General features: G+C 68.9%; 56 protein-coding genes and 1 pseudogene (1 of these 57 running past the window's edge). 30 read left to right on the top strand and 27 right to left on the bottom strand.

Features of this window, described 5'->3' with window-relative positions:
* Positions 1 to 1,223, bottom strand: partial view of a glycoside hydrolase family 18 protein gene (locus tag ACFWNN_RS30810; protein WP_382443439.1) — the 5' portion only. Its footprint begins 79 nt before the window's first position; the window shows 1,223 of its 1,302 coding nt (coding positions 1-1,223); its start codon is at positions 1,221 to 1,223; its stop codon lies off the left edge, out of view.
* Between the two features lie 95 nt (positions 1,224 to 1,318).
* Positions 1,319 to 1,942 carry a uracil phosphoribosyltransferase gene (gene upp, locus ACFWNN_RS30805; RefSeq protein ID WP_382443438.1) on the bottom strand — a complete coding sequence of 208 codons (624 nt, stop codon included), beginning with the start codon at positions 1,940 to 1,942 and terminating at the stop codon, positions 1,319 to 1,321.
* A 33-nt stretch (positions 1,943 to 1,975) separates the two neighbouring features.
* Between upp and ACFWNN_RS30800 the strand changes: the two genes are divergently transcribed.
* From ACFWNN_RS30800 to ACFWNN_RS30765, 8 genes are all read left to right on the top strand, one after another.
* Positions 1,976 to 2,587 (top strand): maleylpyruvate isomerase N-terminal domain-containing protein, encoded by a 612-nt coding sequence (locus tag ACFWNN_RS30800; protein ID WP_382443437.1) that lies wholly within the window; start codon positions 1,976 to 1,978, stop codon positions 2,585 to 2,587.
* A 34-nt stretch (positions 2,588 to 2,621) separates the two neighbouring features.
* A complete protein-coding gene (locus ACFWNN_RS30795; RefSeq protein WP_382443436.1) occupies positions 2,622 to 3,617 on the top strand; it encodes a Gfo/Idh/MocA family protein in 996 nt (331 codons plus the stop codon).
* Positions 3,618 to 3,741: 124 nt separating this feature from the next.
* Positions 3,742 to 3,939, top strand: a complete 198-nt coding sequence (locus ACFWNN_RS30790; protein ID WP_382443435.1) for a hypothetical protein — start codon at positions 3,742 to 3,744, stop codon at positions 3,937 to 3,939.
* Positions 3,940 to 3,958: 19 nt separating this feature from the next.
* Positions 3,959 to 4,603: a DUF1707 domain-containing protein gene (locus ACFWNN_RS30785; RefSeq protein WP_382443434.1), complete on the top strand. Its 645-nt coding sequence runs from the start codon at positions 3,959 to 3,961 to the stop codon at positions 4,601 to 4,603.
* Positions 4,603 to 5,013, top strand: a complete 411-nt coding sequence (locus ACFWNN_RS30780) for a hypothetical protein (protein WP_382443433.1) — start codon at positions 4,603 to 4,605, stop codon at positions 5,011 to 5,013. Before ACFWNN_RS30785 ends, ACFWNN_RS30780 begins: the two co-directional genes overlap by 1 nt.
* 64 nt (positions 5,014 to 5,077) lie before the next feature.
* The gene (gene deoC, locus ACFWNN_RS30775) at positions 5,078 to 6,034 is read left to right on the top strand and encodes a deoxyribose-phosphate aldolase (RefSeq protein ID WP_382443432.1); all 957 of its coding nucleotides are present in this window, start codon (positions 5,078 to 5,080) and stop codon (positions 6,032 to 6,034) included.
* A gap of 4 nt (positions 6,035 to 6,038) precedes the next feature.
* A complete protein-coding gene (locus ACFWNN_RS30770) occupies positions 6,039 to 7,466 on the top strand; it encodes an aldehyde dehydrogenase family protein (RefSeq protein ID WP_382443431.1) in 1,428 nt (475 codons plus the stop codon).
* Entirely contained in the window at positions 7,459 to 8,322 is an 864-nt protein-coding gene (locus tag ACFWNN_RS30765) for an aldehyde dehydrogenase family protein (RefSeq protein ID WP_382443430.1), read from the top strand. The genes ACFWNN_RS30770 and ACFWNN_RS30765 overlap by 8 nt, the downstream gene beginning before the upstream one ends.
* A 45-nt stretch (positions 8,323 to 8,367) precedes the next feature.
* On the opposite strand, the gene ACFWNN_RS30760 is transcribed toward ACFWNN_RS30765, so the two are convergent.
* Both ACFWNN_RS30760 and ACFWNN_RS30755 read right to left on the bottom strand, forming a co-directional pair.
* A complete protein-coding gene (locus ACFWNN_RS30760; protein WP_382443429.1) occupies positions 8,368 to 8,565 on the bottom strand; it encodes a helix-hairpin-helix domain-containing protein in 198 nt (65 codons plus the stop codon).
* Positions 8,562 to 9,188, bottom strand: a complete 627-nt coding sequence (locus ACFWNN_RS30755; RefSeq protein WP_355300778.1) for a response regulator transcription factor — start codon at positions 9,186 to 9,188, stop codon at positions 8,562 to 8,564. Before ACFWNN_RS30755 ends, ACFWNN_RS30760 begins: the two co-directional genes overlap by 4 nt.
* Positions 9,189 to 9,261: 73 nt before the next feature.
* On the opposite strand from ACFWNN_RS30755, the gene ACFWNN_RS30750 reads away from it, so the two are divergent.
* Complete coding sequence (locus tag ACFWNN_RS30750) at positions 9,262 to 10,470, top strand: RNA-guided endonuclease InsQ/TnpB family protein (protein WP_382443428.1); 1,209 nt, start codon at positions 9,262 to 9,264, stop codon at positions 10,468 to 10,470.
* 48 nt (positions 10,471 to 10,518) lie between these two features.
* On the opposite strand, the gene ACFWNN_RS30745 is transcribed toward ACFWNN_RS30750, so the two are convergent.
* Positions 10,519 to 11,649: a sensor histidine kinase gene (locus ACFWNN_RS30745; RefSeq protein ID WP_382443427.1), complete on the bottom strand. Its 1,131-nt coding sequence runs from the start codon at positions 11,647 to 11,649 to the stop codon at positions 10,519 to 10,521.
* Positions 11,650 to 11,758: 109 nt separating this feature from the next.
* Here ACFWNN_RS30745 and ACFWNN_RS30740 point away from each other — a divergent pair, with 109 nt between their 5' ends.
* The 3 genes from ACFWNN_RS30740 to ACFWNN_RS30730 all read left to right on the top strand — a co-directional run bounded on the left by ACFWNN_RS30740 (position 11,759) and on the right by ACFWNN_RS30730 (position 15,239).
* Positions 11,759 to 12,442, top strand: a complete 684-nt coding sequence (locus ACFWNN_RS30740) for an ABC transporter ATP-binding protein (protein ID WP_382443426.1) — start codon at positions 11,759 to 11,761, stop codon at positions 12,440 to 12,442.
* On the top strand, positions 12,439 to 14,628 hold the full coding sequence (locus tag ACFWNN_RS30735; RefSeq protein ID WP_382443425.1) for an FtsX-like permease family protein: 2,190 nt from the start codon (positions 12,439 to 12,441) through the stop codon (positions 14,626 to 14,628). The genes ACFWNN_RS30740 and ACFWNN_RS30735 overlap by 4 nt, the downstream gene beginning before the upstream one ends.
* A 77-nt stretch (positions 14,629 to 14,705) precedes the next feature.
* Complete coding sequence (locus ACFWNN_RS30730) at positions 14,706 to 15,239, top strand: VanZ family protein (RefSeq protein ID WP_382443424.1); 534 nt, start codon at positions 14,706 to 14,708, stop codon at positions 15,237 to 15,239.
* A gap of 1 nt (position 15,240) precedes the next feature.
* On the opposite strand, the gene ACFWNN_RS30725 is transcribed toward ACFWNN_RS30730, so the two are convergent.
* Positions 15,241 to 15,777, bottom strand: coding sequence for an SMI1/KNR4 family protein (locus ACFWNN_RS30725; RefSeq protein ID WP_382443423.1), 537 nt, complete (start codon positions 15,775 to 15,777; stop codon positions 15,241 to 15,243).
* 92 nt (positions 15,778 to 15,869) lie between these two features.
* Between ACFWNN_RS30725 and ACFWNN_RS30720 the strand changes: the two genes are divergently transcribed.
* The 7 genes from ACFWNN_RS30720 to ACFWNN_RS30690 all read left to right on the top strand — a co-directional run bounded on the left by ACFWNN_RS30720 (position 15,870) and on the right by ACFWNN_RS30690 (position 21,302).
* Complete coding sequence (locus tag ACFWNN_RS30720) at positions 15,870 to 16,196, top strand: hypothetical protein (protein ID WP_382443422.1); 327 nt, start codon at positions 15,870 to 15,872, stop codon at positions 16,194 to 16,196.
* Positions 16,193 to 17,383 (top strand): C40 family peptidase, encoded by a 1,191-nt coding sequence (locus ACFWNN_RS30715; protein ID WP_382443421.1) that lies wholly within the window; start codon positions 16,193 to 16,195, stop codon positions 17,381 to 17,383. Before ACFWNN_RS30720 ends, ACFWNN_RS30715 begins: the two co-directional genes overlap by 4 nt.
* 41 nt (positions 17,384 to 17,424) lie before the next feature.
* Positions 17,425 to 17,775 (top strand): YbaB/EbfC family nucleoid-associated protein, encoded by a 351-nt coding sequence (locus ACFWNN_RS30710; RefSeq protein WP_382443420.1) that lies wholly within the window; start codon positions 17,425 to 17,427, stop codon positions 17,773 to 17,775.
* The gene (locus tag ACFWNN_RS30705; RefSeq protein ID WP_382443419.1) at positions 17,763 to 18,209 is read left to right on the top strand and encodes a YbaB/EbfC family nucleoid-associated protein; all 447 of its coding nucleotides are present in this window, start codon (positions 17,763 to 17,765) and stop codon (positions 18,207 to 18,209) included. Before ACFWNN_RS30710 ends, ACFWNN_RS30705 begins: the two co-directional genes overlap by 13 nt.
* Before the next feature lie 54 nt (positions 18,210 to 18,263).
* The gene (locus ACFWNN_RS30700) at positions 18,264 to 19,490 is read left to right on the top strand and encodes a primosomal protein (protein WP_382443418.1); all 1,227 of its coding nucleotides are present in this window, start codon (positions 18,264 to 18,266) and stop codon (positions 19,488 to 19,490) included.
* A gap of 85 nt (positions 19,491 to 19,575) precedes the next feature.
* A complete protein-coding gene (locus ACFWNN_RS30695; protein WP_382443417.1) occupies positions 19,576 to 20,319 on the top strand; it encodes a GntR family transcriptional regulator in 744 nt (247 codons plus the stop codon).
* A 2-nt stretch (positions 20,320 to 20,321) separates the two neighbouring features.
* Entirely contained in the window at positions 20,322 to 21,302 is a 981-nt protein-coding gene (locus ACFWNN_RS30690; protein WP_382443416.1) for a dTDP-glucose 4,6-dehydratase, read from the top strand.
* Here ACFWNN_RS30690 and ACFWNN_RS30685 read toward each other — a convergent pair.
* Positions 21,289 to 22,380 (bottom strand): adenosine deaminase, encoded by a 1,092-nt coding sequence (locus ACFWNN_RS30685; protein ID WP_382443415.1) that lies wholly within the window; start codon positions 22,378 to 22,380, stop codon positions 21,289 to 21,291. The two genes, ACFWNN_RS30690 and ACFWNN_RS30685, sit on opposite strands and share 14 nt — an antisense overlap.
* A 617-nt stretch (positions 22,381 to 22,997) precedes the next feature.
* Between ACFWNN_RS30685 and ACFWNN_RS30680 the strand changes: the two are divergent.
* From ACFWNN_RS30680 to ACFWNN_RS30670, 3 genes and pseudogenes are all read left to right on the top strand, one after another.
* Positions 22,998 to 23,517 (top strand): annotated as a pseudogene (locus ACFWNN_RS30680) (hypothetical protein); the annotation flags it as partial.
* Positions 23,518 to 24,553: 1,036 nt separating this feature from the next.
* Positions 24,554 to 25,033: a DUF2716 domain-containing protein gene (locus tag ACFWNN_RS30675; RefSeq protein WP_382443414.1), complete on the top strand. Its 480-nt coding sequence runs from the start codon at positions 24,554 to 24,556 to the stop codon at positions 25,031 to 25,033.
* Positions 25,034 to 25,146: 113 nt separating this feature from the next.
* Positions 25,147 to 26,625: a serine/threonine-protein kinase gene (locus tag ACFWNN_RS30670; protein ID WP_382443413.1), complete on the top strand. Its 1,479-nt coding sequence runs from the start codon at positions 25,147 to 25,149 to the stop codon at positions 26,623 to 26,625.
* Here the strand turns inward: ACFWNN_RS30670 and ACFWNN_RS30665 are convergent.
* The 6 genes from ACFWNN_RS30665 to ACFWNN_RS30640 all read right to left on the bottom strand — a co-directional run bounded on the left by ACFWNN_RS30665 (position 26,622) and on the right by ACFWNN_RS30640 (position 33,391).
* Positions 26,622 to 27,896: a thymidine phosphorylase gene (locus ACFWNN_RS30665; protein WP_382443412.1), complete on the bottom strand. Its 1,275-nt coding sequence runs from the start codon at positions 27,894 to 27,896 to the stop codon at positions 26,622 to 26,624. The two genes, ACFWNN_RS30670 and ACFWNN_RS30665, sit on opposite strands and share 4 nt — an antisense overlap.
* Complete coding sequence (locus ACFWNN_RS30660) at positions 27,893 to 28,282, bottom strand: cytidine deaminase (RefSeq protein WP_382443411.1); 390 nt, start codon at positions 28,280 to 28,282, stop codon at positions 27,893 to 27,895. The genes ACFWNN_RS30665 and ACFWNN_RS30660 overlap by 4 nt, the downstream gene beginning before the upstream one ends.
* A complete protein-coding gene (locus ACFWNN_RS30655; RefSeq protein ID WP_382443533.1) occupies positions 28,275 to 29,516 on the bottom strand; it encodes an ABC transporter permease in 1,242 nt (413 codons plus the stop codon). The genes ACFWNN_RS30660 and ACFWNN_RS30655 overlap by 8 nt, the downstream gene beginning before the upstream one ends.
* 8 nt (positions 29,517 to 29,524) lie before the next feature.
* Complete coding sequence (locus ACFWNN_RS30650) at positions 29,525 to 30,598, bottom strand: ABC transporter permease (protein WP_382443410.1); 1,074 nt, start codon at positions 30,596 to 30,598, stop codon at positions 29,525 to 29,527.
* On the bottom strand, positions 30,598 to 32,178 hold the full coding sequence (locus ACFWNN_RS30645) for an ABC transporter ATP-binding protein (protein WP_382443409.1): 1,581 nt from the start codon (positions 32,176 to 32,178) through the stop codon (positions 30,598 to 30,600). The genes ACFWNN_RS30650 and ACFWNN_RS30645 overlap by 1 nt, the downstream gene beginning before the upstream one ends.
* A 79-nt stretch (positions 32,179 to 32,257) precedes the next feature.
* Positions 32,258 to 33,391, bottom strand: coding sequence for a BMP family protein (locus ACFWNN_RS30640; protein WP_382443532.1), 1,134 nt, complete (start codon positions 33,389 to 33,391; stop codon positions 32,258 to 32,260).
* Between the two features lie 734 nt (positions 33,392 to 34,125).
* On the opposite strand from ACFWNN_RS30640, the gene sdhC reads away from it, so the two are divergent.
* The 4 genes from sdhC to ACFWNN_RS30620 are packed head-to-tail and all read left to right on the top strand — an operon-like array spanning position 34,126 to position 37,517.
* Complete coding sequence (sdhC, locus tag ACFWNN_RS30635) at positions 34,126 to 34,548, top strand: succinate dehydrogenase, cytochrome b556 subunit (protein ID WP_382443408.1); 423 nt, start codon at positions 34,126 to 34,128, stop codon at positions 34,546 to 34,548.
* 2 nt (positions 34,549 to 34,550) lie between these two features.
* Positions 34,551 to 34,958, top strand: coding sequence for a succinate dehydrogenase hydrophobic membrane anchor subunit (locus ACFWNN_RS30630; RefSeq protein WP_382443407.1), 408 nt, complete (start codon positions 34,551 to 34,553; stop codon positions 34,956 to 34,958).
* Positions 34,959 to 34,980: 22 nt separating this feature from the next.
* Positions 34,981 to 36,735 carry a succinate dehydrogenase flavoprotein subunit gene (sdhA, locus tag ACFWNN_RS30625; protein ID WP_382443406.1) on the top strand — a complete coding sequence of 585 codons (1,755 nt, stop codon included), beginning with the start codon at positions 34,981 to 34,983 and terminating at the stop codon, positions 36,733 to 36,735.
* The gene (locus ACFWNN_RS30620; protein ID WP_382443405.1) at positions 36,735 to 37,517 is read left to right on the top strand and encodes a succinate dehydrogenase iron-sulfur subunit; all 783 of its coding nucleotides are present in this window, start codon (positions 36,735 to 36,737) and stop codon (positions 37,515 to 37,517) included. Before sdhA ends, ACFWNN_RS30620 begins: the two co-directional genes overlap by 1 nt.
* Before the next feature lie 418 nt (positions 37,518 to 37,935).
* On the opposite strand, the gene ACFWNN_RS30615 is transcribed toward ACFWNN_RS30620, so the two are convergent.
* Positions 37,936 to 38,850 (bottom strand): hypothetical protein, encoded by a 915-nt coding sequence (locus ACFWNN_RS30615; protein WP_382443404.1) that lies wholly within the window; start codon positions 38,848 to 38,850, stop codon positions 37,936 to 37,938.
* Between the two features lie 39 nt (positions 38,851 to 38,889).
* Positions 38,890 to 39,090, bottom strand: a complete 201-nt coding sequence (locus tag ACFWNN_RS30610; RefSeq protein WP_382443403.1) for an LPXTG cell wall anchor domain-containing protein — start codon at positions 39,088 to 39,090, stop codon at positions 38,890 to 38,892.
* On the opposite strand from ACFWNN_RS30610, the gene ACFWNN_RS30605 reads away from it, so the two are divergent.
* A complete protein-coding gene (locus ACFWNN_RS30605) occupies positions 39,083 to 39,541 on the top strand; it encodes a hypothetical protein (RefSeq protein WP_382443402.1) in 459 nt (152 codons plus the stop codon). The genes ACFWNN_RS30610 and ACFWNN_RS30605 overlap by 8 nt on opposite strands.
* 109 nt (positions 39,542 to 39,650) lie before the next feature.
* Here ACFWNN_RS30605 and ACFWNN_RS30600 read toward each other — a convergent pair whose 3' ends face one another.
* Both ACFWNN_RS30600 and ACFWNN_RS30595 read right to left on the bottom strand, forming a co-directional pair.
* Positions 39,651 to 40,001 carry a hypothetical protein gene (locus ACFWNN_RS30600; RefSeq protein ID WP_382443401.1) on the bottom strand — a complete coding sequence of 117 codons (351 nt, stop codon included), beginning with the start codon at positions 39,999 to 40,001 and terminating at the stop codon, positions 39,651 to 39,653.
* Between the two features lie 9 nt (positions 40,002 to 40,010).
* Positions 40,011 to 40,238: an SCO4848 family membrane protein gene (locus ACFWNN_RS30595; RefSeq protein WP_030478462.1), complete on the bottom strand. Its 228-nt coding sequence runs from the start codon at positions 40,236 to 40,238 to the stop codon at positions 40,011 to 40,013.
* Positions 40,239 to 40,300: 62 nt separating this feature from the next.
* Between ACFWNN_RS30595 and ACFWNN_RS30590 the strand changes: the two genes are divergently transcribed.
* Positions 40,301 to 41,569 carry a D-alanyl-D-alanine carboxypeptidase family protein gene (locus tag ACFWNN_RS30590; protein ID WP_382443400.1) on the top strand — a complete coding sequence of 423 codons (1,269 nt, stop codon included), beginning with the start codon at positions 40,301 to 40,303 and terminating at the stop codon, positions 41,567 to 41,569.
* A 70-nt stretch (positions 41,570 to 41,639) separates the two neighbouring features.
* Here the strand turns inward: ACFWNN_RS30590 and yhjD are convergent, their stop codons facing one another.
* The 7 genes from yhjD to ACFWNN_RS30555 all read right to left on the bottom strand — a co-directional run bounded on the left by yhjD (position 41,640) and on the right by ACFWNN_RS30555 (position 49,803).
* Positions 41,640 to 42,626, bottom strand: a complete 987-nt coding sequence (gene yhjD, locus ACFWNN_RS30585) for an inner membrane protein YhjD (RefSeq protein ID WP_382443399.1) — start codon at positions 42,624 to 42,626, stop codon at positions 41,640 to 41,642.
* A 37-nt stretch (positions 42,627 to 42,663) separates the two neighbouring features.
* Positions 42,664 to 43,686, bottom strand: a complete 1,023-nt coding sequence (trpS, locus tag ACFWNN_RS30580) for a tryptophan--tRNA ligase (RefSeq protein ID WP_382443398.1) — start codon at positions 43,684 to 43,686, stop codon at positions 42,664 to 42,666.
* Between the two features lie 27 nt (positions 43,687 to 43,713).
* Positions 43,714 to 43,905: a hypothetical protein gene (locus tag ACFWNN_RS30575; protein WP_382443397.1), complete on the bottom strand. Its 192-nt coding sequence runs from the start codon at positions 43,903 to 43,905 to the stop codon at positions 43,714 to 43,716.
* Positions 43,906 to 44,029: 124 nt separating this feature from the next.
* Positions 44,030 to 46,552, bottom strand: coding sequence for a bifunctional FO biosynthesis protein CofGH (locus ACFWNN_RS30570; protein ID WP_382443396.1), 2,523 nt, complete (start codon positions 46,550 to 46,552; stop codon positions 44,030 to 44,032).
* 63 nt (positions 46,553 to 46,615) lie between these two features.
* Positions 46,616 to 48,244 carry a TIGR03767 family metallophosphoesterase gene (locus ACFWNN_RS30565; RefSeq protein WP_382443395.1) on the bottom strand — a complete coding sequence of 543 codons (1,629 nt, stop codon included), beginning with the start codon at positions 48,242 to 48,244 and terminating at the stop codon, positions 46,616 to 46,618.
* 537 nt (positions 48,245 to 48,781) lie between these two features.
* On the bottom strand, positions 48,782 to 49,573 hold the full coding sequence (locus ACFWNN_RS30560; protein WP_382443394.1) for an exodeoxyribonuclease III: 792 nt from the start codon (positions 49,571 to 49,573) through the stop codon (positions 48,782 to 48,784).
* Positions 49,574 to 49,584: 11 nt separating this feature from the next.
* On the bottom strand, positions 49,585 to 49,803 hold the full coding sequence (locus ACFWNN_RS30555; RefSeq protein WP_382443393.1) for a hypothetical protein: 219 nt from the start codon (positions 49,801 to 49,803) through the stop codon (positions 49,585 to 49,587).
* A gap of 165 nt (positions 49,804 to 49,968) precedes the next feature.
* On the opposite strand from ACFWNN_RS30555, the gene ACFWNN_RS30550 reads away from it, so the two are divergent.
* Positions 49,969 to 50,283 carry a hypothetical protein gene (locus tag ACFWNN_RS30550; RefSeq protein ID WP_382443392.1) on the top strand — a complete coding sequence of 105 codons (315 nt, stop codon included), beginning with the start codon at positions 49,969 to 49,971 and terminating at the stop codon, positions 50,281 to 50,283.
* Between the two features lie 28 nt (positions 50,284 to 50,311).
* Here ACFWNN_RS30550 and ACFWNN_RS30545 read toward each other — a convergent pair whose 3' ends face one another.
* The 3 genes from ACFWNN_RS30545 to ACFWNN_RS30535 form a co-directional block, all read right to left on the bottom strand.
* Positions 50,312 to 52,915, bottom strand: coding sequence for a LuxR C-terminal-related transcriptional regulator (locus ACFWNN_RS30545; RefSeq protein ID WP_382443391.1), 2,604 nt, complete (start codon positions 52,913 to 52,915; stop codon positions 50,312 to 50,314).
* Positions 52,916 to 53,056: 141 nt separating this feature from the next.
* Positions 53,057 to 53,344, bottom strand: coding sequence for a hypothetical protein (locus ACFWNN_RS30540; RefSeq protein WP_382443390.1), 288 nt, complete (start codon positions 53,342 to 53,344; stop codon positions 53,057 to 53,059).
* 196 nt (positions 53,345 to 53,540) lie between these two features.
* A complete protein-coding gene (locus tag ACFWNN_RS30535) occupies positions 53,541 to 54,764 on the bottom strand; it encodes an NADP-dependent isocitrate dehydrogenase (RefSeq protein WP_382443389.1) in 1,224 nt (407 codons plus the stop codon).
* A 261-nt stretch (positions 54,765 to 55,025) separates the two neighbouring features.
* Here ACFWNN_RS30535 and ACFWNN_RS30530 point away from each other — a divergent pair, with 261 nt between their 5' ends.
* Positions 55,026 to 55,832, top strand: coding sequence for a metal-dependent hydrolase (locus ACFWNN_RS30530; RefSeq protein WP_382443388.1), 807 nt, complete (start codon positions 55,026 to 55,028; stop codon positions 55,830 to 55,832).
* Positions 55,833 to 55,937: the final 105 nt, after the last annotated feature.

The following is a 55,937-nucleotide window of genomic DNA, read 5'->3' as shown; positions in this document are numbered from 1 at the left end:
CCGAGCCTGCGGTCGTTGATGTAGCGCGCCTTGCGCTTCATCTCGGTCGCGTCGTCGTAGGTCCACCAGGTCTTGCCGTCGTAGATCCACGCGAAGCCGGCCTTCTCGTCGCGGTAGATCTTGTACGCGTTGCCGGGCTCGGAGAGCTTCGCCTTGATGCGGTGGAAGTCCTCGTAGCCGTTCTCGTACTTGGCGGGCGCCGGCACACCGGTGCCGAACAGACCGTTGCGCTTGCCGGGGGCGACGCCGTCCCAGCCGCGTCCGTAGAACGGAACGCCGAGCACTGCCTTCGACCGCGGCGCGCCACGGGAAAGCCACGCGTTGACCGTCACCTCGGAGCTGAACTCGAACTCCGACGGGTCACCCTTAGGCACCTTCAGCGCGGACTGCTGGTTCGCCGGGGCGTCCCACGCACCGTGGTAGTCGTAGCCCTGGAGCGTGCCGAAAGTGAGGTAGCAGAACACCTTCGAGACCTCGAAGCCCCGGTCCACCTGGCGCGGGTCGGCCGGCAGGAACGCGGTCAGGTCGCGGTTCCAGCCCATCTGCTTGCGGTACTCGGCGAGCAGCTTGGTGAAGTTCTGCTTGTCCTCGGGGCGGATCACGTTGGGCGGGGTCGGGTTGCCCTCGCTCGACGGCCACTCCCAGTCGAGGTCGATGCCGTCGAAGACGCCCTTGGCGGCACCCGCGGGCAGACCGGGCAGGTCGCCCTTGATCCACATGTCGGTGCAGGTCTTGACGTGGGCGGCGCGCGACTCGGCGGTCAGCGCGGCGTTGGAGAAGTAGCGCGAGCCCGTCCAGCCACCCAGCGAGATGTTGACCTTCAGCTTGGGGTACTTGGCCTTGAGCTGCTTGAGCTGGTTCAGGTTGCCCATCAGCGCCTGGCCGGCTTCGTCGGCCTTGCCGCTCACGGACTGCTCAGCGGTGTAAGGCATCTGCCAGTCGGCCCACGGGTCCGAGCTGATGCACTTGCCCGCCTCGTCGAGGAAACCGAAGGCGTAGTTCAGGTGCGTGAGCCGCGCGGCGGCCCCGCTGTCCACGAGGTTCTTGACCCGGAAGTTCCGGTCGTACACGCCCCACTGGATGAAGTACCCGACGGTGCGGGTCTTCGAGATCCCGTGGTGCCCACTGGTCTCGACGTCGGCGTTCGCAGGCGCGGCAACGGCCAGCGACGCTGACAGGGCGCCGACCGCGAGAGCGGCGACACCCCATCTCCGTCTGGACATGAGTCTCCTTGTATCGGACGCGGCAGCGGCGATGTGGTCCAGAGCACGATAGGCCTGAGGTCTAGACCACTGCTACGTCCGATCGGAGGTATGTCCTAAACCGCCCCGTACAGACGGTCACCGGCGTCACCGAGACCAGGCACGATGAAGCCCGAGTCGTTCAGCCTCTCGTCCACCGACGCCGTGATCAGACGGCACGGGAGCTGGGAGTCCTCCAGGTGATTGATTCCCTCGGGCGCCGCGAGCACGCAGATCGCGGTCACGTCGGTGGCGCCGCGCTGGGTGAGCAGGCGGATCGTGTAGGCCATCGAGCCTCCGGTGGCCAGCATCGGATCCAGCACGAACACCGGCCTTCCGGCGAGACTTTCGGGCAACGACTCCATGTACGGGGTCGGCTGGAGCGTCTCCTCGTCGCGCGCGAGCCCGACGAACCCCATCTGCGCGTCGGGGATCAGCTTGTGCGCCTGGTCGGCCATGCCCAGGCCGGCCCGCAGCACCGGCACGAGCAACGGCGGGTTTGCCAGCGAGTAGCCCGTGGTACGAGCAACCGGGGTGTGCGTGCGGTCTTCCTTCAGCGGCGCCTCGCGCATCGCTTCGTAGACCAGCATCACGGTCAGTTCCTGCAGCGCGGCGCGAAATGCGGCATTGTCCGTGCGCGCGTCACGCATCGTTGTGAGTCTCGCTTTGGCGAGCGGATGATCGACGACCAGGACGTCCATGCTCGACACCGTAACCGCTGGGAGGAGCTAGGGGTGTTCGAAGAGATCTACCGCGAGGCACGGCAGCGCATCGTCGGCCTGACCATGGGCCTCGGGCCGGACGACCTGGCCCTGACGGTGCCCGCGTGTCCTGAGTGGACCGTGCACCAGGTGGTCGCGCACCTGTCCGGAGAGGCGTCCGATCTGGTCAGCGGACGGATGGAGGGCGCGCCGTCGGAGGAGTGGACCGCGCGGCACGTCGCCGAACGGGAGGGTGTGCCGGTGCAGGAGTTGCTGGAGGACTGGAACGTCTCCGGCAACAAGATCGCCGAGATGCCGCGGCTGCCGTTCCAGCTCGCGCTGGACGCGATCACGCACGAGGCCGACCTGCGCGCGGCGCTCGGCCGGGACCGCCTGCCGGACGCGGTGTGGCAGCCGACCCTGGTGTGGCTCGCACCGCGACGACTGACGGATGTCACCGTCAAGACCGACTTCGGTGTGCTCGGCGACGGCCCGATCACGCTGGAGGTCGACGGCTACGAACTGTGGCGCGCGTTCTTCGGCAGGCGGTCGCGCCGGCAGATGGAGTCGTGGACGTGGTCCGACCCGTCCCCGATCGACGACGTGCCCTTCTTTCCCGTGCGGGAAACCGACCTGGTGGAGTAAACGCCGTTAACTGAACAGGTGTAGGGTCGGCCGCGTGACAGACCACGTGCGCATCGGAGTGCTCGGCGCGGCCACGATCGCGCCCACCGCCGTGATCCGCCCGGCCCGCTCCTCGACGGTCGCCGAGGTCGTGGCCGTGGCGGAGCGTTCGCCGGAACGAGCGCAGGCGTTCGCCGACAAGCACGGCATCGCGCGCGTGCACGGGTCGTACGAGGACCTGCTGGCGGACCCGGCCGTCGACGCCGTCTACAACCCGCTGCCCAACAGCCTGCACGGCAAGTGGACGCTCGCCGCTCTGGAGGCGGGCAAGCACGTCCTGTGCGAGAAGCCCTTCACCGCCAACGCTGTCGAGGCGCGCGAGGTGGCCGACGCCGCCAACGCCTCCGGGCTCGTGGTGATGGAGGCGTTCCACTACCGCTACCACCCGCTGGCCGTGCGGATCGCCGAGATCATCCAGTCCGGCGTGCTCGGCCCGCTGCGGCACGTCGAGGCCACCGTCGCGTTCCCGCTGCCGGTGTTCTCCAACATCCGCTACGACTACTCGCTCGCGGGCGGCGCCATGATGGACGCCGGCTGCTACGCCGTGCACATGGCACGACTGCTGGGCGGCGGCGAGGAACCCGAGGTGCGCTCCGCGAAAGCGTTGCTGCGCGGGCCTTCCATCGACCGCGCGATGAAGGCGTCGTTGCGCTTCCCGTCGGGCCACACGGGCGCGGTGACGGCGTCGCTGTGGTCGTCGACCGTGCTGAAGCTGTCGATGAAGGCGATCGGCGAGAACGGGAGCCTGAGCGTGTTCAACCCGCTCGGCCCGCAGGCGTACCACCGGCTGACGCTGAAGCTGCGCGACCGCAGGACGTCCGAGTCGTTCGGCAGGCGCGCGACCTACGCCTACCAGCTCGACGCGTTCACCGACGCGGTGCTGAACGGCAAGCCGTTCCCCACGACCGCCGACGACGCCGTGCGGAACATGACGGTGATCGACTCGATCTACCGGGCGGCCGGTCTGCCGCTGCGCCGGCCAGCGCAGTGACGGTCACGAACCTGTTGCGATGACCACCTGATCAGGTGGCCGCTCCGACCCGATCCGGGAGTAAAGAATCGACAAAGCGACTCCGAAAAGTCTCATGTCCAGTTGAGACGCGGAGGTGCGAACGGTGACGATCGAACAGAAGCCCGTCCAGCAGTGGTGTGAATCCCCCCTGGTCATCCTGGGTGTCTCGGGATCACTGGCCGTGCTGATCGGCGTGCTGCCACTCGTCTGGGGCTTCAACCCGGCCCTCGCGACCGCGCTCGCCGCGCTGCTCGTGGTGGCCTTCGCCATCACGGTCAAGTACGCACCGAACCGCAAGTGAGAGTTCTAGACTCAATCGGGTGAGCGACGAGCTGGTACCGGCTGACCCGAATCAGATGCGCGCCTCGGATGCGGACCGAGAACAGGTCGCGCAGGTGCTGCACAAGGCAACCGCGGAGGGCCGCCTCGACATCCACGAGCTGGACGAGCGCCTGGCCGCCGTCTACTCGGCCAAGACGTACGGCGAACTCGTTCCCATCACGGCGGACCTGGTGCTGAGCGGCCTGCCGCAGACCCCCGCCGTGCCGCAGTACCAGCCGGCGACGAGCGACCGCATCGGCGGCACGCCCGGCAGCGCGGTGTCGGTCGCGTTCTGGTCCGGCGTGAACCGCAAGGGCGGCTGGGTCGTGCCGCGGATGCACAACGCCGTGGCGATCATGGGCGGCATCGACATCGACCTGACGCACGCGACGTTCGCCGAGGCCGAGGTGACGATCAGCTGCTTCGCGTTCTGGGGCGGGATCGAGATCCGGGTGCCGGACGACATCAACGTCAAGGTCGACGGGTTCGGGTTCATGGGGGCGTTCGAGCAGAACCTGCCGAACCGCCGGCACATCCCTGGCGCGCCGACGGTGCGGATCACGGGGCTCGCGCTCATGGGCGGGGTCGAGGTCAAGGGGCCGAAGAAGCCCAAGAAGAACGTGCTGCGCGAACTGCTCGACTGATGCTGCTGGCGGAGTTCGTCGAACGGGCCGCCGACACCGGCCTCGCGTTCATGATCAAGATGGACGGCCCGCGGCCTAGCAACAAATGGACCATGCGCATCAACAAGTCGCCGTTCGTCGGCGACTACTGGATGGGCGGCGGCGACTACCAGACCCTCGACAAGCTGCTCGCCTCCGCGCGCAGGTCGCTGGCCGAACTGCCCGGTGACTGGTCGTGGACCGGCGAGCCGATCAGCGACGCCGAGGCGTACGCCGAACTCTTCGAGGCGATCGGTGAGACAGGCGAGTTGTTCATCGTGCAGTACAGCCTCAACAGCAAGTGGGTGCTGTTCGCCGCCGGGGACAAGATCGAGGGCTTTCCCACCCTCGACGCGTGCGTGCTGAACGGGCTCTCAAAGTTGGGCTGGTAGCCGCTTGAGCTGGGCGAACGTCCTCACTTAGGACGGGCGTCCCATTCCGCTTAGACTCCCAGGCATGGCTGCTCCAACGACACTGCCGTCGGCCCTGGCTGACGCCGTGCGCGACGAATCGTCGCTGCGGCGTTTCCTGCACGGGCTCCCCGGCGTCGACCAGGTCGGCGTCGAGCAACGAGCCGCGGGCCTCGGCACGCGCAGCATCAAGAAGGCCGCCAAGCTGCACGCCATCGACCTGGCGATCAGCATGGTGGACCTGACCACCCTCGAAGGTGCCGACACCCACGGCAAGGTGCGCTCGCTCGCCGCCAAGGCGAAGCGTCCCGACCCCGAACGGCCCGACGTGCCGAAGGTCGCGGCGGTCTGCGTCTACCCGGACATGGTGAAGACGGCGGCCGACGACCTCGTGGGCACGGGGATCAACGTCGCGTCCGTCGCGACCGCGTTCCCCAGCGGCCGCAGCACGATGGACATCAAGCTGGCCGACACCCGGTTCGCCGTGGAGCAGGGCGCGTCCGAGGTCGACATGGTGATCGACCGCGGTGCGTTCCTCAGCGGCCGGTACGGGCAGGTGTTCGAGGAGATCGTGAAGATCAAGGAGGCGTGCGGGGACGCGCACCTCAAGGTCATCCTCGAGACCGGCGAGCTGGTGACGTACGACAACGTGCGCCGGGCGTCGTGGCTCGCGCTGCTCGCGGGTGGTGACTTCATCAAGACGTCGACCGGCAAGGTGCAGCCCGCCGCGACGTTGCCGGTGACGCACGTGATGCTGCAGGCGGTGCGGGACTGGAAGCAGCAGACGGGTGAGCTGCGCGGGGTGAAGCCCGCCGGTGGCATCCGCACGACCAAGGACGCGATCAAGTACCTGGTGGCGGTGCACGAGGTGGCCGGTCCTGAGTGGCTCGACCCGAACCTGTTCCGGTTCGGCGCGTCGACGTTGCTCAACGACCTGCTGATGCAGCGTCGGACCCAGTTGGACGGCCACTACAGCGGCCCGGACTACGTGACGGTGGACTGAAGACATGTGGGAATACGCCCCCGCGCCCGAGTCGCGGGACATCGCGAACCTCAAGCCCAGCTACAAGATGTTCGTCGACGGCAAGTTCGTCGAGGGCACCGGCGAGCCGCTCAAGACCATCAACCCCGGCACCGAAGAGGTGCTGGCGGAGGTCTCGACGGCGTCGGAGTCCGATGTGGACACCGCCGTCAAGGCTGCCCGCAAGGCCTACGACCGCGTGTGGTCGAAGATGCCCGGCAGCGAGCGCGCCAAGTACATCTACCGGATCGCGCGGCAGATCCAGGAACGCGGCCGTGAGCTCGCGGTGCTGGAGTCGCTCGACAACGGCAAGCCGATCAAGGAGTCGCGCGACGTCGACATCCCGACGGCCGCCTCGCACTTCTTCTACCACGCGGGCTGGGCGGACAAGCTCGGCTACGCGGGCTACGGGCCGGACCCGAAGCCGCTCGGCGTTGCGGGACAGGTGATCCCGTGGAACTTCCCGCTGCTGATGGCCGCGTGGAAGATCGCGCCGGCGCTCGCGTGCGGCAACACCGTGGTGCTCAAGCCCGCCGAGACGACGCCGCTGACGGCGTTGGTGCTCGCGGACATCATCCAGCAGTGCGACCTGCCGCCGGGCGTCGTGAACATCATCCCGGGCGCCGGCGACGTCGGTGCCGCGCTGGTCGGGCACGCGGACGTCAACAAGGTCGCCTTCACCGGCTCGACCGACGTCGGCAAGATCATCCAGGGGCAGCTGGCGGGCACGTCCAAGAAGCTGACGCTGGAGCTCGGTGGCAAGGCCGCGAACATCGTGTTCGACGACGCCCCGCTCGACCAGGCCGTCGAGGGCATCGTCAACGGCATCTTCTTCAACCAGGGCCACGTCTGCTGCGCCGGATCCCGGCTGCTGGTCCAGGAGTCGATCGCCGAGGAGCTGATCGAGAAGCTGCACGCGCGGGTGTCCACGTTGCGCGTCGGCGACCCGCTGGACAAGAACACCGACGTCGGCGCGATCAACTCGCGCGAGCAGCTCACCAAGATCCAGGAGCTGACCGCGTCGGGCGAGGCCGAGGGCGCCACCCGCTGGACGTCGTCGTGCCCGTTGCCGGACAAGGGTTTCTACTTCGCCCCGACCGTGTTCTCCGGGGTGTCGCAGGCGATGCGCATCGCCCGTGAGGAGATCTTCGGCCCGGTGCTGTCCGTGCTGACGTTCCGCACGCCGGAAGAGGCCGTGGCCAAGGCGAACAACACGCCGTACGGCCTGTCGGCGGGTGTGTGGACCGAGAAGGGCTCGCGCATTCTCTGGATGGCACAACGGATGCGCGCCGGCGTGGTGTGGTCCAACACGTTCAACCGCTTCGACCCGACCGCCCCGTTCGGCGGGTACCAGGAGTCGGGCTTCGGCCGTGAGGGCGGCCGCACCGGTCTGGAGGCCTACCTCGATGTCTGATCGCATCACGGTCGCGAAGACCTACAAGCTCTACATCGGCGGCAAGTTCCCGCGCTCGGAGTCGGGCCGCAGCTACCCGGTCTCCGACTCCAAGGGCACGTTCCTCGCGAACGCCGCGCAGGGCTCGCGCAAGGACGCCCGGGACGCGGTTTCGGCTGCCCGCAAGGCTTTCGGCGGCTGGTCCGGCGCGACGGCGTACAACCGCGGCCAGGTCCTGTACCGCGTGGCCGAGGTGCTGGAGGGCCGCCGCGAGCAGTTCATCGCCGAGGTCGCGTCCTCCGAGGGCGTCGCGCTGAAGAAGGCGCAGACCCTCGTGGACGCCGCCATCGACCGCTGGGTCTGGTACGCGGGCTGGACGGACAAGATCGCGGCCGTGCTGGGTTCCTCGAACCCGGTGGCGGGCCCGTACTTCTCGTTCTCCACGCCGGAGCCGACGGGTGTGGTCGCCGTGCTGGCGCCGCAGCAGTCGTCGTTGCTGGGCCTGATCTCGGTGATCGCGCCGGTGATCGCGTCCGGCAACACCTGCGTGGTCATCACCTCGCAGGACCGGCCGCTGCCGGCGATCACGTTGTCCGAGGTGCTGGCGACGAGTGACGTGCCGGGTGGTGTCGTCAACATCATCACGGGCCGCACCGCGGAGATCGCGCCGTGGCTCGCCTCGCACGGTGACGTGAACGCGCTCGACCTGACCGGTGCGCCGCAGGAGATCCGCGCGGACCTGGAGCGGTCGGCGGCGGGCACGGTGAAGCGCGTGCTGCGCAACAAGCAGAACGAGGACTTCGCTGCCACGCCGGACATGTCGCGGCTGCGCGCGTACCTGGAGACGAAGACGGTCTGGCACCCGATGGGTGTCTAGGGCAGCCAGGTGGGGTGGCCCGGCGGCATGCCGGGCCACGCGCCACTAGTCGGCGGCGTAGCCCTTGCCTTGCACTGCCAGCTCTTCTCCCAGCAGCCGAACGGCCTTCGGGCCCACCCCGTGGATCTTCAGCAGCTCCTTCGCCGACACCTTCGTCAGCGAGTCGAACGTCGTGTAGCCGTGCGCGGCCAGCTCCCGCGCCGCCACCTTCCCGATCGTGCGCGGGAACTCCGTGTCGCTCACGAGTTCACCAGCCCCGCGCGCCACGCCCACGAGGCGATCCCCACGCGGTTCTTCACGTTCAGCTTCGTCTGCACCGACGCCAGGTGCGTCTTCACCGTCGACAGCGACAGGAACAGCGACGACGCGATCTCCTGGTTGGACAGCCCGCGCGCCACCTCCCGCACCACGTCCTGCTCCCGCGCCGTCAGCAACGACAGGTCAGGCCGTTCAGCAGGCCGGGCGAAGTGCTCCAGCATCCGCACGGTCACCTGAGGCGAGATCAACGCGTTCCCGGCGGCCGCCGCCCGCACGGCTTCGACGAGCAACGCCGGACCGGCGTCCTTGGTCAGGAAGCCGGACGCGCCGTTCTCCAGCGCCGTGTGCACGTACTCGTCGAGGTCGAAGGTGGTCACCACGACGACCTTGGTGGTCGGCGACAGCTTCTTCGTCACCTCCAGGCCGTCGAGCCCCGGCATGCGGATGTCGAGCAACGCCACGTCGGGGTTGTGCTCGCGCGCGGCGGTGACGGCCGAGACGCCGTCCGGCACGTCGGCGACGACGGTGATGTCCGGCTGCTTCTCCAGGATCATCCGAAACCCGACGCGGACCATCTCCTGGTCGTCGGCGATGAGAACCGAGATCATTTGTTCATTCCTCCACGCACAGGCGACCGGTCCGGCCCCTTTTGGTCACGTCGTTCGCGGTAAGTTGCGTTTCGTGCGGACAGCGTACAAATGCCGGGCTCACCCGACTCCAGAACAGGCAGCGATGCTGGGCCGCACGTTCGGGTGTGTGCGTCTGGTGTGGAACAAGACGCTGCACGAGCGGAATGAGCGATACCGCTCTGATGGCGCAGCCACTTCGTACCGGGAGACCGATGCTGCCCTGACCGGCTGGAAGCGCACCGCGGAACTGGCCTTTCTGTCTGAGGTGTCCTGCGTGCCGTTGCAGCAGACACTGCGCCACCAGCACACCGCGTTCCAGAACTTCTTCGCCCGGCGCTCCCGCCGTCCCAGGTTCAAGTCCCGCACAGGGCGCCAAAGCGCGCACTACACCCGTTCGGCGTTCCGGATGCGCGACGGAGTGCTCACCTTGGCCAAAACCAGTTCCCCGTTGCGGTTCATCTGGTCGTTCAACGACCTGGACGTGACCGTTCTGGATCCGACGATGGTCGTGGTCTCTCGTGAGCAGGATGGCCGCTGGTACGTCACGTTCGCCGTCGACATCGCTCCACGCGACCCTGCGGAACCGACAGGCCATGTCGTCGGTGTCGATCTCGGCCTGACGAGCCTGCTCGTGACCAGCGATGGGGACCGGACCATCCTTCCGCAGAACCTCTTGCGGAAGGCCAGGAACCTCGCCCGTCACCAACGGCGGATGGCACGCTGTCAGCGTGGCAGCCGCAATCGCCGCAGAGCGAAGACGAAGGTCGCCGCTGCTCATCGCAAGGTCCGCAACGCTCGGCAGGACTTTCTGCACCGCACCACGACAAGACTGGTTCGCTCGGCTGACCTGATAGTCATCGAGGACCTCCACGTCGCCGGCATGGTCCGCAACCGAAACCTCGCCCGTGCCATCTCCAACGCGAGCTGGGGCGAGTTCAGGCGTCAACTCGAGTACAAGTGCGAACAGGCCGATCGCACGCTGGTCGTGATCGACCGCTGGTACCCGTCCAGCAAGATGTGTTCTGCCTGCGGGCACGTGCTCGCGAAGCTTCCGCTTTCTGTTCGGCGCTGGACGTGTCCGAACTGCCGCATCCGGCACGACCGGGACCACAACGCGGCGAAGAACATCCTTGCGGCTGGTCGAGTCGCAGCTCGAGAGGCCTCGGGCGACGCCTGCGGAGCTGATGTGAGACGGCAAGGGCATGCCCTTCCGCTGTCGGCTGTGAAACAGGAAACCCGTGCCGTGAGGCAGAGCGTTTAGCGCTGTCCGCCACAAGGCGGACGGGACCCGTCGTACCCGACGGGAAAGTCAATTGGACCCTTCCAGGGGTAGCTCGGCCAGCACCTGCCAGCCGTTCTCGCGCGGACCCGCGGAGAACAGGCCGCCCAGCAGGTCGACCCTCTCACGCATGCCAACGAGACCGTAGCCGCCCTGGTTCAACTCGCCGGGCCGTCCGTCGTCGGCGACGATCACGCGCAGCGCGCCGCCGTCGGTGCGGGAGATGTCCACGTCGATCATCGTCGGCGACTGGGCGTGTTTGTGCACGTTGGTCAGCGACTCCTGGACCAGGCGCAACACCGAGCGGCCGAGCTCGGGGGCGACCTCGTCGGGCAGGTCGATGCGCAGGCGCGTCTCGATGCCGAGTTCGCGGGTGCGTTCGACGGCCGCGATGACGTCGGCGGCCAGGTCGGTGGTGGCCGCCTCGGTCTCGCCCTGGCGCAGCGTGCCGACCAGGCGCCGCATCGCCTGGAGGGCCTCCGTGCCCGAACGGACCATGCCGGGCAGCAGGCGGTGGGCGGCCTGCGGGTCGTCCTCGGAGACCTCCAGCGCGGCCTGGGCCTGCACGAGCATGCCCGTGACGTGGTGGGCGACGACGTCGTGCAGCTCGCGGGCCAGTGCGATGCGCTCTTCCTTCTGCGCGTCGGTGACGGCGGCGGCGATCAGGCGGCCGCTCTCGGTGTCGCGGGCGCGGAAGTACAGGCCGACGCCGACCGCGCCGAAGCCGAGGACGAGCGAGCCGAGCAGCTCGTTGTAGTTGCCAGAGGAGAACCAGTTGCCGCGCACGAGGGCGGCGAAGAAGCTCACCGCCATCAGGGCGCCGACCGACCACGTCGCGGAACGGCGTGGCTCCTCGCGCACGACGACGGCCGTGATGACCAGGAACGCTCCGGTCTCCGCGATCGTCAGCGGGCTGAGGATCGTCGGCACGTTCACCTGGAACGTCATGATCACGAACGACACGAGCACGGCCGACACGACCGCGACCGGGACGGTGAACGCCCGCGACCTGAACGACGTGACGGCCACGATGCAGACCGGCACCGTCAGCAGCCACACCAACGCCCCGGCCTGGCCGGGTTCGCCCATGACGAGGAGCTCGCCCACCATCAGCAGGGCGAGGAACGCGGCGATCGGCCATTGGCCCCGATGACTGTCCACGGAAGACAACGGTAGGACCACCACACCTCTCCGGCCTCGGTCATCCGGCCGATCCGGTGTGTCGCCAAGGCTGAGGTTTTGTCACGCGGCACCCGGCACCTTGGGAAACATGAATTCGGTTCTGGCCGCTCGTGGCCTCGTCAAGACCTACGGCGACGTGCACGCGCTCGCCGGGGTGGACATCGACATCAAGGCCGGGGACGTGCTGGCGGTCGTCGGCCCGTCCGGTTCCGGCAAGACGACGCTCCTGCACGTGCTGTCCGGCATCCTGCGCGCCGACGGCGGCGAGGTGTTCCTCGACGGGCGCGCCATCGGCGAGCTGAACGAGACGGGCCGCAGCGAACTGCGGCGCACGGCGTTCGGGTTCGTGTTCCAGTCGGGCATGCTCGTCGCCGAGCTCACGGCCGAGGAGAACGCGGCGCTGCCGATGCTGCTGGCCGGCGGCTCGCGGGAGCGCTCGCTCGGGGCGGCCAGGCTGTGGCTCGCGCGGCTCGGGTTGCAGGGCCTGGAGAAGCGGCTGCCGAGCCAGCTCTCCGGCGGCCAGGCGCAACGCGTCGCGATCGCGCGGGCCCTCGCCCACCAGCCGCGGGTGATCTTCGCGGACGAGCCGACCGGCGCCCTGGACACGCGCACCGGCCAGGAGATGATGACCGCCCTGCTGCAGGCGGCCGAGGAGACCGGCGCGGCCGTCGTGATCGTCACGCACGACAAGGCGATCGCGGACCGGGCGTTGCGCGTCGTGGAGATCCAGGACGGCCGGATCGCCCAGAAGACGGCGGGGGTGTCCGCGTGAGGATCGCCCTCGCGGTGCTGCGCAGAGACCGCCGCAGCCAGATCGCGACGGTGCTGGTCGCGCTCGGCGTGATGATCGCCGTGTCGCTGGTCCTGTGGCTGCTCGCCGCACCGAACGGCCTGCAGGCGCGCGCCGACCGCACGGCGTGGCGGGACTTCTGGACGAACGAGGGCGGCAAGGCCACCATCTCCGCCGCCACGACCAGGGACGTCTACCGCGGCCAGGTCATCGAACGGTTCGACGTCGCCCGCCTCGAACCGGGTGACGTGCCGGTGGCGAAGGGCATCGCGCGGTACCCCGAGACGGGCGAGGTGCTGCTCTCCCCCGCGCTCGCGCAGCTGGTCCGCGAGGCCCCCGCGGAGAACCTGGGCAACCGCTTCCCCGGCCAGGTGATCGCCGAGCTCGGCCCGGAGGCCCTGAAGTACCCCGGCGAGCTGGTCGCGATCGTCGGCCACGACGCCGTGTCGAACGGCGACAAGACCACGGGGCTCGCCCAGGGCGGCGCCTCCTACACCGACGACTACCACGGCCTGTTGTTCCTGCTCACCCGCGTCGGGCTGGTGGTGCTGGTGGTGCCGTGCCTCGTGCTGGTCGCGTCGGCGGCCAGGCTGACGGCCGCGAAGCGGGAACGACGCCTGGCCGCGCTGCGGCTCGCGGGCGCGTCACCGCGGCAGGTCGTCGGGATGACCGCGCTGGAGACCGCGGTCGGCGCCGTCGTCGGCAGCGCGCTCGGGGTGCTGCTGGCCCAGCCGTTCAGCCACCTCACGGCGAAGATCTCGTGGGAGGGCGGCACCTGGTACCCCGGCGACTTCGTGTCCGGTCCGGCGACGGTCGCGGTGGTGGCCGTGCTCGCGCCGGTGCTCGTCGTCCTCGCGGCGATCATGGGACTGCGCCGGGTCGTGAAGGAACCCCTTGCGGCGGAACAGAAGCGCAAGGTGCGGTCGTGGCGGCTGCTCGCGATCGCGGGGGCCATCGCGGTGTTCTTCTTCGGCATCACCGTCGCGCAGACCGGTTCGGGCAGCTCGCGGTTCACCGTCGTGCTGCTCGGCCTCGGCGCGGTGGCCCTCGCGCTGGTGCTGGCGGGCCCGGTGGTCACGGCGTGGGTCGGCAGGTTCTTCGTCGGCAGGTGGCAGCGGCCGTCGACGTTGCTGGCCGGGCGCAGGCTCTCCGGCGACCCGGTGGCGGCGTTCCGCGGCTCGGCCGGCGTGGTGATCGCGGTCTTCACCGGTTCGATGGCGCTGACCATGCTGCCGGGCCTGGAGACGACGATCCCGAACAGCGACAGGACCTGGCGGGACAACGCGATCGTCGCCGAGGAGGTGGGCGTGGACGTGACGCAGCTGCGGCTCGCGACCTCGGCGCCGATCGTGACGATGACGTCCGGCACCGTCGGGGACGGCTCCGCCGACCACTACGGCAACAGCGTCCTCGTCGGCAAGTGCGAGGAGGTCGCGCTGCTGATGAGTGGGCTGACCTGCGGCGAGGGGCCGGCCGTCTACGCGACGACCAAGCTGCAGTGGAGCCACTTCCGCGGCAGTTCACGCGACGGCGAGGTCAAGGCGGAGCTGCCCGCGCAGTACGAGACGCGGCCGTTCACCCCGTCCGGCTACCGCTACGAGGCGGTGATCGACCCGGAGCTGCTGCCCGCGTTGCAGGGCAGGGTGTCGCTGGTCGGCGTGCCGACGACGGCGGACAACCGCGAGGCCGTGCACACCGCGTTCATCCGCACGCTCCCAGGCGCACCGCTGACCGAACTGGCCCGCGGCGTGCGCGGCGACACCCTGACCGAGGACCTGGAACGGGCGACGATCATCGGCCTGTCGATCGCGGGCGTGCTCGGCGGGATCGGCGCGGCGGTGGCCGCGGCGGGATCGGTGATCGACCGCCGGCGCACTTTCGGCGCGTTGATCGCGGCCGGCACACCAATTCGTGTCCTGGCTCACGCATTGCGCCGCGAAGTGATGCTCCCTGTGCTCGCCGCCACAATCGCGGCATGCGCTGCAGGAATTGTCATGGGCCTCGGATTGCTCGCGCTGGCCCGCGGCCTGATGGGCGGCGAGGATCTGCCGCTGACCCCGTGGGTGGTGGCGCCGGTGGCCGTCGGAATGGTGGTCGCGCTGGTAGCGGCACTGGCGTGCGGCCCGGTACTACGCGGCATCAGCCCTCGGGATTACGCGGCGGAGTAGTACTCGGCCGGAAGTACGAGGATGGAACTGGCCCTCAGCGCGATGTGCGCGGAGGGCCTTTTTCATACCTTTGATTCATGACGAATGCACAGCTCGTGAGCATCCAGTGGGGCGTTTTCCTGTCGGTGGTATTCATGCTCCCGCAGCTGTTGTTCCGTCAGCTCACCTTCCGTTCCGCCGCCATCACCGGCTACGCGAGCATGCTGTTCGCGGCGACGTTCCTGCCGATGCAGACCGTGCCGCCGCGCCAGGCGATGCAGCTGGTCCCGTTCCAGTGGGTCGCCGACACGTTCCGCGACGGCCGGATCGCGTTCGACCAGATGACGTTGAACGTGCTGCTGTTCGTGCCGCTCGGCGTGATGCTGATGTGGTGGGGCAAGCGCACGATCGGTCAGGCCGCGCTGATCGGGTACGGCGTCTCGCTGCTGATCGAGGGCTCGCAGCTGCTGTGGGCCAACCGGATCTTCGACGTGGACGACCTGATCACCAACACCACCGGCACGACGCTCGGGTGGCTGGGCGCGCTGGCCGCCGTGAAGGTCTACGCCCGCGTGACGGCGACTTCGGTCCCGCAGTCGCGAGAGGTCCGCTCGCTCGCCGGAGTCAGGTGACCTAGCTCGTGCGCCAGCCCAGTTCGCCCGCCGTGTTGACCTCCGGGAAGCAGTGCCCGACCGCGCTGCGCGTCTCCAGGGCCGTCGCCACCTGGTCGAACATCTCCACGATCGACGTCCACTCCGGCTTGACCATCTCGTTGCGCTCCTGGTCCCACTCGACCACGCAGCCGCGCAGCACGCCGGGCCGCAGGTCGACCGCGAGCACGTCGCCGGTGCCGTCGAACGCGATCGGCAGCCAGCCTGGGTGGAACCCGCTGGTCGGCGCGCCCGCCTCGGAGGAGTCCACCGGCTTGCTCGCGTGGGTGTCGCGCAGCACGAACGCGCGGTCCGCGTCGAGCGGCGTGTAGAAGGGCGGCAGGATCTCGGCGAAGCGGTCGTCCTCGGTGCCGCCGTAGACGCTCCACCAGAGCTGGAGATCGATCGGAACCCGAAGATCCGGCAACGCGTCATACCTCGGACGCAGCACGGCGCGGGTGGCGGGAGCGTTCTCCGCCAGCCATGCCAGGATCCGGTTCCAGTGCTCGATCACACCCACCGTTCCATGATCTTGGCGGAACGTCGGGCGAGGTACCGCTCATCGGGGCAGGATCAAGGCGAACAGGTCACGACTGGGGGAAGTGCTTTCAGATGGCGGAACAAGGCCTCAAGGTCGACTTCGACGCCTTGACCGGCTACGCGTCGGCGGTGAGCGGTCTGGCGAGCGAGGTCGGGGCGGTGGGCACCGGCACGTTGAACGGCACCACGTCGCTGCCGGGCGACTGCTTCGGCAAGCTGGGCAACGAGGTGGGCTTGAACGCCGCCTTCCAGGCCGCCGCGCAGGTACAGCTCGACGCGTTGAAGGCCGCCTCGACGGGGCTCGCCGGTCTCGGCACCGCCGTCGGCAAGGCGCGTGACTCCTACATCGCCCAGGAGGACGCGCACAAGGCGTCGATCAACAAGGCGGCCCAGGCATGAGCGTCGAAGGGCTGCTGAGCCAGTTCATCGCGCCCATGAAAGAAGACCTGGCGAAGCTGGACGGCGACACCGGCGGCGCCACGCGCGCGGGTGACGCGTTCGGGCGCGCCCAGACCGCGATGACCGACCTCGGCGCGAAGCACTCCTCCGCCTCCACGGCCGTGCTGAACACGTGGACCGGCGACAAGGCCAACGCCTTCACCGGCCGCGTCTCGACCTTCGCCTCGGCCACGACCCTGTTGTCCGCCAACGCGTCCGCGCTCAAGACCGCCGCCTCGACCGGCGTCAGCGCGGTGACCGGCGGCCGCACCGCGATCCAGGGCCTGATCGACGAGTTCACCGCCAAGGCGACCCCGAAGCTCGCCGCCGCGCTGGCCGCGTCGCTGCTGGCGGGCCCCGGCGTGGTGCTCGCCGCGCTGGCCGACCTCGCCGGCATGGCGTCCGGCTACCAGAGCAAGACCCAGGCCGAACTGCAGAAGGTGCGCGACCAGCTCACCCAGCTCGTCGGCCAGCTGAACGGCCTGCAGAAGCCCGACGCCGGCGCGCTCGCGAAGCTCGGCGAGCCGCTCGGCGGTGACGAGGGCACCACCTCGACGTCCGGCGCGACCGACGCCCCCAAGCAGGACTCCGGCACCGGCTCGCCGTCCGGCAACGGGTCCGGCGGCGGCAGTGGCGGTGGTGGCGGAGGCGGCTCCGGTGGTGGCGGAGGCGGTGGATCGGGCGGCGGTTCCGGCGGTGGTGGCGGCGGCTCAGGCCCGCGGCTGCCGGTCGCGATCCCGCCGCAGCCCGGCGAGGGCGTCGGCGTGAACCTGCCCGACGGCAGCAGCGCCGAGGCACCGAACGAGACCGCGGCCAAGGCCGTGCGCAACGCGTTGTCGGCGCTCGGCACCCCGTACGTGTGGGGCGGCGCGAACCCGCCGCAGGGCACCGACTGCTCCGGCCTCACGCAGTGGGCGTACGGAGGCGCGGGCTTCGACATCCCGCGCCCGGCGTCGTCGCAGGCCATGGGCGCCTCGGTGCCCGCGGACCAGCTGCTGCCGGGCGACCTCGTGGTGTGGGACGGCCACGTCGCGATGGTGATCGGCAACGGGCAGATGGTCGAGGCCGGTGACCCGGTGCAGGTGCAGCCGATCCGCACGACGAACAGCGGCATGTCGTTCTACGGCTTCTACCGGCCCACCGGCTGATCGGATTTGCGGCACACTGGTCGGCACCAGGGGGTGATCAGGTGGACGACGTCGAGCGCGCCGCGCGGAAGGTGCGCGAGGTCGAGCAGGCCGTGACCGAGCACGTCACGCGCAGTGGTCCGGTGACCGGACGGGCGTCCTCTCCGGACGGCGCCGTGACGGTCGTCGCGACGCCTGGCGGCCCGCCGCAGCAGATCTCGGTGAGCCCGGCGGCGTTGCGGATGGGCCCGCAGGGACTGGCCGCCGAGATCATGCGCATCGCCGAGAAGGCCCAGCGCACCGCGAACACCCGCCTGCACCAGACGCTGGAACGCGTGGTCGACCCGCGCGAGCTGACGGCCATGGGCATCGAGCGCGGGCCGGACGAGGACGACTTCGGGTGGCAGCGGTGAACGAGGAACGCATGCAGGCCACCGAACGGCTGCGGCGCGAACTGGCCGTGCTGACCGCCACGGCCGAGCACCCGACCGGCGTCTGCATGGTCACCGCGACGCCGAAGGGCGAGATCAAGGCACTGCACCTGCACCCCGCGCTGCTCACCCAGGGTGCGCAGGCCGTCGGGCAGGTCGTGACCGAGACAGTGCAGTTGGCGACCAACGCGGCCGTCCAACTGAGCTTCAACAGGATGGCTCTGGCCCTGGGCGACGGCATGGCGATCGACGTCGAGTCGATCACCGGCGACTCCCCCTTCCGGGCGACGTGGAACCCGGTCGTGCCGCCCAAAGCCCCAGCTGAAGAGGCGGTCCCGGAACGCAGGCCGAGGGCTCCGCAGACCGAGAACTCAGACGACGACGCTTTCTTCGACAACCCCTCGTGGCTTCGGTGATCAGCACCGTTAGGCTCGTCGACGGCATCGGGCAGGCGTGACCGGGAGGTCAGGATGGCGCAGGACATCGTCCCCATCGAGCTGGGGCTGACGCAGGGTGACGTCGTCACGCTGTGGGCACCTCGCTGGCGCGAGAAGGGCGAGGAGTGGGAGGCGTTCCTCGGTGACGAGGAGGACCTGTTCGTCTTCCCCGACGCCGCGCACCTCGCCGCGTTCGTGCGCACCGCCGAGGAACACGACCTGACCGACCACCCGGCGTGGCCGGTCGTGCCGTCGCTGGGCGTCGCCGACCTCTCGCCGGACGACAACCACCAGTTCGACCTGGTCGGCGTCCCCGAGCTGGTCGCCGAGGACCCGGACACCTGGACGATCGGTGAGCTCGCCGACGTCGTCGCGATCGTGCGCGCCCTCGCGGACGTCTGCGACCTGGAGAAGGTCCACGAGGTGCTGGACAGCGCCGAGGGCTTCTCCCTGCTGCCGCAGGGCACGCTGCCGTTCAGCGGCCGTGACGGCGCGAAGCTGTGGGGCGAGCTGTCCGAGGTCGTCTCCGAGAAGTGGGACGAGGTCCTCGACGCGATCGACGGCGTCGTGAACACGCCCGAGGTCCCGGAGAAGGAACTGACCGTCGCGCAGGAGGAGCTCGCCGCGCTGGAGGCCGCCACCGCTGCCGCCGCCGTCGAGGACCCCGCGGACACCGACTCCGACGAGGACTCCGAGGAGAAGGAAGCCCCGACCGGCTTCTGGGCCGAGGTCGGCATCGACCCGATCAAGATCATCACGTCGGCTGGCGAGTTCTACACGCTGCGCACCTACCTCGGCGACGACCCGGTGTTCCTGGGCCGCCGCGGCAAGATCGAGGTCTTCACCTCGCAGCGCGCGCTGAGCCGCTTCGTCGCCGAGAACGACGAGCACGACCTGGCCGAGGTCGAGACCTGGAACGACGTCAAGGTCAAGGCCACCGCCGGCGAGCTCGACGTGGACGTGGACGACGACAACGTCTACGTCCTGACCGGCCTCGCCGAGGACATGGAGGAAGGCCCCGACTCCCTCGACCCGCAGCAGCTCGACCTCGCCGTCGAGCTGTTCGAGGACGCGGCCGAGTGGGCGGAGGACGAGTCCGTGAAGAACGCGCTCGCTTCGTCCGAGTCGCTCGGCTGGCTGGTGTCGTTCGTCGTGTCGCCGGACCCGACGCGCCTCGCGCCGTCCGCGCCCTACGACGCGGAGGTGGCGGCGTTCCGCACGCTGCAGGCCGCGTTCGAGGACCGTCTGAACAGCAACTGATCGCTTTTCACGAAAGGGCCGCTCACCTCGCGTGAGCGGCCCTTTCGCGTCTGCTGGGTTGACCTCAGCTGTATGATACAGGTTTATGACAGGTTCTCGGTCGCACCGCCTTGCCGCTGAGCTGCGGGAACGCATCACGCTCGGCGACTACGGCCCGGCGGGGGCGATCGAGAGCGAGGCCGAGCTGGGCCGCCGCTACGAGGTCAGCCGCGTGACGGTGCGCCGCGCGTTGGAGCAACTGCGCGACGAAGGGCTGCTGGCGTCGCGGAAGGGCGCCGGCTGGTACGTGGTGTCGTTCGCGCAGCCGCTCGCGCTCGGGACGTTCCAGCACGCCCAGTCGGCCGTCGCCGAGGCGGGCGTGGCGCTGGTGCGCACCGTGCTCGAGTACGGCTACCTCGCGGCGCCTTCGACCGTCGCCTCGATCCTGGGGCCGGGCGAGATGCTGCGCGTGCGTTCCCTGCGCCGCACCGGCGACACACCGTTGGACGTCGTGACGGAGTGGGTGCCGCTGACGTTGGCCGCGCCGGTCAGCCGTGCCGACGCCGAGTCACCCGGCACGTGGGAGACGTTGCGGCGCAACGGGAACCAGATCTCGGTCGTGCGGCAGAACATCGCGGCGGTCGCGGCGGGCGAGCTCGGAGCGCTGCTCGGCGTCACGGCCACGACGCCGGTGCTGCTGGTGCGCCGCACCGCGTTCGACGCCTCCGAGCACCCGATCGCGCTGTCCGAGCACCACTACCTGGGCCACCGCTTCCAGCTGGAGGTCGAGTTCCGCGGCTGGCCCGGCGCGGAACCACCCGGCGTCGCCGAAATCCCCTCGGAGGACTGATCATGCGCGTGCTCGTCACCGGAGCGGCCGGGTTCATCGGCTCGCACTTCACCCGCTACTGGCTGCGCGAACACCCGGCGGACGAGGTGATCGCGCTCGACGCCCTGACGTACCGCGGCAACGTGGCGAACCTGCCTGAGGACGTCCCGTTCGTGCACGCGGACATCGCCTCGGCGGACGTCTCGGGCGTCGACGTCGTGGTGAACTTCGCCGCGGAGTCCCACAACAGCCTCGCCGTGCTGGAGCCGGAGCGCTTCTTCCGCACGAACGTCCTGGGCACGCAGGCGTTGCTCGAGTCGTGCCGTCGCGCGGGCGTCCGGCGGTTCCACCACGTGTCGACGTGCGAGGTGTACGGCGACCTCGCGCTGGACGCGACCGAGGCGTTCCACGAGGAGTCGCCCTATCGGCCGCGCACGCCCTACAACGCGTCGAAGGCGGGCGCGGACCACGCCGTGCGCTCGTACCACGAGACGTTCGACCTGCCGGTGACGATCTCCAACTGCGCCAACAACTACGGCCCGAACCAGTTCCCCGAGACCGTGCTGCCGCTCTTCACCACGCGTGCGCTGACCGGGCAGCAGCTCCCGATCTACGCGTCGAGCTCGCACCGCCGTGAGTGGATCCACGTCCTCGACCACTGCCGTGCCATCGACGCGGTGCTGCACGACGGCGACGTCGGCCGGACCTACCACGTGGGCACCGGCGTCGAGGCGACCGTCGACCAGATCGCCGACCTGGTGCTCGACGAGCTCGGGCTGCCCTCGTCGCGGAAGTCGGTCGTGGCCGACCGTCCCGGCCACGACCGCCGCTACCTGCTGGACTCGACCAGGATCGAGCGCGAGCTGGGATGGCGCCCGGAGATCGGCTTCGACGCCGGAGTCCGGGACACCATCCGCTGGTACGCCGCCAACCGCGCCTGGTGGGAGCCTCTGCTCGACCGCGGCACGATCGACGAGACCGCCTGGGCGACTACTGCGCGGTGAGGGCCGCGTAGCCGGGCTTGACCAGCTCGTTGATGATCGCCAGCCGCTCGTCGAACCCGATGAACGCCGACTTCATGGCGTTGATCGTGAACCACTGCAGGTCGGCCCACCCGTACCCGAACGTCTCGGCCAGCGCGGCGAACTCGCTCGACAGCGAGCAGTCGCTCATCAGCCGGTTGTCGGTGTTGACCGTGACGCGGAACCGCAGCTTGGCCAGCAGCCCGATGGGGTGCTCGGCGAGCGTCGGCGCGGCGCCGGTCTGCAGGTTCGACGTCGGGCACATCTCCAGCGGAATCCGCCGGTCCCGCACGTAGGCAGCGAGCCGTCCCAACTGGACGGTCCCGTCACCGGAAACCTTGATGTCGTCGACGATCCGCACACCGTGCCCGAGCCGTTCGGCACCGCAGTGCTGGATGGCCTCCCAGATGGACGGCAACCCGAACGCCTCACCGGCGTGGATCGTGAAGTGCGCGTTCTGCTGGCGCAGGTACTCGAACGTGTCGAGCCCCCTGGTGGGAGGGAACCCGGCCTCGGGCCCGGCGATGTCGAAGCCGACCACCCCGAGGTCCCGGTACCGCACCGCCAGCTCGGCGATGCGCAGCCAGCCCTCGTTCTGACGCATCGCGCACAACAGCGTGCCGACGCGAATCTTGCGCCCGGTGGCGGCGACGTTCGCGGCGCCGATCCGGAACCCCTCCTGGACGGCCTCGACGACCTGCTCCAGGGACAGCCCCTTCTCCGTGTTCAACTCGGGGGCGTACCGGATCTCGGCGTAGACGACCCCGTCCGCGGCGAGGTCCTCGACGGCCTCCGCGGCGACCCGGACCAGCGACGCCTCGTCCTGCATGACACCGCAGGTGTGGGCGAAGCCTTCGAGGTAGCGCACGAGGGAGCCGGAGTTGGCGTTGTCGCGGAACCAGCCGCCGAGCACGCCCGCGTCCGTGGTGGGCAGGCCCTGGTAGCCGGTGGCATCGGCGAGTTCGATCACCGTCTGCGGGCGGAGGCCACCGTCGAGGTGGTCGTGCAGCAACACCTTCGGCGCGCTGCGGATGGTCTCCAAGGTAAGCGGCGTGGACATTGCTACACGTTACTCCAGCCGCCACACCCCAACCGGCAGGCTGGCGCGCGCACCCAACCGCAGTCGTCAACGCAGGCCAACCACGCACGCAGGCCCGGCGCGCGCACCCAACCGGCAGCCGTCACCGCAAAGCCAACCACCTACGAGTCACTGCCTGATGGACCATCCTCGCAACCGCAGCCCAACCAACAAAACGCGACCAACCCCGCTGGAACGCGACGCATCCACGGAACCGGCACCCGCACCCGCGCAGTCCCCCGATCAGGGCCAAACCCGCACGACACGCCGCCCGGAGCTGGCCAGGATGATCTTGCCGCCGATATGATCATTTGCCGGTTCACCGTCGTTGCAGATCCGTGATCAGCAACTTTCTGCAACCAACGCCAGGCTTGAGTCACCCCAAGGTAGGAACATCATCGGTGGCTACGGCCCGCTCCCGCCTCGTCACCAAGCGTTCAGAGTAGTCGGGTAGCCTGATCGGGTCAGTTGCCCGTCCGCACCCGGCCGTTTTGTGACGGGGGTGGTACAGCGACGTCCCGCGACGCGGATAGGCTCCCGTGGTCTCCCCCTCCCCTGGACGAAGGCACTCAGCCGTGACAGAGAACAACAACTCCACGATGTCCTTCGATCGGATGCGCAACATGCTCACGCGCGCCGCGGAGATCCGTGAGAGCGAGCAGCAGCAGATCTTCGACGCGCTGGACGAGATCCACGCCCGGATGTCGCCTCTGGAGTCGCTGGGTTCGGTCCGCAAGCGCCTGTCGGAGCTGCCGGACCGCACCGAGGTCAGCGTTCTCGCTGAGCGCCTGGACGAGGCCCTCGCCAAGCTGGAGGCCCAGGACAACGCCGTCGCCGACATCGGTCGCGCGGTCGACGCCCTGGTGGACAAGCTCGCCAAGCCGTTCGCGCAGCTGGACGGACGCCTCGACGGCGTCGCCGGCCGCTTCGAGGGTGTCGCGGGCCGCATGGACGGCCTGGAGGACAAGCTCGCCTCCATCCACAAGCGGATCGACGACCTCGACGGTCACATGGACAAGCAGGACGGCAAGGTCGACGCGATCCCGGGCGCCGTCACCAACCCGCTGCGCGAGCGCATCGAGGCCCTCGAAGCCGCGCTGCGCGGCCGTCTCGACGAGGTCGACGAGGGCGTGCACGAGCACCTCGACGGCACCCGCGAGGCGCTGCAGAAGATCCTCGCCGAGTCGTTCTCGAGCGTCCACGGCCGTGCCGACGAGCAGCGTGACGCCCTCGCCGCTGCCCGCGCCGAGCTGGTCACCGCGATCGCCGAGAGCCGTGGCGAGCTGGCGGGCGCCATCACCGACAGCCGCGAGAAGCTGACCGGCGCGCTCACCGACCGCCACAACCAGCTGGCCGCGTCCCTGGGCGACACCCGCAGCGAACTGGCCGGCTCCCTCGCCGAGACCCGTTCCGAGCTGGCCGGCGTCGTGGCGGAGACCCGCGACTCCCTGGTCGGCTCGCTGGCCGAGACCCGCGACTCGCTCACCGGTTCGCTCAACGAGACCCGCGAGTCGCTCGCCGGCTCGCTGGCCGAGACCCGCACCGAACTCGCCGGCGCCGTCGCCGAGACCCGCGAGGTCGTCAACGGCAAGCTCGACGAGGCCCGCACCGCCCTGTACGCCGCGATCGAGCAGTCGCGCGACCAGGTCGACGCGGCCGACCGCCTCGAGTCCCTGGCCCGCCGCCTGGAGCTCGTCACCTCGCAGCTCGACAACATGACCAACCGCCTCGACAAGGTCGAGGACGGCTTCGCCGCGCGGATCTCCGAGCTCGGCGGCACCGTCGACGCGAGCCTCACCAAGGTCGCCGAGACCGTCGGCGCCCGTCCGGACACCGACTCGCTGCAGTCCCTGGTCCGCAAGTCGAACCAGGAGTCCGAACTGCGCATCGGCGGCCAGCTGGACGAGGCCATGGCCACCTTCGCCGAGCTCATCCTCGGCGGCGGCTCGCCCACGCCTCCCCCGCCGCCCACCGCCCTGCCGCGCCCGCAGCGCCGCACGCGCAAGAACGGTGGCCCGAAGCCGGCCAACGGCGGCAAGGACATGGACGACGACGACCTGGCGGCCGAGGGCGCCTGATCGCCTGACGTGCCAGAACGGCCCCGGAGCTGCGCAGCTCCGGGGCCGTTCTGCGTGCGCGACCGTAAGCTCGTGCCGTGGTGAGCGATGCCTGGCGGGAACTGTCCGACGAGGACGAACGGCGGCTGTGGGACGAGTTCGACCGGCGGTTCCGGTTCCGGCCCGGCATGGACCCCGAGCGGTGGCCCGCGATCGCCGCACCGCCGGGTGCGGTCGTGCTGGACCTGGCGGAGATCCACCACCCGGACAGGTTCGAGTCGGGGTCGCGGCGGGTGAACGAGCTGGTCCTGACGTCATTCCAGCGGATCTTCGACGAACGGACGGCGCTGGTCGCCCTCGACTGGCAGCACCCCGGCTACCGGTTCTGGCCGCACCGGCACTCCGGGGTGTTCACGTGGCCGGAGTCGCCGTTCTCGCCGTTCCCCGACGGCGACTACTACCTCTTCCTGACCGAAGACATGTCTCAGGGCACGTTCGGACACCCCTGGGAGCAGACGCTGACGGTCTGGGGAGACGACCTGGTCCGCGACCTCGTACCGAACTGGGACTTCCGGTGATGTCCGCCGTGCGTTGAACCGGCCCGGTTCCCAGGACGTGACCACGAGGAGAGCGCTCACACGTCGGGTCGTTATGCTCGCGACCATCTGGGGGCGTCCAGAAGGGATAGTCCGTGCAGCAACAGCGACTCATCGCCGACCGCTACGCACTCCTGGCCGAACTGGGCAGAGGTGCGATGGGTGTCGTGTGGCGTGCCCAGGACCAGCTGCTCGGCCGCTCGGTCGCGCTCAAGGAACTGCACCCGCCGCAGGGCATCGCCGCCGACGAGTTCGCCGTGCTCGAAGAGCGCATGCTCCGGGAGGCGCGCACCGCGGGCAGGCTGAACCACCCCGCGGTCGTCACGGTCTACGACGTGGTGCGGGAGAACGGGCGCACGTACCTCGCGATGGAGTTGGTGGACGCGCTCGACCTCGCGACCATCGTGAAGAACCACGGGCCGCGCGACTCCGTGTGGATGGCCGGGGTGGCGTTGCAGGTGCTGGGGGCGTTGGAGACCGCCCATCAGGCCGGCATCGTGCATCGGGACGTGAAGCCCAGCAACATCATGGTGCGGCCGGACGGGGCTGTGAAGCTCACCGACTTCGGCATCGCGCAGGCCATGGACGACCCCCGGCTCACGCACAACGGCGGCATCATCGGGTCGCCCGCCTACATGTCGCCGGACCGGCTCAGCGGGTGGGAGGCCTCGCCGGCGTCGGATCTGTGGGCGTTGGGCGTGACCATCGCCAACGCCGTTGAGGGGATCAGTCCGTTCGAGCGGACGTCCACGGCTTCCACGTTGCACGCCATCATGAACGAGCCGCCGGTGCTCCGGAACGCCTCGCCCGCGCTGGCCGAAGTCATTCGCGGGTTGCTCACGGTGGATCCGGCTCGGCGGCTGACGGCTCCGCAGGCGCGGCAGATGCTCACGGCGATCGTGCAGGGGACGGCGGTTCCGTCGGTGCACGCCACCAGGCAGCTCGAGCCGGGAGGCAAGAAGAAGCGGCTCGTGACTGTCGGCGCGATCGTGCTGGGCGTGGTGGTGCTGGCGGGTGCGGCGTTCGCCGGTTACCAGGCCTTCAAGCCGAACGAGACGACCAACGCCGGGCCGAACACCAGCACCAACCAGACGCAGCCGCAGGAGAACTCCAGCGAGTGGACCGATCCGCAGGAGTTGCCGGTGGGGGCCGCGTTGCCTTCGCGGCGCATCGCCACGTTCGGGCGGGGCGGGGACGTGCCCGAGTGGAACCTGTCGGGAACGCAGTGCGCCAAGGACTTCCTGACGCAGGGGTCGCCGGTGCGGCAGGACGTGCCGTGCAGCGGGCCGCACGGGATTCAGCTGTTCTCGGCCGCGACGCCCATGTGGGACAAGCCGAAGGACATCGCCTATCCCGGTGAGCAGTGGCTGGCGGACTTCGCCAAGAACTACTGCACCGAGCAGTTCAAGGTCATCGAGCCGAAGATCAAGGAGCCGCTCGGCTTCACCGGGCTCGTTCCCACGCAGAAGGAGTGGGAGGCCTACAACGACGCCGCGGCGCCGGGCCGCCAGGAGGTCCTGTGCGTGCTGTGGAAGCAGGACAGGTCGCCCCTGGCGGGCTCGCTCGTCGGCTAACCGCGGATGGTGTCGATCACCAGCGGCGGACGCTCCGGCGCGGAATCCGTTACCTCGTAGGCACCTTCCAGTGCCTGGAGGGCTCCGGCGACCGCGTCCGGGGTGTCGGTGTGGAGCTCCAGCAACGGCTGGCCGGCCTCCACCACGTCGCCCGGCTTGGCCAGGCAGAGGACGCCGGCACCGAACTGCACCGGGTCCTCCTTGCGGGCCCGGCCGGCACCGAGGCGCCACGCCGCCACGCCGACGCCGTAAGCGTCCAAAGTGGACAGCACACCCGACGCGGGCGCGACGACGACGTGCTTGTGCGACGCGACCGGCAGAGCCGCGTCCGGGTCGCCGCCCTGGGCACGGATCATCCGCGCCCACACCTCGTACGCCTCGCCCGAGGCCAGGACGGCGGCGGGATCAACGGAAAGCCCCGCCAGCGACACCATCTCGCGCGCCAGGGCGACGGTCAGCTCCACCACGTCGGCAGGTCCGCCGCCGCGCAGCACGTCGACGGACTCGGCCACCTCGACCGCGTTGCCGACCGCACGCCCCAAAGGCACCGACATGTCGGTCAGCAGCGCCGAGATGCGCACACCGTGCTCGACGCCGATGGCCACCAGGGCCTCGGCCAGCGCACGGGCCGAAGCGAGGTCCTTCATGAACGCGCCGGAGCCGACCTTCACGTCCAGCACCAACGACTCGGCGCCCTCGGCGATCTTCTTCGACATGATCGAAGAAGCGATCAGGGGAATCGCCTCGACGGTGCCGGTGACGTCCCGCAACGCGTAGAGCTTGCGGTCGGCCGGAGCAAGTCCTTCGGTGGCAGCACACACGACCGCGCCGACCGAGGAGAGCTGGGACAGGATCTCCGAAGTGGACAGTGCGGCCCGCCACCCCGGGATCGACTCCAGCTTGTCCAGGGTTCCGCCGGTGTGGCCCAGACCGCGGCCCGACAGCTGCGGCACGGCAGCCCCGCAGGCGGCGACGAGAGGTGCCAGCGGCAGCGTGATCTTGTCGCCCACCCCACCCGTCGAGTGCTTGTCCACGGTGGGGCGATCCACGTGCAACGACAACCGCTCGCCGGACGAGATCATCGCCTGCGTCCAGCGCGCGGTCTCGGCAGGGGTCATGCCGTTGAAGAAGACCGCCATCGCCAGCGCGGACATCTGCTCGTCCGCCACGGAACCGCGCGTGTACGCGTCGATGACCCAGTCGATCTGCGCATCGGACAGCTCGAAACCGTCGCGCTTGGCGCGAATGACGTCCACCGCCGAGAAGCTCATGGCAGGTCCTCCGGTCCGAACGCGTCCGGGAGCACCGACGACATCGGCAGGATCCCGGACGGCGTGTCCACCAGGCAGTCGCGACCGCCCAGCTCGTACAACACCTGACGGCACCGGCCGCACGGCATCAGCAGCTCACCGGCACCGGACCGGCAGGTGACGGCCACGAACCGGCCGCCCCCCGTCAGCTGCAACTGCCCGGCCATCGCGCACTCGGCGCAGAGCCCCACGCCGTACGAGGCGTTCTCGACGTTGCACCCGGTCACGATGCGGCCGTCGTCGCACAGCGCGGCGGAGCCGACCTGCAACCCCGAGTACGGGCAGTGGGCGAACGACGCCGCCTCCACTGCCCGCGCCCGCAGCAGGTCCCAGTCGACCTCAGCCACGGCGGTAGACCACGCCGTCGGCCGCCGGCATTCGCAATCGTTGAGAGGCAACGGCAAGCACGGCCAACGTCACCATGTGCGGCGCGTACGACACGAACTCGCTCGGGATCTCGTCGAGGCTGATGTACAGCAGGTACATCAGCACGGCCACGACGATCGCCGCCGCCGCGGAGAACCACTTCTGCCGGATCAGCTGCCACACCACGATCACGGCGAGCAGCAGCACGACGCCGTAGACCAGCGCCAGCACCGTCTCGCCACCGGACCGCAGCTGCAGGCCGTCGGCGTAGCCGAACAGCGCCGCACCACCCAGCAGACCGCCCGGCCGCCAGTTGCCGAAGATCATCGCGGCGAGACCGATGTACCCGCGGCCGCCGGTCTGACCCTCCAGGTAGGACAGCTGACCGGGGTTGAGCACCAGCGAGGCGCCACCCAGGCCGGCGAGCCCACCGGAGACGATCACCGCGACGTACTTGTGGAAGTACACCTTCACGCCCAGCGAGTCCGCGGCGTGCGGGTTCTCGCCGACCGAACGCAGGCGCAGGCCGAAGCGGGTGCGCCAGAGCAGCCAGTACGACAGCGGCAGCAGCAGGATCGCCAGCATCGTCAACGGCGAGACACCGGTGACGAGACCGCGCAGGATGCCCGCGACGTCCGAGATGAACAGGCGCTGCCCGGCCTCCAGCTCACCGAGCCAGTCACCGAGGCCCGCCACCGAGAACGTGTCGAACGGCGCGACCGGCGGCGACTGCCGCGGGTTGTGCGAGATCGGGAAGAACACCAGCGTCGACAGGTACTTCGTCAGACCGGCGCCCAGCAGGTTGATCGCCACACCGGAGACGATGTGGTTGACGCCGAACGTGACCGTCGCGATCGCGTGCAGCAGACCACCCAGCGACCCGAACACCACCGCCGCGACGACGGCGGCCCACGGACCCCACTGGTACCCGGCCCACGCCGCGCCCCAGGTGCCCATGATCATCATGCCTTCGAGGCCGATGTTGACCACGCCGGCGCGTTCCGCCCACAGGCCGCCGAGGCCGGCGAGCAGGATCGGCAGCGCGAGCCGCACCGCCGTCTGGGTCGTGCCGGACGACGTGAGCTGCGGAAACCCGGTCTGCATCGACGTGATCGACAGCAACGCGATCGCGCCCGCGACGCCGAGCATGGCGACGGCCCAGCCGGGCACCTTGCGCTTGCGAGGCGCCGCCGGGATGTGCGGCTTCTCCTCCATCGTCGAGATCACGCGGCACCTCCGACAGTTCCGAGCTCACGGCCGACGCGACGCTGTTCCGAGGCCAGCTCGAAGCGACGCACCACCTCGTAGGCGACGACGACCGACAGGACGATCGAGCCCTGCATGATGGTGACGATCTCCCTGGGCACGCCGACGTTGTCGAGCGCGAGGCCCGCCTTGTCGAGGAACGCCCAGAGCAGCGCGCCGAACGCGATGCCACCGGGGTGGTTGCGGCCGAGCAGCGCGATCGCGATGCCCGAGAAGCCGATGCCCGCGGTGAAGTTCAGGCTGAACGTGTGGTCGCGGCCGAGCAGTTCCGGCAGCGAGATCAGGCCCGCGATGGCGCCCGAGATCAGCATCGAGACCAGGACCATCTTCTTGGCGTTGACGCCACCGGCGGACGCGGCGGTCGAGGACTCGCCGGACGCGCGCAGCTCGAAGCCGAACCGGGTCTTGTTCATCATGATCCAGTAGCCGACGCCCAGGGCGATGGCCACGAAGATGAAGCCGAACATCGTGCCGCCGCCACCGAACGAGATGCCGGGCATCCAGCCGCTCTCCGGGATCTCCGGCGTGCGGATGTTGTTGCCCCGCAGCTCACCGAAGACGTCCCGGCGGATCAGGTAGGCGGACAGGCCGATCGCCAGGCCGTTCATCATGATCGTCGAGATGACCTCGTTGACGCCCCGGGTCACCTTGAGGATCGCGGGGATCGCGGCCCAGGCGGCACCGGCGATCGCGGCCACGATGATGATCACCAGCGTGTGGATGCCGGTGGGCAGCGCGATCGAGCCGCCGACCACCGCCGCCACGACGGCCGCGACGCGGTACTGGCCCTCGACACCGATGTTGAACAGGTTCATCTGGAACCCGATCGCCACCGCGAGCGCCGCGATGTAGTAGATGCCGGTCGAGTTGATGATGTCGACGAGCGTCGTGCCCTTGCCGACCTGCGTCACCATCGCACCGAACGCGCTGAGCGGGTTCGCGCCGGAGATGACGAGCGCGATGCCGCACAACAACATCGAGAAGACGATCGCCAACGCGGGCGGCAGGAGTTTGCCGCGCAGGTGTCCCATCAGTTCTCGCCTTCCTCGACGACAGCGGTCTCCTGGACCGCTGCGCTCGTGCTGCCCGCACCCGTCATGGCGCTGCCGAGGTCCTCGGGCGTGACGGTGTTCGGGTCGGCGTCGGCCACCAGACGGCCGCGCAGCATGACCTTGATCGTGTCCGACAGGCCGATCAGCTCGTCCAGGTCGGCCGAGATCAGCAGCACGGCGAGACCGGCGGCACGGGCGCGCTTGATCTCGTCCCAGATCAACGCCTGCGCGCCGACGTCCACACCGCGGGTCGGGTGCGACGCGATCAGCAGCACCGGGTCACCGGACAGCTCGCGGCCGACGACCAGCTTCTGCTGGTTGCCGCCGGAGAGCGCGGCCGCCGGAACGTCGATGCCGGGCGTGCGGACGTCGAAGTCCGCGACGATCCGCTCGGTGTCCTTCTTCGCGCCGTCGGTGTCGAGCCAGACGCCCTTGGCCGTGGGCTTGCGGGTCTGGTAGCCGAGGATCCGGTTGTACCAGAGGGGTTGCGTGAGCAGCAGGCCGTGGCGGTGGCGGTCCTCCGGCACGTAGCCGATGCCCGCCTCGCGCCGGGAGAGCGTGCCGAGCTTGGTGATGTCCTTGTCCTGCAACGTGATCGTGCCGCTGCCGGCCTTGCGCATGCCCATGATCGTCTCGACCAGCTCGGTCTGGCCGTTGCCCTCGACGCCCGCGATGCCGACGACCTCGCCGGACCGCACGACCATGTCGACGTCGTCGAGGATCGGCCGGGAGCCGTCCGGGGTCATCAGCTTGAGGCCCTTGACGTCCAGCACGACCGTGTCGGTCACGGTGGACTCGCGGGTCTCCGGGCTGGGCAGCTCGCTGCCGACCATCATCTCGGCGAGCTGCCGGGAGCTGACGGTCTTCGGGTCGGCGCTGCCCACGGTCGTGCCGCGGCGGATCACCGTGACGGAGTCGGCGATCGCGCGGACCTCGTCCAGCTTGTGCGAGATGAACAGGAACGTGTAGCCCTGCTCCTGCATGCCGCGGACGGTGTCGAAGAGCTCGTTGACCTCCTGCGGCACGAGCACGGCGGTGGGCTCGTCGAGGATGATCACCTTGGCACCGCGGTAGAGCACCTTGAGGATCTCGACGCGCTGGCGGTCGGCCACGCCGAGCTGCTCGACCAGGACGCCGGGGTCGACGTTCAGCCCCGTCTTGCCGGAGAGCTCGATGATGCGCGCGCGGGCCTTCTTGCCGATGCCGTGCATCGCCTCGGCGCCCAGGACGACGTTCTCCTGGACGGTGAGGTTGTCGGCCAGCATGAAGTGCTGGTGGACCATGCCGATGCCGGCCTTGATGGCGTCGGACGGCGTGCGGAAGCGCACCTGCTCGCCGTTCACCTCGATGGTGCCCTCGTCCGGCGGCTGCATGCCGTAGAGGATCTTCATCAGGGTCGACTTGCCCGCGCCGTTCTCGCCGCACAGGGCGTGGACCTCGCCGCGGCGCACGGTCAGGTGGACGTCGCTGTTGGCGACCACACCTGGGAATCGCTTGGTGATGCCTGTGAGCACCACCGCGGGGTGTTCGTCCGTCCCTACGGACGTGGAACTGCTCATCGTCGAGTGCTCCTCCTACCACGCACCAGGCCCTGCGAGGTCATTCCTCACAGGGCCCGGATGCTGCGGTTACGCGGGACTACGGCTTGTCCGCGACCTTGATCTTGCCTTCGATGATCTGCGCCTTGTAGCCCTCAAGGATGCCCTGGAGCTTCGCGTCGATCTTGCCACCCGACGTGGCGTAACCGACACCGTCCACCTTCAGGTCGAAGACCTTCGGCAGACCGGCGAGGTCGTTCTTCGCGACGGCCTTGACGTAGTCGTAGACCGCGACGTCGACGCGCTTGAGCATCGACGAGACGATGACGTCCTTGGTGTCGGCGACGGTCGCCTGGTTGTACTGGTCGGAGTCGACGCCGATGGCCAGCACGTTGCCCTGCTTGGCGGCCGAGAAGATGCCCTTACCGGACGCGCCCGCGGCCTGGTAGATGACGTCGGCACCCTTGTCGATCTGGCCCTTCGCGGCTTCCTGGCCCTTCGGGGCGTCCTGGAAACCGGTGAAGTCACCAGCCGGGGTGATGTACTTCTTCTCGATCTGGATCTTCGGCGCGGCGGCCTTGGCACCCTGGAAGTAGCCCGCCTCGAACTTCTGGATCAGCGGGATCTCGACGCCGCCGACGAAGCCGACGTGGCACTTCTTGCTCTGGTACGCGGCGATGACACCGGCGAGGAAGGAACCCTCCTGCTCGGCGAACAGCAGCGGCGTGACGTTCGCGGCACCCTCGACGGCCGAGTCGACCAGGCCGAACTTGACGTTCGGGAACTCCGCGGCGACGAGCTTCATCGACTCGGCGTAGGCGAAGCCGACACCGATGATCGGGCTGAAGCCCTCGGACGCCAGCTGGCGCAGACGGGTCTGCTTGGCGGACTCGTCCTCGTTCGGGGCGGCGGACAGCTCTCGCGTGTTCTCCTTCTTCACGCCCATGTCCGCGATGGCCTTGTCCAGGCCGGCGGCGGCGGAGTCGTTGAACGACGCGTCACCACGACCGCCGATGTCGTAGGCCAGACCGATCTTCAGCGCGCTCGCGTCGACCTTGTCGCCGTTGGCGGCGCTGGTGTTCGACGTGGCAGGGGCCGAAGGAGCCTCGGCGAACTCGCAGGCGGTGCCGGTACCGGTCCCCGCGTTGTTGCTGCCGCCACCCGAGTCCTTCGCGCAGGCGGCCATAGTCATCACGCTGGTCAACGCGATCGCGGCAACCGCGACACCACGCATACGACGACGCACGGCTCGTCTCCTCCCTGAGGTTTTCTCCCCAACGACGTTGTTGGGTCCTAGACGCGGCACCGTACCTCTTAGTAACCAACCCCGTTGCCGCCAGCACCTACAAAGACCCCTATCGGTTACGCATTCGACGCTTTGGCCGTACGAGTGGTGATCACTCGTGTTCGGCGCGTGGCGATTCGTCCCCTTGAGGCCCTTCTTCGCCCTGATCTTCGTCCGGTTGGAGCAGTTCCGCTCGCCAAGCCCATCGCTCCAACGCCCCTGACATGCCCGACACCGGTCCGCCCGCGGGCAGCCGCGGGCGGTTCTCCCTCCCCATGCTGTTCAGGATGGGTGTGCGCGCTGCCGTGCGGCTGACTCGGGAATGTCAGTCCTGACCTGCGGTTCGACGTTGGACGAAGTTTCTTTCGATACGCGTTGAACCGCTCGCGGGCTCCCACGCGTGTAGGTGGTGGCAAGTGCCCTTGCCACTGACGGCGGCCCGGACCAAGGCGGAGGTCCAGGCCGCCGTCCTCGTTTTCCCGGTACCGAATGCCCGAAATGTGGCGTGGACCGCATCTCCGAATCGATCAAGACCGCTTGGCCGATCGACAGCGTGTCTCATCGGTCACAGAGCGGGTGCGCCTGCTGGGACGGGTCCGACGTGCGGGACTAGCATTTCCCGGTCATGGTCGGACAGAACGTGTTCACCGACCACCCACCACTGACGTTGGAGGCCTCGGCGCATGACCAGCGCAGGCGCACCCGAGCGGTCGGGCACCACCCGAGGGGGTGGGACGCTCTACCGCGGTGATCTGGGCATGTGGTCCTGGGTCGCCCACCGGATCACCGGTGTCCTCACGTTCTTCTTCCTCTTCTCCCACGTGCTCGACACCGCACTCGTGCGCGTCTCACCGAACTCGTACGACAAGGTGATCGAGCTCTACAAGAACCCGGTCGTCAACCTCTTCGAGGTCGGCCTCGTCGGCGCGGTGCTCTACCACGCGCTGAACGGCATCCGGGTCATGCTCGTCGACTTCTGGGAGAAGGGCGCCAAGTACCAGCGGCTCATGCTCTGGTCCGTGCTGGTCGTCTGGGTCCTCGTGATGATCCCCGGCTTCTACTTCATGATGCAGCGCACGATCTCCGAGCTGGTTGGGGGTCACTGACCATGTCTCTCGCACTCGACAAGCCCCGCCAGCCCCGCCGCCCCGCGGCCCGCCGCGGCAACGGCGAGCTCTACAGCTGGCTGTTCATGCGCCTGTCCGGCCTGCTGCTCGTGGTCCTGGTCCTGGGCCACCTCTTCATCATGAACGTCCTCGACGGCGGCGTGCACCGGATCAACTTCGGTTTCGTCGCGGGCCGCTGGGCCTCGCCGTTCTGGCAGTTCTGGGACCTCGCGATGCTCTGGCTCGCGCAGATCCACGGCGGCAACGGCGTGCGGACGGTCATCAACGACTACGCCCGCAAGGACTCCACCCGGTTCTGGTTGAAGATGCTGCTCTACGTGTCGATGGTCCTGATCATCTCGCTCGGCACGTTCGTGATCTTCACCTTCGACCCGAACATCTCGAACTGACCCGCGCGGGGAGCCCACCACAATGCAGTTCCACAAGTACGACGTAGTCATCATCGGCGCTGGTGGTGCCGGAATGCGCGCGGCGATCGAGTCCGGCCAGCGCGCCCGCACCGCGGTGCTCACCAAGCTCTACCCCACGCGTTCGCACACCGGCGCGGCCCAGGGCGGCATGTGCGCCGCCCTCGCCAACGTCGAGGAGGACAACTGGGAGTGGCACACCTTCGACACGATCAAGGGCGGCGACTACCTGGTCGACCAGGACGCCGCCGAGATCATGGCGAAGGAGGCCATCGACGCCGTTCTCGACCTGGAGAAGATGGGCCTCCCGTTCAACCGGACGCCCGAGGGCAAGATCGACCAGCGCCGGTTCGGCGGCCACACGCGCAACCACGGTGAAGCCGCCGTGCGCCGCGCCTGCTACGCCGCGGACCGCACCGGTCACATGATCCTCCAGACGCTGTACCAGAACTGCGTCAAGCACGGCATCGAGTTCTTCAACGAGTTCTACGTGCTCGACATCTGCCTGACCGAGACGGAGAACGGCCCGGTCTGCACCGGCGCCGTCGCCTACGAGCTCGCGACCGGTGAGATCCACGTCTTCCAGGCCAAGTCCGTCGTGTTCGCGACCGGTGGTTTCGGCAAGGTCTTCAAGACCACGTCGAACGCCCACACGCTGACCGGCGACGGCATGGGCATCGTCTTCCGCAAGGGCCTGCCCCTGGAGGACATGGAGTTCTACCAGTTCCACCCGACCGGTCTCGCCGGTCTCGGCATCCTGCTGACCGAGGGCGCGCGAGGTGAGGGCGCGATCCTGCGCAACGCCTCGGGTGAGCGGTTCATGGAGCGCTACGCCCCGACCATCAAGGACCTGGCGCCGCGCGACATCGTGGCCCGGTCGATGGCCCTCGAGGTGCTGGAAGGCCGTGGCGCCGGTCCGAACAAGGACTACGTGCTGCTGGACTGCACGCACCTCGGTGCCGAGGTCCTGGAGACGAAGCTGCCGGACATCACCGAGTTCGCGCGGACCTACCTGGCCGTCGACCCGGTCGTCGAGCCCGTCCCGGTGTACCCCACCGCGCACTACGCGATGGGCGGCATCCCGACGAACATCCACGGCGAAGTGCTGCGGGACAACGACAACGTGATCCCGGGCCTGTACGCGGCCGGCGAGTGCGCGTGCGTCTCGGTGCACGGCGCGAACCGCCTCGGCACGAACTCGCTGCTGGACATCAACGTCTTCGGCCGCCGCGCCGGCATCGCCGCCGCGGAGTACGCCAACTCCCGCGAGACCCACGTGGACCTGCCGGAGAACCCGGCGGCCCAGGTCGAGGAGCAGGTGGCGCTCGTCCTGTCGGAGCACGGCCAGGAGCGCGTGGCGGACATCCGCATCGAGCTGCAGGCCACCATGGACGCCAACGCGTCCGTGTACCGCACCGAGGACACGCTGAAGCAGGCCCTGCACGACGTGCAGGCGCTGAAGGAGCGGTACGCCCACATCTCCGTGCAGGACAAGGGCAAGCGCTTCAACACCGACCTGCTGGAGGCCGTCGAGCTCGGCTTCCTGCTGGAGCTGGCCGAGGTCCTCGTCCACGGCGCGCTGGCGCGCAAGGAGTCCCGCGGCGGTCACGCCCGCGAGGACTACCCGAACCGCGACGACACGAACTTCATGCGCCACAGCATGTTCTACAAGCAGGGCGAAGGTCTGACCGCCGACATCCGGATGGACTTCAAGCCCGTGACCTTTACCCGGTACAAGCCGATGGAGCGCAAGTACTGATGACCGCCACCGCTGAAACCACTGCTGGCTCGCGCGGCTCCCAGCCGCCGGTTCCGGACGGCGCTGTCACGGTCACCGTCAAGATCCGGCGCTTCAACCCGGAGTTCGACGACGAGCCCCGCTGGGACTCGTTCGACATCCCGGCCCTGCCGTCGGACCGAGTGCTGAACCTCCTGCACCACATCAAGTGGTACGTGGACGGCACGCTGACGTTCCGCCGCTCCTGCGCCCACGGCATCTGCGGCTCGGACGCGATGCGCATCAACGGCGTCAACCGCCTGGCCTGCAAGGTCCTGCTGAAGGACCTGCTGCAGAAGGGCGACAAGCAGACCACGATCACCATCGAGCCCATCAAGGGCCTGCCGGTGCACAAGGACCTGCTCGTCGACATGGAGCCGTTCTTCGAGGCGTTCCGCGCCGTCAAGCCGTACCTCGTGACGTACGGCAACGAGCCGACGCGCGAGCGCATCCAGTCCGTCGCCGACCGCGAGCGGTTCGACGACACGACGAAGTGCATCCTGTGCGCCTGCTGCACCACCTCCTGCCCGGTCTACTGGACCGAGGGCTCGTACTTCGGCCCGGCGGCGATCGTGAACGCGCACCGGTTCATCTTCGACTCGCGTGACGAGGGCGCTGAGGAGCGGCTCGACATCCTCAACGACATCGACGGCGTGTGGCGCTGCCGCACGACCTTCAACTGCACCGACGCGTGCCCGCGTGGCATCCAGGTGACGAAGGCGATCCAGGAAGTGAAGCGGGCCCTGCTGTTCAAGCGGGTCTGAGGCACGTCAGGGTCGCTTCGAGGCGCCGTGTCCCCGGTGGGGGCGCGGCGCTTCGGCGTTGTCGGGGTGGCGGCGGTGTGGCGGGTCTGGGTTCACGAGCGCGGTGAGGCGGCGCTTCGGCGTTGTCGGGTGTGGTGGGACGGCTCCACGTTCGCGGGCACAGCGAGGCACGGCACTGCGGCACTGTCGGGTGCGGTGGGGTGCAGCAGCTTCGCGCCCACGAATGCCGTAGGGCGCGGCGTTGCCGACGCTTCAGACGTCGTGCGGCGCGGCAGAACTGCACTCACGAACACCACAAGGCGCGCTGTCGCCAGCGGTATCGAACGTCGTGAGGCACGGCGTTGCCGACACCCTCAGACACCGTGAGGCGCGGCAGCACTGCACTCACAAGCGCGGCGTTCGCTGGGAGGCGCTGCCGTCAGCTCACCTCCACCACGTGCACCGGCGGGCGTGGGCGGGCCGCTGCCGCCTTGTGCGCGGCCTTCAGCTCCCTCGCCACCGCCTCCGGGTGGTCGCGCAACCGCGTCGGCAGGGTCTGCACGACGAGGATGCCCGCCGCGGCGTAGCGGGTGTTGCGGGCCAGGGTGCGTTCGTGGTCGCGCGGGCCCAGGTGGAAGGCGCGCGAGTCGATCTCCCAGGCCAGGCCCACGTCGTCGTACCAGGCGTCCGGTCTGGCGATGACCAGGCCGTCCGGGCCCGCGATGGTGGTGTTCCAGTGCGGGGTGGTGAGGCGGATCCTGCGGCTGAGGCGGCGGGCGTCGCGTTCTGCCACGGACTCGGCTCGGCCCAGCTCCTTCAGCACGCTCCGGACGAGCTTGGTGCCGTAGCGGTTGGTGCGGGCCTCTGCGGTCAGGTCGGCGACGGTGCAGCGGTTGCGCTGGACGGCGGCGGCTATCAGGGCGGTGGCCTCGTCCGCGGTGCGGAGGAAGCGGCAGGCGTCGGTGACGGCTCTGGCCGCTGAGACGACCGGGAAGCCGCCCACGTTCGTGGCCGGCGGGACCGGCGAGGCTCGTTCCAGGACCAGGCTGCCGCTGCCGCGCTGGGAGCCCGGGACGAGCAGGTGGATCTCGGGGCCGCGGGCTGGCAGGTCGTGGCGGCGGCAGGCTTCCGCGCCCGTGACGACGGCTCCTGGGCCCGCGCGCAGGAGGGCCGCCGTCAGGTGTTGGTCCTGGGTGGGCGGGCCGTTGTGCAGCAGCACGACGCCTGGGTACATGCGCTGCCACGGCCCGCCCGGGACGCACCTTCGCCACGGGTCGGAGACACCCAGGGACTTCAGGGTGCCGGCACTGATGACGCCGAGATCGCTGCGTTCGCGCAGGTGTTCGATTCGCACGTCACCAGTGTGACGAGGAGCACCGACAGTGTTCGGCGGTCAACGCCTCGGCTGGCGCCTGGCGCGGTCGAGGAGCATCAGGATCGAGCCGCCGACGAGCATCAGCACGCCGAGCAGCAGGGTCCACACCGGCGAGGTGCCGGTGTTGGCCAGGCGGTTGTCCTGGTGGACCGGGGGCGACGTGACCTTGGTCGTGGTCGGCGGCGTCGTGAGCCACGGCTTCGTGGTGGTCGTGGTCACCGGGGGCGTGGTGGTGGTCGTCGAGGTCGACGGCCTGGTGGTGGTCGACGACGGCGGAGTGGTCGTCGTCGAGTCCGTGGTCGTGGTCGTGGAATCCGTCGTCGTGGTCGTCGACGGCGTGGTGGTCGTCGTCGAGTCGGTCGTCGTGGTCGTGGAATCCGTGGTGGTCGTCGTGGAATCCGTCGTGGTCGTCGTGGACGACGTCGTGGTGGTGGTCACCGGTGGCGTCGTCGTGGTCGTGTACGACGTGGTGGTCGTGGTCGTCGGAGGGGTCGTGGACGACGTCGGAGGCTCTTCACCTCTCGGCGACGGCGCTCGCCATCCGGGACGTTCTTTCGGGCACCACGCAGCGGCGCACACCTGGCCATCCCCGGTCGCCGAAGCTTCCGGGGCGGCACCGTGCAGTGAGACGAGCGTCAACACTGCCCCGGCGGTGAGCACACCGATATAGGCGATACGTGACATGACACGGATGGTGGCGCGCCGGTACAGCACGTCGGGTCAAAAGCACGCCCACGTCACCCACGAGTGCGCGAGACATCCCCCGATCAGGGTTCTGATCAGGTCCAGAAGACCGCGATGCCCACGTTCAGCACGACCAGCGACGCGGCCGTCGGCATCAGCCACGACGGCGCCTTGGGCTTGTTCACGTTGATCGCCACGACCACCGCGATGGCCACGACCACGGCCAGCTTGACGCCGATCTTGACGTGGTCGTACTTCACCGAGTCGACCAGCGGGTCGATCGCCACCAGCGCGACACCGGTCAGCAGCTGCAGCGCCGCGCCGTGCAGCCAGCCCTTGTTGACCGGCGCGTCCTTGCCGGCCTTGGCCTGCAACATGATCATCGCGACGAGCATGCCCATGCCGAGCAGGTGCAGGAACACCAGCAACAGGCGTACGAACTCCACAGCGTTTCCCTATCGACGTCGAGTGGCCAGGAAACCCCGCACGCCCAGCACGCCGATGACGGTGCCGAACACGAGCGAGGCGATCACCAGCACCAGGTGCACGGTGAAGAAGGCGGTAGGTCCGTCGCTAAACGAACGTGGGTCCTTCCAGATGTTCTTCAGGAACGTGGGCCAGATCACCCACGACCACACTCCGAAAGCCACCAGGAAGAGTGACATCGGGCGCGAGAGCTTCACAGCACCCAGTATCAGACGTGCTGCGTGCAAGCCGCTAAACGGGGGTGGATAGCCTGGGGGGCGTGCCCTTCCCCAAACGGCTCATCGTCGCCCTGGTCCTAGCAACGGCCACTGCCGCGTTCGCCGCTCCGACGAGCACCGCACAGCAGGCCGCCGGCTCGGCGCAGTGTGCGAACCGCGAGACCCCTCCGCCCCCGGTGGACACGTCCGAGCAGCCGGAGCCCGGCCAGAAGGCGCCGACCGCGCTGGAAGTGCCGGAGAAGCCCATCGGAGGTGACCGGCTGGGCGAGTGCGGCCTGATCCTGCCGCCGAACTCGGCACAGCCTCCCAGCGGCATCACCGCCGCCTCGTGGATGCTCGCGGACATCGACAGCGGCGCAGTCATCGCCGCGTACGACCCGCACGGCCGTCAGCGTCCCGCGAGCATCATGAAGGTGCTCCTCGCGATGGTCGTCGCCAAGGAACTGCGGGGCGACCTCGTCGTCACCGCCAGCGCGGAGGACACCCAGCAGGAGTGCACCTGCGTCGGCCTGAAGGACGGCGGCCAGTACACCGTCCGCCAGCTGCTGCACGGCCTGCTCCTGACCTCGGGCAACGACGTGGCGCACACGCTCGCCCGTCAGCTCGGCGGCGTCCCCAACGCCCTGCGCAAGATGAACGCCATGGCCAAGGAGCTCGGCGCCCTCGACACCCGCGCCGTCACTCCCTCCGGCCTCGACGGCCCCGGCACCAGCACCTCGGCCTACGACGTCGGCCTGATCTTCCGCGGCGCGATGAAGTACGACGAGTTCGCCCAGGCCATCAAGCTCCCGCAGTCGACCTTCCCCGGTCGCAACGGCGGCACCATCCCGCTGCTGAACGACAACCGCATGCTCCAGAACTACCAGGGCGCGCTCGGCGGCAAGACGGGCTTCACCGACGACTCGCAGCACACCTTCGTGGGTGCCGCGGAACGCGACGGCCGCCGCCTCGTCGTCGTCCTGCTCCGCGGTCAGCAGACCCCGACGCGCATCGACAACCAGGCCGGCAAGCTGCTCGACTACGGCTTCGCGATGGGCCCGGGCGGCGTCGGCAAGCTCGTGGACGGCGCGCCGCAGCCGAAGCAGAACGTCGTCCCCACCCAGAGCACCAACGGCAACACCGAGGTGGCGGCCGGAACCGACCCGGACACCGGACGGCCCGCGCCGACCGCGTTCGGCACGGTCGGCCTGCCAATCACGGCCGCCGCGGGGATCGCGTTGGTGGCGGCTCTGCTGCTCGTCCTGCGCAACAAGCGGGCCAAGGCCGCCAGGGCACGACGCCAGGCCGCTCAGGCGGCACAGGGAGTCTGAGAGGCCTTCCAGGCACCAAGCAGGAAACGGCCCCGGCAGCAGCTGCCGGGGCCGTTTCGCGTCCGAAGACCTACCGGCGGCGCCACAGCAGGCCGGCGACGGCTCCCACCGCCGCGCCCACTCCGATCATCAGCGACGGCGCCGGGCCCTGCCGCACGGACACCACCGGGGCGATCACGGCGGGAGGCGGGGCCTGCACGACCTCGGGCTCGCGGTTCTCCCGCGCGGTGGCCGTCCACGCCGTGATGAACAGGATGAACTGGGCCACCAGGTTCGCGAAGACCAGCACACCGATCACCGACCCGAACGCGGCCGAGGTGGGCGACTTGGTCGTGAACGACAGGAAGATCGTCGCGGCCTGCTTCAACACCTCGAACCCGATCGCGGCCGCCAGGGCGCCCCGCAGCGCCGACCGCCACCCCACGGGCTTGCGCGGCAACCGCGCCAGCACCCACAGGAACACCATCCAGTTCGCCAGCAGCGACAGCACGATCGTGCCGAACCGCAGCAGCGCGTGCGCCCACCCGGCCTCGCCGAGCCCCACCCACTCCAGCACCTGCTCGGCGAACCCGGACCCGAGCGCCGTGATGCCGAAGGAGAGCACGATCGCGAGGCCCAGACCCACCAACGCCAGCAGGTCGCGCCAGAGCGTGCCGAGGAACGGCAGTTCGCCCTTCGCCTGGCCCCACTGGGCCGTCAGGGCGTCGCGGAGGTTGCTCATCCAGCCGAGACCGGAGTAGGCGGCACCGAGCAGACCGATGATGCCGACGGTGCCCTTGGACTCCAGGGCGGTGTCCACGGCCTCGTTGATCTGGGTGCGCAGCTGCTCGTCCGGCACGGCCTCGGCGATGCTCGCCCGCAACGACATCAGCAGGTCCGGCTGCGACTGCAGCACGAAACCGGCGACGGCGAAGCCGATCATCAGGATCGGTACGAGCGAGAGCACGCTGAAGTACGTGACCGCAGCGGCGTGCTGGGTGCCGTATCGCTGGTCGAACCGCTCGTACGCACGCATGATGTGGTCGAGCCATGCGTACTTCCGCCGCCACTTGTCCACGAGCAAGACGCTAGTGCACTTGCACTACGCGGGCAGATTACGGAAGGACGAAGCCGATCTTCTCGTACGTGCGGCGCAACGTGCCCGACGCGACCTCACGTGCGCGCTCGGCGCCCTGAGCCAGGATCTTGTCCAGCGAGGCCACGTCGTCGAGGTACATGCGGACGCGTTCCTGCACCGGGGTGACCCACTCGGTGAAGACCTCGCCGAGGTCCTTCTTCAGGTCGCCGTAGCCCTTGCCGCCGTAGTCCGCGACCAGCGACTCGACCGAACGCGACGTCAGCGCGGAGTAGATCGTCAGCAGGTTCGAGACGCCCGGCTTGTTCTCGACGTCGTACAGGACCTCGCGGCCCGTGTCGGTGACGGCCGAGCGGATCTTCTTGGCCGAGCGCTTCGGGTCCTCCAGCAGCTCCACGACGCCGCCGGGAACCGACTTGCTCATCTTCGACGTCGGGTCCTGCAGGTCGAAGATCTTGGCCGTGTCCTTGACGATGTACGCCTCTGGCAGGCGGAACGTCTTGCCGTAGCGCGAGTTGAAGCGCGTCGCGAGGTCGCGGGTCAGCTCCAGGTGCTGGCGCTGGTCCTCGCCGACCGGCACGTAGTGCGCCTGGTACAGCAGGATGTCCGCGGCCTGCAGGATCGGGTACGTGAACAGGCCGACGCCGACGGACTGCTCCTGGCGTGCGGACTTGTCCTTGAACTGCGTCATCCGCGCCGCCTCGCCGAAGCCGGTCATGCACTGCATGACCCAGCCGAGCTGGGCGTGCTCCGGAACGTGCGACTGCACGAACAGGGTCGCCCGATCCGGGTCGATGCCCAGCGCGAGCAGCTGTGCGGCCGAGACGCGGGTGTTCTGCCGCAGTTCCTTCGGGTTCTGCTCCACGGTGATCGCGTGCAGGTCGACGACGCAGTAGAACGCGTCGTGCGCTTCCTGCAGGTCCACCCACTGCCGCACCGCACCCAGGTAGTTGCCGAGGTGGAACGACCCGGCCGTCGGCTGGATGCCGGACAGGACGCGGGGGCGCTTGACGGGCTCTGCGGGAGCGTTCTCCGTGGACACGGAAGAAATCTTCTCAGACCAGGTGGATCAGTTGTGCGTGGTGTCCTGCTGGACCAGGTCGATGCGCTGGTTGGCCGCGATGACCGGGGCCGGCTTGCGCCGCTTGACCAGGCCGTACACCAGACCGCCGACACCGGCCACGACCGCGACCAGGCCCACGGGACCGGCAGCCGTGCCGGTCATGCTGCTCTCGACCGCAGCGCTCACTACAAGACTCATGCCCTGCACTTGCCGAGCCTCCCCATGGCACAGATCCCCCCGGAACGGGTGAACCTCGCTGACTGAACGGCCGCCAAGCTACCGAACACCGGTAGCGTCTCTGCGCGCCGATTCAGACTATCGGTCACTGTTGATCGGTTCGCACTCGCCCATATGTCGTAGTTCGCTGACGCGCGTTACGCCCTGCTAGTGAAGCCAGGGTCTCAAGCTCACTCACAGTGCGCGCGGACCCGTGTTCGGACCCGGCCATGCGACTGATCGTCTCCTCCATCAACGTGCCGCCGATGTCGTTCGCACCGCCGTTGAGGATCTCCGCGGTGCCCTCGTCGCCGAGCTTCACCCACGAGCACTGGATGTTGTCCACGCGACCGTGCAACGCCAGGCGTGCGAACGCGTGCACTGCCCGATTGTCCCGGCGGCTGGGGCCGGGACGGGCAACGCCCGCGAGGTAGATGGGGGCGTTGCGGTGCACGAACGGCAGCGCGACGAACTCGGTGAGCCCGCCGGTGCGGTCCTGCAGCTTCGCGAGGACGCGGAAGTGCGTGAGCCAGTGGCCGGGGTGGTCGACGTGGCCGTACATCATCGTCGACGAGGAACGAATGCCCAGCTCGTGGGCGGTGCCGACGACGTCGAGCCAGGTCGCGGTCGGCAGCTTGCCCTTGGTGAGCACCCACCGCACGTCGTCGTCGAGGATCTCGGCCGCCGTGCCGGGAATCGTGTCGAGCCCGGCCTCCTTCAGCTCCGTGAGCCACTCGCGGACGCTGACGCCCGCCTTCGCCGCGGCGGAAACGATCTCCATCGGGCTGAACGCGTGCACGTGCATGCCCGGCACGCGCTTCTTGATCGCGCGCACGACGTCGGCGTAGTAGGTCACCGGCAGCTTGGGGTCGATGCCGCCCTGCATGCAGACCTCGGTGGCGCCGTCGTCCCACGCCTCCTGGGCGCGGTCGGCGACGTCCTCGGTCGACAACCTGAAGGCGTCCGCGTCCCGTTCACGTTGCGCGAAGGCGCAGAACCGGCAGCCGACGTAGCAGACGTTGGAGAAGTTGATGTTGCGGTTGACGACGTACGTGACGTCGTCGCCGACCACCTCGCGGCGCAGGTCGTCGGCGAGCTTCACCATGGTCTCGAGCGCGTCGCCGTCGGCCGTCAGCAGCGCCATCGCCGCGTCGGTGTCGTCGAGCAACGCCGCCGGGTCGTTCGCGGCGATCTTCAGTCCACGTTGGACGTCTTCGGAAAGCCGTTGGGGCGCAACGGGAATCTTCAGCTCGTCCCAGTCGCCGTAGACCTCGTCGAAGTCGCTGCGGCGGTCGCTCGTGCGGCCCTCGGTGTCGATCGCGGTGTTCAGGTCCGCGCGGCCGAACGTGTCGAGGCCGCCGTCCGGCTCCTGCCACTCGCGGCCCTCGACGGGAGCGTCCGGGTTCGCGAGGCCGGTTTCCAGTGCCAGCGCGGAAACGTGGGCCGTGAGCCTCGTGTCGATCCACTGCCCCGCTGCCGCGCGGACGTACCGCGGGTAGACGTTCAGCCTTTCCCGCAACGAGAAACCGGCCTGCGCGGTGATCGCGGTGAGCTGATCCACCTGGGGCCACGGCTTCTCGGGGTTCACGTGGTCGGGCGTGATCGGCGAGACGCCGCCCCAGTCGTCGACGCCCGCGCGCAGCATGAGGCCGAACTCGCCGCCCACGAGGTTCGGCGGTGCCTGCACGCTCACCGTCGACGGCATCACCAGGCGTGCCACGGCGATGGTCGCCGCGAGCTCGGTCAGATCGGCGTCCGGCATGCCGCGCATCGCCGTGTCCGGCTTGGCGCGGAAGTTCTGGATGATGACTTCCTGGATGTGCCCGTACTGCTTCGCGACTTGACGCATCGCGAGCAACGACTCGGCGCGCTCGGCGATCGTCTCCCCGATGCCGATGAGGATTCCGGTGGTGAACGGGACGTTCACGCGCCCGGCGTCGGTGAGCACGCGCAGCCGCACCGCCGGGTCCTTGTCGGGACTGCCGTAGTGCGGGCCGCCCTTCTCGCTCCACAGCCGCTCGGCCGTGGTCTCCAGCATCATGCCCATGCTGGACGCCACGGGCCGCAGCCGCGTCAGCTCCTCCCAGCTCAGCACGCCGGGGTTGAGGTGCGGCAGCAGCCCCGTCTCCTCCAGCACGGCGATGGCACTCGCCCGCACGTAGTCCAAAGTGGACTCGTAGCCGCGCGCCTCCAGCCACTCCTTGGCCGCGGGCCAGCGGTCCTCCGGCCGGTCGCCGAGCGTGAACAGGGCTTCCTTGCAGCCCCGCGCGGCGCCGGCGCGCGCGATCGCCAGCACCTCGTCGCGTTCCAGGAACGCGGCGGGCACCTTGTGCGGCACGGTCGCGAACGTGCAGTAGTGGCACCGGTCGCGGCACAGCCTGGTCAGCGGGATGAACACCGACCGGCTGTACGTGACCACCCCCGGCCGCCCCTCCGCGAGCAGGTGCGCGTCCCGCACCTTGCCCGCGGCTGTCAGCAGCGCGTCCAGGTCGTCCTCGCGCGCGTGCAACAACACGGCGGCTTCCGTCGCGTCGAGCACGGCACCGTCGGCGGCCCGGCGCAGCGCACGCCTCATGGCCGCCGCACTCGGACGGGGCTGCGGTGGGGTTAGCGAGATGTCCACTGCCACGTCAACGACCTTAGGCCGCTGAAATTCCTGATCACCGCACGCCGGGTGTGGGACATCCCACTGTCAGCGCACGGAGACCAGCAGTTCCGTGTTCCGGTCCAACGGCGTGCCGAGGGGGTTCGTGCGCGAGTGGATGTCGTTGTAGGTGAACTCCCGACACAAGCTCGCCAGGGCCGCATCTGACCTGTCGTCGTAGTCGACCTGGTACGGCGCGTCGGCTTCCAACAACGTCGTGAACAGCGACAACGTGCCGTCGGCGTTGTCCGCGACCTCGATGACACGGGCGTGCTGCGGGTAGTCGACGTGCGCGGCGGTGTTGATCTCCCAGAAGCCGCGGGACGGCGTGTCGTGCCGGTGCGGCGTGATGACGTTGCGGTGCGTGTGGCCGTTGACCCACGCCAGCACGTTCGGAAAGCGGTGCAGCAGGTTCACCAGCGCGTCGCCGGTCATCCGCGGGTCCAACGGCCGGCGGCGGTCCGGCAGGACGTTGCCCATCGTGCTGCTCGTGTGGTGACTGAAGAGCACGAACAACTCGTCCGTGACGTTCTGCCGCTGCGGCAGCCCGAGCCAGTCGTAGTAGAGCGAACTGTTGCGCTTGAGGGTCTTCTCGATCCAGTTGAGCTGGTGCAGCCCGATGGACCCGGTGGAGAAGCCGGCGAGGTTCGTGGTGTCCATGCTGATGCCCGTGACGCCAGGCGCCATCCGGAACGTGTAGAAGACGTCCACGCCATCCGCGTTGGCGTCCGTATAACCGTGACCGCCCGACGGCAAATGCTTGCGCACGAACTCACCAGTGCTGAACAACCGCCGCCTGCTGTCCGGCGTAACGGTGCGAACAACACCACTAGTGCCGAGGATGGCCATCGCCTCCGGGATCGCCGCGGGGTCGTTGAACGCCCGCGCGACCTTGGCGTTCTGCACGGGGTCCCCGAAGCCGACGATCTTCTTGCGACCGGTGTACCAACTGTCGAGCAGCCCGTCCGGCAGCGCCCCGACGACGCTGTCGTCGTGGTTGCCGATGGTCGAGTACCACGGGATGCTCAGCCCAGGGCTGCCGAACTCGCGGACGGCCGCGTCGAGCAGCCCGTTGAGCTGCGGAAACCCTTTGGCCTTGTAGTCGTCGCTACCACTCATGTCCGGCTGCCAGAACGTGCTGATGCCCGCGTTCTGCACACCTTCGTACCGCGAGTCACCGGTGTTGGGCACGATGCGACCACCGTTGAGGACCGCCAAGAACCAGTCGAGCTCGATGTTCTCGTGGTTGTCGGTGTTGTCGCCGGTGGTCATGAGGAAGTCGAACGGCCGCCCGGTGAGCGGCCCCCGCTTCACCGCGTTGACCCTCCGCACGAGGCTCGCGGACCCCTGCGTGGTCAACGCCTCCTGCGGCCGGTGCGCGCTGCTGCCCATGATCGGGTGCAGGTACTCGAACCGCAGCGGACTCTGGGCATCACAGATGTGCATGTCGGAGAACTGCACGAAGCTGCTCAACGCCTGCCGCCGAGCCTCGCGGTTGGCCTTGGCAGCGACCAGATCCGCACGCACCACCGTCGGCCACCCAGGACCAGCCTGCAACCGGCGATAACCGCTGATACCGATGGGCGTGGCAACCGCGTCGAGCGTGGTGCCCGCCGTGTCCGCAAACGCTTGGCCGGGCAGCAACGGCACGCCCGCCGCACCCACACCCATCGCCATGAGGAAAGACCGTCGGTTGAAGCCCGCCATGTGCCACCGCCCCCTGGATTCGAGTACTGAATCGTCTTCATATTCGGGGAACGAGCGGGTTGAATCGAGCCGTCAGGTGGGCGACAAGAGCGATAAAGGCAGGTCGGGCTGGGTCACCTGGAGTAGAGGCACAGCCCACGGCAGGCTCGCGCTGTGGCCGGGGTGAGGTTGCCGAACGCAGCGGCCGGGACGAGGTAGCCAAACGCAATGCCGAAGGCGAGGCGTCCCTCCCTCTTGGATCCGGTCAAGCGGTATCGGTGACGTACCCACCGAACTCAGCCACGCACGCTGGAGATCGGGGCTTGACTTTGGGTGCGAGGTGCTAGCCTCGCGGATCGGCCGGGCGCTTTTCAGCCCGGCTTTTAACGGCCGATGAGCGCCTCGCAAGGGCCCCGAAGTCAAGCCCCAATCTCTATCGACGCGTCAGCGGCGATGAAATGACCCGGCTCGTCCGCAGTTGTCTTTGCACCCAACGCAACCACCGCACCAGGCGACACACCTGGTAGTTCAGCCGTAAACCACGGTGACAGGCGCATGGTCCGACCAGCGCTCGGCATACGTCGCCGCCCGCTCCACCACCGCAGACGAGGCCCGAGCCAACAGCCCGTCCGTAGCCACCTGGTAGTCGATGCGCCACCCGGAATCGTTGTCGAACGCCTTGCCGCGGTACGACCACCACGAGTACGGCCCAACGGCCTCAGGGTGAAGAGAACGCATCACATCGTGGTACCCAGACGCAAAAACAGAAGTCATCCACTCCCGCTCATAAGGCAGGAACCCGGACTCCTTCTGATTGGTCTTCCAGTTCTTCAAATCAGCCTGCTGATGCGCAATGTTCCAGTCACCGCACACCAGCACCTCACGCCCCGAAACAGCCGCCTTCTCCCGCAACGACACCAAATACGGGAGAAAAGCCGCCATGAACCGGTCCTTCTCGTCCTGCTTCTCAGTACCGACATCACCAGACGGCAAGTACAACGACGCCACCACGACGTCAGGAAGCTCGATCTCCAGGTACCGCCCGCTGGACTCGAACTCCGCAACCCCGAAGCCCACACGCACAGACGTCGGCTCCACGCGCGAGAGGATGCCCACCCCCGCACGCCCCTTCATCGACGACGCGGCGTACACACCGTGCCAACCGGCAGGCGAGTGGACCTCAGCGGCCAGCTCGGAAGGTTCGGCCCGGACCTCCTGAAGGCACACGACGTCCGCGGACGTCGTGGCGAGCCACTCGAGGTAGCCCTTCTTGGAGGCGGCACGCAGGCCGTTGACGTTGACCGTGGAGACCGTGAGCACGACGGAGGAGCCTACTTGGAGGCCAGGCCCCAGGGCTTCGGGTACTCCGCGTTGCAGCCGGCGCAGTGGGCGGTGAGGTCGAGGTAGCCGACGATCGTGGCCATCTCGTCGCGCGGCAGGGCGAGTTGGCGCTGGCCGTCGATCTCCGTGTAGAGGCCCTGCCACTCCGGGTCGCACGAGCACTGCGCGACGCCCTTGCCTCTGCCCCACCGAAACACGTTCCTCAGCATGCCCGCAAGTTTGCCACACGCCACCGAAGTCGTTCGCCGTTGCAAAGGCGGACTTCGGCGAACACGAAATGTTGAACGCGGACCATTGATCGTGCGGGTATTCGAAAGGCATGTTTTGAGCGGGCCCAGAAAATCCCCCGAAGCACAAAGCACCAAGGAGAAGACATGAACGCGATCAAGGGTGTTCTCGCCGGTCTCGCCGCCACCGCCGTGCTGTTCGGTGGTGCCGCGCAGGCGTTCGCGGCCCCGGTCACCGAGGCTTCGGCCGAGGCCTCCGCGAACGTGACCGGCAAGGTCATCGCGGTCGTCCACGGCAAGTCCATCAAGGTGAAGGTCAACGCCTCCACGACGGTGGACGTGGACTACGACCTCCTCAAGACCATCGTCTCCGGCGAGCTGAAGGTCGGCGCCGACGTCGACGTCAAGGGGATCAAGCTGGGCGGCAAAGTCATCGCGCTGGGCATCATCGTCCTGAAGTAGTGAAGCGCGGAAAAGGCCGGCGCCGCCCTCACGCGCCGGCCTTTTCCAATGCGGCGGCCAGATCTCGGCGGCCGGAGATTCCCAGTTTGCGGTACGCCCGCGTCAAATGCAGTTCGACGGCTCGTGGCGTCACGAACAGCTCCGCCGCGATTTGCCGGTTCGTCAGGCCGTGGACTGCGCGCCGCACGATGTGCTCTTCCTGCGAGGTGAGCACCGAACCCGACGGCACGCGCGCGGGGCGTCCGCCCGCTGCGCGGAGTTCTCTCGAAGCGAGCCCCATCAACGAGATCGCGCCACAACGCTTCGCCACGTCGTGGCCCTGCCGCAGCGCCGCCAACGCCTCCGGGCCACGCCCGGCAGCCCTCAGGCCGACGCCCCAGTCGACCAACGCCCGCGCCAGCTCCAGCCGAGCCGGGGTCTCCCGCAGCGTGGACACGGCCTCCTCCAGCAACTCCAGGTCCGCGGCCACCACGCCGGCGACCCGCGACGCCACGCCGACGGGCACGGCTAGACCCCACTCGCGGGCGATCTCCAGTTCCTGGGACGCCAGGAACAAGGCCTGTTCCTGCTCCCCCAACGCCATGTGCGCCATCGCCGCGTGCGAACGCCACGGCTGCAACGACGGGTTGCGCGCGCCGCGCCGTTCCATCCGTTGGCCGCACACGAGATGGTCGCGCAACGCCGAAGCCGGGTCACCCAACGCCATGTGCAGTCGTCCGCGTTGGTGCAGCAGCACGTTGTAGTGCGAGTACTCGGGCAGGTCACCGTCCAGCGAGCGTTCGCGCAGCAGCCGCAACGCCGACGCGGAGTCGCCCGTGTCGACCCACACGCCGACGAGCCCCGCGACACCGGCGACGACGTTGCTGTCCTGTTGCGCCCCAAGGGAATCCAGCCGCGCGAGCGACGCCAGACCGAGCTGCTCCGCGACCGCCAAAGACCCCAGCCGGCGCGCCACGTGACATCGCAGCCCTTGTACCAAAGCCGCGCACAGCCCCAGATCGCGTTCGGCCGTCACCCGCAGCGCCTCGTCGCACTGCCGGTCCGCCAGCTCGTACTCGTCGATCGCGAGCAGCGCCACGACCACGTGCGCGAACGAGAATTGGTCGATCAGGTCGCGCCCGACCCGCACCGGCAACGCGGCGTGCACCCGGCGGCGCGTCTCGCCTGCGTTGGCCCCGATCGTCGCGCCCCGATAGGCCAGCACCGTGTTCAGGAACCGGGTGTTGCGCGCCGACGTCATCCGCGACCCGAGCAGCCGCGCGATCCGCGTCTCCACCTCACCGGAGAAGAACGACTCCTCCATCCCCAGCGACAACGCGTACAGGTCCAGCCGCTGAGCCAGGTCGGAGTCCACGCCGGACACTCGCGCGATCACCGACTCGACCTTCGCGACCGCGTCCCGGTACAGCCGCCGCCCGGCCAGGTCGTAGGCGAGCAGCAACGCCATCCGCCCCTCGGCCAACACGTCCATCGACGCACCGGCGGCCTTGGTCAGCGACGCACGGGCGGCGCCGGGGTCGACCAGCGACTGCGCCTCCGAGAGCTCGACCAGCACCTCGCCGCGCAGGTCGTCCGGCAACGGCTCGCGCAACAACCTGCGCAGGCAGGCGATCGCGCGGTCCGAGGTGGATCTTCGGGCGACGGCGAGCAGCACGTCCCGCACCCACTCCTCCCCGATCGGCGACGCCTCCAGCAGGTGCGAGGCGACGTCGTCGGCGGAAGCCTGGTCGTGGTGCTGGAACCGCGCCGCACGCGCGTGGATCGACGCACGGTCCAACGCGGTCGTGCTCTGCGCCAACGTCGCCGTCACCATCGGCACGCCCGCGAACCCCATCCCACCCAACGCCCGGGACGCCTCGGCCGCCTCCAGCGCGTCCAGCCCAGCCGCCGCACCGGCCAACGCCAGGTCGGCCTCGCCGAGCACCGCGGACGCGCGCGCCAACGCCACCACCTCAGCACCACGGGCAGACAGCCGCGCGACCAGTTCCCCGGCCCGTTCCCCGAGGTCACGAGGACGAAGCCCGAGCAGATAGGGGTTGCCGCCGGTCGCCACCCGCCAGTCCGCGACGACGTCGTCGGGCACCGCCGAGGAGAACAACGTCCGCAGGAACCGGCCACACGCGAGCTGGTCGAGCCCGCGCAACCGAACGCGCACCGCGTCCCCGACCACCTCACGGAGCAATGGCGGTTCATCGACCAGTCCGCGCGTCACCACCACCACGACCGGCAGCTCACCGAGCCGTCGTCGCAGGTAGGCGAGGAACTTCAACGACGGCTCGTCGGCGAGTTCCACGTCGTCCACCGCGAGCAGCACCGGGGAGTCCAGCACGAGCTCGCGGACCAGCCGGTGCACCCGGTGCAGCGCGGCCTGGTCGGCGTCCCCGGCGAGGATCTCGTCGGCGTGGCTCTCGAAGAGCTGCGCGAGCACCCCGAACCGGAACCCGGCCTCGGAGGCGGAACACTGCGCGCGGAACACCGAGAAGCCGAGCTCACGGGCCATCCGCACGGTCTCGGCCAGCACCGAGGACTTGCCGAGGCCGACCCGGCCCTCGACGCACACGACCCCGGGGGCCTTCTCCAGTGCCTCGCGCACTGTCGCCAGCTCGCGTCTGCGGTCAGACACCACCGCCACGGATACGTCCCTTCGCCGCACGCTCTTCGAACACGTGGCGGCGCGTTCCGGCTACCCGCGCTAGGCCAGCCGGATCAATCCTAAGAGGACGGCCCCGGTCAGGAAAGGCCTTTCCGAACCGGGAAATCCCTGGAATTTTCGCTACTTGCAGGTGGAATCGCTGGTCAGCGCCGTGAACGACTGGCTCACCCAGCGCCGGTCGCTCAGCATCCGGTAGCCGTTCTCGACGCGCCCCTGGGCGTCGGCCACGGCGTCGCGCGGCATCGTCGAGACGATCGGCTGCATGTCACCGGGGCCCGAGCGGACGTTGAGGATGTCCGCGGTCACCGTGATCTTGCAGATCCCGGCCGACGTCTCGCTGCCCATCGGCTTGCCGCCGTTCACCGCGTACATCACGCCGGCGACGCCGAGCACCCCGATGACGATCATTCCCCGAACCGGCACACCGAACATCGCGAACGCCTCCACCTGACACAAGCCCTGGATCAGCAGATATAGCGGCTGCGAGACCTGTGTGGACGGCTCGGCGCGGCAACCACCCGCAAGAGGAACCGACCGGGTGACGGACGCACGAAAAAGGCCACCCCGGCGTAACCGGAGTGGCCTTCTCGCGAGAATCAGGCGATCAGAAGGACGCCATCTTCTTCTTGAGGTTCTCGTCGAGCGCGGCGAGGAAGTCCTCGGTGGTCAGCCACGCCTGGTCCTTGCTGATCAGCAGGGCCAGGTCCTTGGTCATCTGACCGGCCTCGACGGTCTCGATCACGACCTCCTCGAGCGCCTCGGCGAAGCGGATCACCTCGGGGGTGTTGTCCAGCTTGCCGCGGTGCATGAGGCCACGGGTCCACGCGTAGATCGACGCGATGGGGTTCGTGGAGGTCGGCTTGCCGGCCTGGTGCTGGCGGAAGTGACGCGTCACGGTGCCGTGCGCGGCCTCGGCCTCGACCGTCTTGCCGTCCGGCGTCATCAGGACCGACGTCATGAGGCCGAGCGAGCCGAAGCCCTGCGCGACCGTGTCGGACTGGACGTCACCGTCGTAGTTCTTGCACGCCCAGACGTAGCCGCCCTCCCACTTCATGGCCGCTGCGACCATGTCGTCGATGAGGCGGTGCTCGTAGGTCAGGCCGGCGGCGTCGAAGTCCGCCTTGAACTCGGCGTCGAACACGGCCTGGAAGATGTCCTTGAAGGCACCGTCGTAGGCCTTGAGGATCGTGTTCTTCGTCGACATGTAGACGGGGTAGCCCCGCTGCAGGCCGTAGGAGAACGAGGCGCGGGCGAAGTCCTCGATGGACTTGTTGTAGTTGTACATGCCCATCGCCACACCGCCCTCCGCCGGGAACTCGGTGACGACGTGCTCGATCGGGTCCGAGCCGTCCTCCGGCTGGAACGTGATCGTGAGCTTGCCGGCGCCGGGCACCTTGAAGTTGGTGGCCTTGTACTGGTCACCGTGGGCGTGACGACCGATGATGATCGGCTTCGTCCAGCCCGGGACCAGCCGCGGGACGTTGGAGATGATGATCGGCTCGCGGAAGACGACACCGCCGAGGATGTTGCGGATCGTGCCGTTCGGCGAGACCCACATCTTCTTGAGGCCGAACTCCTCGACGCGCGCCTCGTCCGGCGTGATCGTGGCGCACTTGACGCCGACGCCGTGCTTCTTGATGGCGTTCGCGGCGTCGATCGTGACCTGGTCGTCCGTGGCGTCCCGGTGCTCGATGCCCAGGTCGTAGTACTCCAGAGTGACGTCCAGGTACGGGTGGATCAGCTTGTCCTTGATGAACTGCCAGATGATCCGGGTCATCTCGTCGCCGTCGAGCTCGACGACGGTGCCCTGAACCTTGATCTTGCCCATAACTCCGGGCGCTCCTCTCGCGACGATGCAAGCAAGACAAGCGTACTGGTAGAACGCTCGGCTGTGCCTGCGACCCTGGTTACACCGATTCAGGCGCACCATAACTCCCGCGTCGACGCCCAGCAGCGGACGCGGTGCTCCCTACTGACTACCACGTCCGACGCAACAGAACCGCCCGGCCAGGCGTGTTGAGAAACGGACGGATTCGAACGTGCGAGCGACTAGTGTTGCTCCGTCGGGTGATCATCAGAAGGGGCGTAAGTGTCAACTGGGCCAACACATGCGATGAGCGGGCTGCTCGCCTGGAGCGCCGTCACCGCACTCGCGTCGAGTCACCCGATCGGCCAGCTGACGCCGCAGAGCTGGGCCGTAGGTGCGGTTCTGGCCACGGGCGCGGCACTGCTGCCCGACCTCGACCACCCCGGTTCGACCATCTCGCGCACGTTCGGAGCGCTGAGCGGCGGGTTGTCCGCGGGCATCAACGCGTTGAGCGGCTTCGTCTACCGGACGACCCGGCTGAAGCGTGATTCCAAGCGAGACGGCGGACACCGCGGTCTCACCCACACGCTCGTCTTCGCGTTGTTCGCCGCCGTCTTCACCGCCGCGGTCGTGCAGAACAGCCAGAAGTGGGCGCTGCCGGTGCTCATGTTCGTGTTCGCCGGTCTCGCCGTGCGCGGCATCATGAACGACTGGTGCCCCAAGCAGGACGCGTTGTGGATCACCGTGGTGTCGGCGGGGATAACGTGGGCGATGATCGCGTGGACCTCGCAGACGGACGCGTCGGCGGCGGCGTGCGGAATCGCGGTCGGCATCGGCTGCTTCGCGCACTACATCGGTGACGCGATCACCGAGCAGGGGTGCCCGATCCTGTGGCCGATCCCGATCATGGGCAAGACCTGGTTCCCGGTCGCGCCGCCGAAGATCATGCGGATGAAGACCGGCGGGGTCGTGGAGATGGCGATCGTCGGGCCGATCGTGACGGTCCTCTCGATCTGGCTGGGACTGGCGGCGTTGCAGGCGACGGGCGCGCTGCCGTTCCTGAGCTGGGTCGACCTGCTTCCGGTCTAGTGGCGCGGCCCGAAACGCTGACGTGGGAATTCGCGGTCAGACGGGCGCATCGTGGCACCGCCCCCACGTCCTCGTACTGGTTGTACGGGGGCGTGGGGGCGGTGC

This window comes from Lentzea sp. NPDC058450, from assembly GCF_042721395.1.
GTDB lineage: Bacteria > Actinomycetota > Actinomycetes > Mycobacteriales > Pseudonocardiaceae > Lentzea.
The sequence above is the reverse complement of the archived record's forward strand: the minus strand, read 5'-3'. Positions and strand labels throughout refer to the sequence as shown.

Coding starts and splice junctions, on each gene's coding strand:
- ACFWNN_RS30655 (WP_382443533.1), bottom strand. CDS start 29,516: ATGGAGGAGAAGCCGCACATCCCGGCGGCGCCTCGCAAGCGCAAGGTG.
- deoC (WP_382443432.1), top strand. CDS start 5,078: ATGGCTGCTCCAACGACACTGCCGTCGGCCCTGGCTGACGCCGTGCGC.
- ACFWNN_RS30765 (WP_382443430.1), top strand. CDS start 7,459: ATGTCTGATCGCATCACGGTCGCGAAGACCTACAAGCTCTACATCGGC.
- ACFWNN_RS30555 (WP_382443393.1), bottom strand. CDS start 49,803: ATGCTGAGGAACGTGTTTCGGTGGGGCAGAGGCAAGGGCGTCGCGCAG.
- ACFWNN_RS30645 (WP_382443409.1), bottom strand. CDS start 32,178: ATGAGCAGTTCCACGTCCGTAGGGACGGACGAACACCCCGCGGTGGTG.
- ACFWNN_RS30640 (WP_382443532.1), bottom strand. CDS start 33,391: ATGCGTGGTGTCGCGGTTGCCGCGATCGCGTTGACCAGCGTGATGACT.
- ACFWNN_RS30630 (WP_382443407.1), top strand. CDS start 34,551: ATGTCTCTCGCACTCGACAAGCCCCGCCAGCCCCGCCGCCCCGCGGCC.
- ACFWNN_RS30620 (WP_382443405.1), top strand. CDS start 36,735: ATGACCGCCACCGCTGAAACCACTGCTGGCTCGCGCGGCTCCCAGCCG.
- ACFWNN_RS30535 (WP_382443389.1), bottom strand. CDS start 54,764: ATGGGCAAGATCAAGGTTCAGGGCACCGTCGTCGAGCTCGACGGCGAC.
- ACFWNN_RS30650 (WP_382443410.1), bottom strand. CDS start 30,598: ATGGGACACCTGCGCGGCAAACTCCTGCCGCCCGCGTTGGCGATCGTC.
- ACFWNN_RS30540 (WP_382443390.1), bottom strand. CDS start 53,344: ATGATCGTCATCGGGGTGCTCGGCGTCGCCGGCGTGATGTACGCGGTG.
- ACFWNN_RS30690 (WP_382443416.1), top strand. CDS start 20,322: ATGCGCGTGCTCGTCACCGGAGCGGCCGGGTTCATCGGCTCGCACTTC.
- ACFWNN_RS30575 (WP_382443397.1), bottom strand. CDS start 43,905: ATGAGTCTTGTAGTGAGCGCTGCGGTCGAGAGCAGCATGACCGGCACG.
- ACFWNN_RS30780 (WP_382443433.1), top strand. CDS start 4,603: ATGCTGCTGGCGGAGTTCGTCGAACGGGCCGCCGACACCGGCCTCGCG.
- upp (WP_382443438.1), bottom strand. CDS start 1,942: ATGGACGTCCTGGTCGTCGATCATCCGCTCGCCAAAGCGAGACTCACA.
- ACFWNN_RS30715 (WP_382443421.1), top strand. CDS start 16,193: ATGAGCGTCGAAGGGCTGCTGAGCCAGTTCATCGCGCCCATGAAAGAA.
- ACFWNN_RS30755 (WP_355300778.1), bottom strand. CDS start 9,188: ATGATCTCGGTTCTCATCGCCGACGACCAGGAGATGGTCCGCGTCGGG.
- ACFWNN_RS30665 (WP_382443412.1), bottom strand. CDS start 27,896: ATGAGCTTCTCGGCGGTGGACGTCATTCGCGCCAAGCGCGACGGTTTC.
- ACFWNN_RS30565 (WP_382443395.1), bottom strand. CDS start 48,244: ATGGCGATGGGTGTGGGTGCGGCGGGCGTGCCGTTGCTGCCCGGCCAA.
- ACFWNN_RS30700 (WP_382443418.1), top strand. CDS start 18,264: ATGGCGCAGGACATCGTCCCCATCGAGCTGGGGCTGACGCAGGGTGAC.
- sdhA (WP_382443406.1), top strand. CDS start 34,981: ATGCAGTTCCACAAGTACGACGTAGTCATCATCGGCGCTGGTGGTGCC.
- ACFWNN_RS30770 (WP_382443431.1), top strand. CDS start 6,039: ATGTGGGAATACGCCCCCGCGCCCGAGTCGCGGGACATCGCGAACCTC.
- ACFWNN_RS30685 (WP_382443415.1), bottom strand. CDS start 22,380: ATGTCCACGCCGCTTACCTTGGAGACCATCCGCAGCGCGCCGAAGGTG.
- ACFWNN_RS30720 (WP_382443422.1), top strand. CDS start 15,870: ATGGCGGAACAAGGCCTCAAGGTCGACTTCGACGCCTTGACCGGCTAC.
- ACFWNN_RS30730 (WP_382443424.1), top strand. CDS start 14,706: ATGACGAATGCACAGCTCGTGAGCATCCAGTGGGGCGTTTTCCTGTCG.
- ACFWNN_RS30550 (WP_382443392.1), top strand. CDS start 49,969: ATGAACGCGATCAAGGGTGTTCTCGCCGGTCTCGCCGCCACCGCCGTG.
- sdhC (WP_382443408.1), top strand. CDS start 34,126: ATGACCAGCGCAGGCGCACCCGAGCGGTCGGGCACCACCCGAGGGGGT.
- ACFWNN_RS30695 (WP_382443417.1), top strand. CDS start 19,576: ATGACAGGTTCTCGGTCGCACCGCCTTGCCGCTGAGCTGCGGGAACGC.
- ACFWNN_RS30740 (WP_382443426.1), top strand. CDS start 11,759: ATGAATTCGGTTCTGGCCGCTCGTGGCCTCGTCAAGACCTACGGCGAC.